A 56176-nucleotide genomic window follows, 5' to 3' on the forward strand; every position below is an offset into this window, starting at 1 on the left:
GTCTCATGGCGGTCTCCTTCTCCGCTCCACCACGGAGCGCCCGCCGTCCGGCCTTCCTTTCTCTCCCTGTCGGGCTTGTCCCCGGCCCGGCGCCGCGCCACCCTGGGCCGATGAAATGGCTTCTGATCACCGCCGGACTCCTGCTGGCGCCGGCCGTCGCCCGGGCCGATCCGTGCGAGGGCCGGCTGCCCGCTCGCGCCGGGGAAGCCTTTGAGGGGATCGTGCGCTACGTCGGCGACGGCGACAGTCTGTGCGTGGGTGACGCCGTCGACCCGGCCGCCTGGATCGAGGTGCGCCTTTCGGACTTCGACGCCCCCGAACTGCACAGCGCCACCGGCCGCGCGGACCGTGACCGCCTGGCTCGCCTCGTCGCCCGCCGCCGGCTCGATTGCGTCGCGGTTCGGGGCCGGAACGGCCGGGTCATCGTCCACGACCGCGTGATCGCCTCCTGCAGGCTGAACGGACGTCGGGTCGGCGACCTCCTCCGCGCCGCCGGGGGCCGGGAGGGTGGAAACTAAGGCCCCGGTCTCCGGTCGCCCGGAGGGGACCGTTCCGCGGATAGACAACCTGTCGAACCCGGGTGGCGCGGCGTGGAGCAGCTCCCGCCTCACCGCGTGGGTGGTCAGGAAAGGCTGGGCTGCTGCGTGGGCTGCGCCAGATCACGCCAAGCCGTCAGTCGTGAACATCTCCGGCTCAATTGGCCGATTGTGCAGAGGCCGGGCTCTGCTTCGATGCGGCCTCTGTGCGGCGCCGGTGCTGGACAAGGAGGTCGAGGAGCTCGCCTTGGCCACGGCCCGCTACAGGGTGCATGCGTCTGTTCACCTTCCCGCCGACCAAGTCGTCGAGATGCCAGCGGGGCGACGGCGCGGGCCGTCGGCGCTTCAAGCGGCCGGGCGATCAGAGGCCCTTCACTCGGCGCATGACGGCGGTCGCCGGCGAATTGCGCCAATCCGGCTCCGTCCCGGATCTCAAGCTGCGGACGGAGCCGGTCTGGCGCGCCGGATCGCCGTTCTCAGCTCAGGCCTTCGCCTCGGCCGGCGCGTGATGGTGCCGCTGTTGGGCCGCGTGGCCTTCATGGCCGGCGCAGGTGCCATGATGAACCTGCAAGTCGCTGGGCGCGGCTGACTTCAGCAACACCTGAACGCGCTTGATCTCTTCCGGCGCGCCGTGGGCCAGGACCAGGAATTTGTCCGCCTTGACTGCTTCCTGGTAGCGGATGACCGAGTCCTTCGGGATGCCGATGCCCGCCAAGGCGCCTGCGAGAGCGCTTACGCCGCCGACCAGGAGCGCGCCCTCGACGGCGCTCAGGAGCATGGCGGCGAGATGCCCCAGCACGACCACGGGACCGATCAGCGGCACTGTCATGAAAACGCCGCCCACGAAGAGGCCCCATAGGCCGCCCCAGAAAGCGCCGTTCGCGCCCCAGAGCTTGATTCGATCGCCGACGTTGTAGAAGCCGATCACCTTCTCGTCGCTGTGATAGCCTTTACCGATGATGGTGAGCTGCCGAACTGGAAAGTCCGAGCGGCCGATTTCACGGACCGCTGCCTCGGCCTCGGCATGGTTGTCAAACACCGCGACAACAACATTTTCTTCGTTCATGGGTCCGCCCTTCGATCTTGCTGTCTGACCTTCTTGGCCGTGACCGGGACAAGACGCGCACGGTCCGGCGGCATTACATCGTCCCGGTCATTCAGCTTGGACAAGCAACCGGCGTTCCTCGTCGATCATGTAATCCCGCGTGGGCGGGGAAGCCTTGATGCTTCGCGTGAGCTGAATCTGGAACACCGTCATATTGCCGCCCCTGAACGCCGCCTCGCAGGCTGCAAGGTAAAACTCCCACATCCGACAGAAGCGCTCGTCGTAAATCTCGGCCGCGCGGGCCCGATGAGCCCGGAACCGCTCGGACCAGCACCGGAGGGTCTCGGCGTAGTGGAGCGGCAGGAGTTCCACATCTGTCACGCGGAGCCCGCTCGGTTCGATGGCGGTGAACACTTCCGACAATGCCGGGCAGTATCCGCCGGGAAAGATATATTTTTCGATCCACGGGTCACAACCCGATGGCGGACCCGTTCTGCCGATCGCGTGGATGACGGCGAGCCCGTCCGGCGCCAGCAATCGATGTACGATATCGAAGAACTCGCCATAGTGCGTCGGGCCGACATGTTCGAACATCCCGACCGACACGATCCTGTCGTAGACCCCGGTCTCATGACGGTAGTCGCGAAGGTGAAACCGCACGTGCGGCTCCAGGCCGCCGTCCGCCACACGGGCGGTGGCGACCTTGAACTGTTCCTGTGAGAGCGTCAGACCATCGACTTCGACGCCGTGCCGGCTCGCCAACTCAAGCGCCAGGCCACCCCAACCACTTCCTATATCGAGCACGCGGGCGCCGGTCTCCAGACGCAGCTTCGCGGCGATGTGACGCTTCTTCTTGGCCTGGGCCAGTTCAAGACTTTCGTCGCCATCCTGGAAATAGGCGCAGGAGTACTGCAGGTCGGGGTCGAGGAAGAGGCGATAGAGTTCCTCGGAGAGGTCATAGTGGTGGGCGACATTGGCCCGAGCCCGGTCGACCGGGTTGGGCCGTTGGGGCTTCTGGGACGGCTTGGCGGATCCACGCGCCGCGAGAGACGATTTGGCGAAATCGCTGGCGATAGAAACACCCATCATCAGGAAGTCGCGCAGGGAACCCTGTTCCAGGACAAGCGTGCCGTCCATATAGGCTTCACCCACGCCCAGCATGGGATCGGCCAGGACGCGTCCCGGGATTCGGGGATCCGTGAGCCGGATGCTCGCCGTTGGCGTGTCGGCCGGGCCGAAGACATGCCGCTGTCCCCAGGGATCGACAACCACGAGCGAGCCCTGCCGTACGGCGCGACCGAGCGCCGTGGCGAGAAGTTGGAAGGCGGTGCGGTCGGGCAGAATGGACCGGAGGGCTTCCTTGATCATCAGGCTCACCGTGGTGGAGAGGGGGCGCACGGTGAGACGCCGGAGTCTGGGGGACATTACAGGCAACGCGGTTTGCGAACCAAACCCAACGTTGAAGCCCATGCCTTGCTATTTTGCGCTCAGGGGCACGGCACGGGCGTGTCACCCCCGACATGTAATGGAAGGACCGCCGCGGCGTCCCTTGTAGTGATTGGAGCGTTCCTCCCAGTCGTCGCGTGAACGGAGGGTCTCGTGTCTGCGCTGCGTTCACTCGCGTTTGGCGGCCTGTGGGGACTCTGGACCGCGCTTTTTGGTCTGGCGATCCCGCTCGTATCGATCGCCGGGTCCCCGCCGACGGCGGTGCGAATGCTGTCGCGGGTCTGGGCCCGCGGCGTTCTGGCCCTGCTGGCTGGCGTCGTCGGATTGCGGCATCGGGAGCGGGGCCGGGAGCACGTTCATCCTGTGCCGGGCCTGATTGTCTCCAACCATCAATCGACCTGGGAAACCCTGGCGGCCCTGATCCTGTTTCCTGATGTTGCGATTGTGGCCAAGCGGGAACTCCTGCGTATCCCGGTGATGGGCTGGTACCTGAGGCACTCGCCCATGATCCTGATCGATCGGGCATCGGCGGCCGCCGCCCTCCGGGAGATGACATTGCAAAGTCGGGCGGCCCTGGCGCTCGGACGCCCCGTGCTGATCTTTCCGGAAGGCACCCGCAAGGCGGTCGGCGAACCGATCGAATTCCGGCGTGGTGTGGAGTTTCTCTACAAGGCGCTCGGCGTCCCAACCCTCCCCGTTGTCCTGGATTCGGGGCGCTTCTGGGGTCTCGGCGGCCTTCCCGAACGGTCAGGGGTCATCACCGTGTCGCTCCTGGAGCCGATCAACCCCGGCCTCAGCGCAAAGGATTTCACCCGGACGGCGCAAGCCGCCATGCAAGCCGAGGTCGGTGCGATCGAGAAGCGGCGAATGGCCATGCCCGGTTTGTCGGCGGGTTGGCTCGCTTCTCCTCAAATGCCGGAGCTCCGTCCATGAAGATCGCCCAGGTCACGCCGCTGTATGAGGCCGTGCCGCCGAAGCTGTACGGCGGCACCGAGCGGGTCGTCGCCCACCTGACCGACGCTCTGGTCGATCTGGGCCACGACGTCACCCTGTTCGCCTCGGCCGACGCCGAGACGCGCGCGCGGCTCATCCCCGTACGCGATCAGGCGATCCGGCTGGATCCGGCGCCGTTCAAGTCGGACCTGGCCGCACACATGACCATGCTGTCGGAGGTGCTGAAGCGCGCCGACGACTTCGACGTCATCCACTTCCACACCGACATGATCCACTTCCCGATGTTCGAGCGGTACGCCGATCGGGCCCTCACCACCCTGCACGGGCGCCTGGACATGAAGGATATCGGCGGCGTCTACGAGCGCTGGCCGCAGTTCGGCCTCGTCTCGATCTCGGACAACCAGCGACGCCCCCTGCCCTTCGCCAACTGGAAGGCGACCGTGCATCACGGCATACCATCCGACCTCTACGCTTTCGCGCCGAAGTCGTCGGGCTATCTGGCCTTCCTCGGCCGCATCTCACCGGAGAAGCGCCCCGACCGGGCCATTCAGATCGCTGCAGCCCTGAACAAACCGCTCAAGATCGCGGCCAAGGTCGATGCGGCGGACAAGGTCTATTGGGAGACCGTCATCAAGCCGATGGTCGACGCCAGTCCGCTGATCGAGTTCATCGGCGAGATCGGCGACCACCAGAAGTCGGCCTTCCTTGGCGGGGCCGAGGCCCTGCTGTTCCCCATCGACTGGCCCGAACCCTTCGGCCTGGTGATGATCGAAGCCATGGCCTGCGGCACGCCGGTCGTCGCGTTCCGCTGCGGTTCGACTTCCGAGGTGATCCAGGACGGCGAGACCGGCTTTCTGGTCGACACGCTTGATGAGGCCGTCGCGGCTGCCGGCCGGGCGCATCTGCTGGACCGCGCGGTGATCCGCGCCCGGTTCGACCTGCGGTTCTCGGCCACGGCCATGGCGAGGCGCTATCTGGACGTCTATGGCGACCTGTCGGCGCAACGGCCTTTTGCCGAACAAGCGATCGACGGCTGTTCGGCGCGCCGGCATGAGCCGTTGAGCTTCGCAGTCTTGGCCTGAGATAAGCCGGCCAGTATCGCTCTTGCCCGGTCCGGCGCTCCGGCCAGAAGTCATGACCGGCGCGCCGGATCATGCGGTTGTGCTGACCTCAGGTGGTCGCCGGCCCCTTCCACGCCCCGGCGCCATCACAGCGTTGGCGGCATGACCGTCGCGAGTGTGACACCGGCGCGGGGCAGGTCAGGGGCGAGTTTGTCACGGGATCCGGCACTGGATCAGTTCTAGGCAGAGGACGGTTCGCAGGATGCGGACGCCGGAGCGCGGCGCGAACCCCTTCCTTACCTCTCAATGAATCGGGCTTTGGCTTCAGCCCCGGGCCGCAGAGTTTCGGGAGTCAGGCGTTGTGAGCGACTGAACGCCTTTCGCGCCCGCATCCGCAACGCCCTGTCAAACAGCGGGCGAGCGAAGCTGTGAGGTCGGAGGTCGCCGAGGGAAGTGCAGCAACACGATGACACTGAGCACTGCCGCGAAAAAGCACCACACGGAGATCAACCATACGGCGTAAAAAACATAGGCCCCGACGAAGGCCACGAAGGCCGCTAGACCAAAGAGCCTGACCTTGGAGTGGCTCGAAAAGAGCATGCTGACGCAGGTGCCGAGGACATATAGCAGCATTACAACGGCGGCATAGAAGTGTGGGGACACATAGGCGATGTGCCCGCCCTGCACCTGCGAAACGATCGGCAGGCTGACGATGAAATACAGCAGGTAGAGGCCTACCGCGGCCCCGACGAACGCAATGGCGAGCAACACCCGGCGACGCCACGGTATGGGCTCAAGCAGCAGAACCGCGATCGGAACATAGACCGGCCAAAGCACGTGCGAGAAAACGGAATAGACCACGGTCAGAACTGAATTCAACACGGGCGCCTTGTCGGGAAACGTCAGCCAGATGGCTCCCTCGATCAGCTGTTGAATGCCAAACAGTACCGGAATCAGGGAAAAGGGCAGCTCGGCGCGCCGCCGCGCACGGCGGACCGTGACGGCGCCGACAATCAGCAGCGCCGCTCCGGCTGAGAAACTGGCCGTGGCTGAAAAACACATGCGTGTTCAATCCCAAACGCTCGACAGTCTCGGGGACGGGTTGGCGGGACTATATCCCGCTGGCCAATAAAGTCTCGAGCCAAAAAACCGGCGGTGATCCATCTCAAACGACACGCGTCCGGTCGGACACCCGGAGACGCGATCTGTCCGTGCGATACGGATCTGGCCCCGGGGCTTCCAAAAGCGACGGCGCCCGAAGCGCTCCCGGCGTGATCCGCCCCTGTTCTGTAAGGAGCCTGGATCGGCCGCGTCATAGGGTTCATCGGAGCGATCCTGACAAGACTTCGGCCATGCCGGAGCTCGGACCGAACGCTCCACCGAAAGATCCAGGAAAGACCGATGAATTGGGTGGTGGACAACTGGCCCTGGCTCCTGTTCGGGGCGGCCTTCGTAGGGCTGCACCTTGTGGGGCACGGCGGGCACGGCGGGCACGGCGGGCACGGCGGTCATGGGTCGCGCCGAGCCGAGGAGGACAGCGATGGCGGCGTTTCGCGAGAGGACGACCGAAAACCGCCCCATGTCCACTGAGCGGGATCGGGCCCGGCCAGGTTGCAGAAGCATCGAAGGAAACGCCGCATGATGGACACTAGAATTGTGAGCTGGGCCCTCGGCATATGGGCGTCCGTGACGTTCCTCCTGTGCGTGGTCTACGGTTTGATCGCGCCCGAGAATTTGCATGCGCAGGCTCTGCTGGAGCAGCTGTTGCCCGCCTTCCAGTGGCTGACATGGCCCGGATTCCTGTTGGGCCTTGCCGAGAGCTTTCTCTACGGGGCCTACGCCGGATTGGTTTTTTGCCCCGTCTACAACTGGCTGAACCGGCGCTGGGGTCGGGGTTAGATACGGAGGGCCATGGGGCTTTCGGGACTCCCAGGATCGGGGGACGCTTACCGCGCGGGTCACGGGCCCGTTGCAGACCCGATAAGAGAAGCACGAGTGGAAAACCACTGACTGGCGTCGTCATGGCGCCCGTGTCACGACCGTTCACCCTCACCCTCGTCGATGCCGGGTGGCGGCCCCGTAAACTCCAGGCTCGCCGCGCGTCATGGCCAGCACGGGCCGACGATTGTCGACGACCCGACCAACCTCAAGGAGGATCGCCATGACTGAAGCCAAAGTCCTTCCGCGACGCACCCGCCTGCATGTCCTTCGCGTCGCGAGCACGGGCGCATTCGCGACGCTCTGGCTGTTTGTTCTCGGGTGGATATGGGCCGCCCTGGGCCTGCCCGGCGCCGACGCCTTCATCGGCCTGTTCACAACGCAACTCACGGACCAATCCATGGGTTCTGTCGCGGCGCTGGGGATCGGCAGCCTGTGCGCCTTCATCGTGGGCGGAATTTTCGGCGTGCTGATAGCCCACTGCTACAATCTGGCGGGACGGGTGCTCGGCGAATAACGCCGGTTGACGCGCCTTAGTGAAACAAGCGGGCTGGAGCACGCCGCCGAACCCGATGATCAACGGGTGGTGGACTGGGCAGTGATCCATTCGGGCCAGCAGAAGCCGCAATCCGGTTCGAAGCGGTCGTCCGGCCGTGTGGGGACGGAAGTCTTGTAATGTCGGGGCGCGGGCGCGCGTCATTCATCGATGAACGTTCAGTTCCGATCACCGCGAAAAGGCCGGAAGATGTCTGTCGTCCATTCCTTGCGCCACAGGGCGCGCCCGCTCCTGCTGGGCGTCTTTGGGGCGCTGTCGCTGGCGTCCTGCCAGGCTGAGCCCTCCCATGACCCCTCGCAGACCGTGGACGGCCAGTCGCAGACCTTTGACGGTCAATCGCAGACCGTTGACGGGCTGCGACTTGAGTATGGCGTGGTCGATAGCGCCACCGTGGCCGCCCACCCCCGGTCCCACCCCGAGGCCCGGATGCACGAGGGGCCGCCTTCGGGGACCGATCACGTCACGCTCGCTGTGTTCGACGCCGCAACAAACCGGCGCATCGATGACGCCGAGGTGTCCCTGAGCATCAGCGGGCCACATAACCCCGGGCCCGGAGCCGGGCCGCTGGAACTCATGCCCCTGGACGGTTTAGCCACCTACGGCGGCTATGTCTCGCTTCGGCGACCCGGGCGCTACCTGCTGACCTTTCACGTGGCGCGCCCTGGTCGGCGTGATGATCCGGTCAGGGCCGTCTTCGCCTATGAACGGTCGTGACAGGCCGCGCCGGGTGACGGTTTGACGGCGCCGGGGCACTCATCAATGTTGGCCACGGCTGCCGGCAGAACGAGGACCGGCGCGAAACCACCGCCCGGCGTGCGCATGTTGGTGGTCTGCCCCTGGTAGAGCCGGGCGGCCGCGAGCAGCATCCTCCCCCCGTAGGTGTAGAGGCGCACATCGACCTTCAGACTGACCGGCTCGGCGGCGGGCGGGATGCGTCGTTCTCCCGGAGCGGCATAGGTCTGGGCGACGTAGGTGGCGTTCTTGATCTCTTCCCAGACCCGCCGGGTGAGTTTGTCGCCGCGGTAGGCCGCCTTGCTGGCGTGGCCCCGGGCCGGCTTGAAGAACCAGTTGCGCCGGTCCGCCCAAAGCTCGGCGGCGTTTTCCGGCCGTACGAGGATGGTGCGGGGAACGGCCGCCGCAAGAACCGCGGCCGGCTCCGCCGCCAGTCCCCAGCTGCGCAGGCTGTCGGGGTCGGACAGCAGGGTGAGGTTCTGCTTGTCCGCGAGGCGGCTATAGATGTGGGGGTTGGGCGTGACCACCACCAGGCCTCGCTCATAGGCCTGCCTCAGGACCCCGTGGGTCGGCTGCTCCAGCAGAAAATCGACGAGGCGATTGTAGACGATGTCCACCCGGACGCCGCCGAGCATCAGCGCATCACCTACGATCGTCAGATCGCGAGGGTCCGCGACAAGGGCTTCAAGGCCGGCCGCCCGAAGCTGGGCCTGGGCGAGCCTGAACTCCGGGTAAAGCGGCTGCGCCTGCGGATCATCATCGAGGATGGCCACCGTTGCGGGCGTCCCTTTCCCGTTTTGCAGTCGCCACTCTTTACGGAACATCTCGCCGACCTGCTGCTGGAACGCAGCGGGTCCGGGCGTTTCGACACCGGCGACGACGCCGGCGCAACAGATCTGCTGCGAGCGGGCGAGAACCGCGTTCAGGAAGGCGCCTCCGGCGTTGGTGTTGATCTCGATGAGCTTGGGGCCGGAAGGCGTGACGTGGAAGTCATACCCCATGAAGACACCATGAGGACCGGGATCCCGACGTGCGAGCGGGGGCGTCCATGCAGCCGCCGCTTCGCGATAGCCGGGTAGCATTACAGCCGTTTCCGCGGCCGCGACCACGGCCATCATCCGGTCGAGCGTCTCCGCGGGCAGGAAGACGGGGGACCGCGCGAACAGCCAGGGGTGGGTTTCCGCCAGGTCCGCGGCAAATCCGGGGATCCCCGTCTCACGATCAAGCGCGGCCGCGAGGGCCGTCTGATCCACCCCCACGCAGAAGCAGCCGCCGTTCAGCTGGTCTGCGCGTACGGAGCCGGCCGAGGGCGACAGGTCGGACATCAATGAACGGGCCTCCTTGTGGTGGCGAACCGGCGTGAACCGCGCCGGGTCACCGGTCAAGGCCGAGCAGCCGCGACGTGTGGCGGGCGATCACGCGTTCTTCATCTGTGCGGATCATCCGGACGGTGACGGGAGCGCCGACCGGGCTCAGGCGTCCAGAACCGCGACGATTGGCGGCCGGGTCGAGTTCGACCCCCAACCAGGCGAGCCGTGCGCAGGTCTCCGCGCGGATCCGCGGCGAATTCTCGCCGATGCCCGCGGTGAAGACCAGACCGTCGAGACCCTCCAGGCTCCCCGCCAGGGCCGCGACCTCGCGCGCCGCCCGATAGACGAACAGATCGACCGCCTCCCGCGCGGCCGGGCTGTCGCTTTCCAGCAAAACCCGCATGTCGCCACTGAGACCCGAGACGCCCAGCAGGCCGGAGCGCCGATAGAGCAGATCGACCAATCCGGCGGCGTCGAGGCCCCCGGCTTGCTGCAGATAGAGCACCACCCCAGGGTCCAGGCTCCCACAGCGCGTGCCCATGACAAGGCCGTCGAGCGGCGTGGCGCCCATGGTGGTGTCGATGCTCCGGCCGTTCCTCAGCGCGCAAAGGCTCGCGCCCGAACCCAGATGGGCCGCAACCACGCGTCCCTCAGCCATCGACGGATCGAGCACCGCGAGCTGTCCGGCCACGGATTCGTAGGACAGGCCGTGGAAGCCGTAGCGGCGAAGCCCTCTGGCTTCCCAGAGCCGGGGCAGACCCAGCCGATCCGCCACGGGGTCGTGACCGCCATGGAAGGCGGTATCGAACGTCAGGACCTGAGGCAGATCGGGACACGCCTTGCGGAGCGCCCGGACCCCCGCGAGTCCTTGCTGCTGGTGCAGGGGCGCAAGCGGGGCAAGGGCCTCAAGGCTCTCGAGAACGGGGTCGGAGGCGGCGACCGCCTGGCTGAAGTCGGGGCCGCCGTGGACCACGCGATGTCCGACCGCGGCCACGGGCCCGGCCAGTCGCGCCTCCACCCAACGCAAGAGATCTGACGTCGGGTCGTCGCCCCCGGCGATCCAGGGCGTTTCGGACAGGCCGCCGCCGGCGGCGTCCTGGCTCACGAGCCGTCGACCCGCGCCGTTAGATTCGATCCGGCCCCGCAACACCGGTGCAAGGTGTCCCCGGGCGGCTTCGAACACGCCGAACTTGACCGTGGAGGAGCCGACGTTGAGGGCGAGGACAGGCGGCATCCTGGCGGTGACCCCGGACTGGCGCACGCCGGGCGTGCTGATCACGTCCTGACGCAGCCAATCCTCGCCCCTTACGGACCCGACCACGCCGGCCGCCTCACACCGCCCTCTCCCGCGATCCGCCCGCGGCGTAATACTTTGCCGCCGGCGGCGTCAGACAGGCAGCGATGTTCAGTCTCTCCCGAAAGGATTCAGCCCCATGGCTTCGAACCGACCAGGACGCATCCTGAATCTCCTCACCTTCGCAGCCTTCGGCGCAGGGTTGGCCTATCTGCTCATCGGGGAGCATCGTGTTCATCTCCTCGGCTGGCTGCCGTTCCTCCTGATCCTGCTCTGCCCGCTGCTGCACATGACCATGCACGGCGGTCATGGGCGCGGGCATCGTCAGGGACCGCCGGGCCCTTCGGCCGCCGATTCCTCCCATCCGCACCAATCCTGAGCGAGGTTCCCATGCCCGAACCGCAAGCCTACGGCCTCTGGTCCCTGGTCATCCTGAACTCGGTCCTCTTCATCTTTTTCGCCTTCACCTTCTTCAAGCCGAGGACGGGCCGGGACTGGCGCTCGTTCGGCGCCTTCAGCGCCTTCCTGGTGGCGCTCTTCACCGAGATGTACGGTTTCCCGCTCACCCTCTATTTCCTGTCCGGCTGGCTGCAAACGCGCTTCCCCGGCGTCGATTGGTGGTCGCACGACGCCGGCCACCTCCTGGAGACGATGTTCGGCTGGAGGGCGAACCCCCATTTCGGACCCTTCCACATCCTCAGCTTCGCCTTCATCGGCGGCGGCTTCTGGCTCATCTCCGCGGCCTGGCCGGTGCTCTATCGCGCTCAGCAGGAAGGCGCATTGGCCGCCAGCGGACCCTATCGGTCCATCCGCCATCCGCAATACGTCGGCTTCGTCCTGGTGATGTTCGGCTTCCTGTTGCAGTGGCCGACGGTTCTCACCCTGGGCATGTTCCCGGTCCTGGTCTTCATGTACTGGCGGCTGGCAAGGAGCGAGGAACGCGAGACCGAAGCCCGCTTCGGCCCGGAGTACGCAACCTACAGGCGGGCCACGCCGGCCTTCATTCCGCGGCTGCGCTCCCGGGCGGCCCCGGCGCCTTCCCGCCTCTGATATTCCGTTCGGGTCCCGATCTCAAAGCTCCCTACGCCCATTACAGGTCGGCGATTGGCGCCGCCTGCATCCGAAGGGCGCTCACCACACGACCGCAGGATTCGTTTCAGCTTTCGCCGGACGGCCTTGCCTCGCTCACAGAGCCAATACGCGCCGCAAAGGACAATCCCTCGGAATATCGGCTGCAAATATTCTTGATCTGACCGTTTGATCTATCGCAATCCCAGCCGACATTTCCGGACCGATCCTGCCTTCATGTTGAAGAGCGGGACTTGTCAGATGAGCCTGAATTGCGCCTCCATATTGACCGCGCCCGGGACAGCGCGCGCTCCGATCCGCCTTGTCCCGGCGTCGGCCCGTCCCGAGGACATTCACCAGCTCGTGGAACTCCGGCTTCGAAAGGGCCGGGCCGGCCATTTGCGTTTCCTCAGGCGACGCCTCCGGTCCCAGGAAGACGCCGAAGACGTTCTGCAGGAGTTCGCCCTGAAGGCCACCCAGGGTGCAGGACACCTGACCAACCCCGGCAAGATTGATGCATGGCTCGGCATCGCGCTGCGCAACGCCCTGTTCGACCGCTACAGGCGCAATGCGAGCCGTACACGGCTGAATGAGGCCATGCTGTCGGAGTTTCCTGTACCCGCCGCAGATGATGCGCCCGAGGGTCTGGACCGGGCTTTGCAATGCTTGGCGGGAGCACTGGACGACCTGGGGCCGGAGACCGCCCAGCTCCTGCGGCGCGCCGAGCTCCAGGAGACGCCGCTGAAGGTGATCGCCGTCGAGATGCAGCTGACCACCAACAACATCGGTGTTCGGGTCCACCGCGCCCGGGCGGCGCTGCGTGAACGCATGCAGGCGCGTTGCGGCGCCTGCCCGGAGCCCTGCGCCCTCGCGGCGCGGTGGAGGCAAGCCGTCGATACGGCGGGTCAGGCCTCGATCTCGATCATATCGCCATGCGACGCCGCATAGTCGAGCGCATAGGCGAGTTCGCCCGCCGTCTCGGCGTGCACCGTCAACAATGGCTGGCCCGCTGAGATTTCGGTGCCCAGGCGCACCTGCATCTGGACGCCGGCGGCCTTGCGTTCAGGCGCGCCAGCCAGTTTGGCCAGCGTAGCGACCTGGCGGTTGTTGATGAGGATGACGCGGCCGGATCGGGTCGCATGGATGGGCGCCCGCTGGGCCGCGACCGGCGGTGTGCGCATGCCCCCTTGCGCCTCGCAGATCCGCTGGAATTTCGCCCAGGCGCGACCGTCGGCGATCACCGCCTCGGCGGCGAGCACGCCCTGCCCCGCGGTTGCCTGCCCAGCCAGTTCGAGCGCGGCGCCCGCCAGCAGGCAAGCGCGGTGGCGCAGGTCCTGCGGCGCTTCGGGTCGGTTCTGCAGCACCGCCAGGACATCAAGCGCTTCCAGCGCCGGGCCGATGCCGACGCCGACCGGCTGCTCCCCGTCGGTCTGAACGCAGAGGGCCTTCAGGTCGAACCGGGCCGCGATCTCGACGAGCCGTTTCGCCAACTTCGCGGCCGCCTCTCTCGTCCGCACCTTGGCGGTGGCGCCTACGGGAATGTCCAGCACCACATGGGTGGAACCCGCCGCGATCTTCTTGGACAGGACCGAGGCGATCAGCTGGCCTTCGGTGTCGACGTCGAGGACCCGCTCTACACGGATAAAGATGTCGTCGACCGGGCTGAGCTTCACAGCCCCGCCCCAGACGACGCAGCCGTTCTCGGCTTCCACCACGCGGCGCATGGCGGGCAGATCGAGATCGACCGGCGCCAGGGTCTCCATGGTGTCGGCCGTGCCGGCCGGTGAAGTGATGGCCCGCGAGGAGGTCTTGGGCGTGACCAGGCCGCAGGCGGCGAGGATGGCGACGACGATCGGCGTCGTGCGGTTGCCGGGAAGTCCGCCGATGCAGTGTTTGTCCATGACGATATCCGACGGCCAGCTCAGGCGGTCGCCGACGTCCACCATGGCCCGGGTCAGCGCCCCCGTCTCGGCGTCGTCCATCGGCAGCACCGATGTCGCGGTCAGAAAGGCCGCGAGATGGATCGGCGTGTATCGCCCGGCGGCCACGTCCCTGACGACACCCCGGATCGCGGCTTCATCCAGCCGCGCTCCATAGATCCGGCGGCGAACGCTGGACATGGATTCGATGGCCGGAGCGTGTCGCACGACGACGGGATCGCCCGGCGCCACCGCCAACTGCCGCCAGGCCTCTTCGGAGAGCGCCGCCTCGTCGAGGCCGAGAACGTCGCCGTCCATCTGGTACAGGGTGGCGTAGACCTCCCGGCCGGCGGCCGAAAGCACCACCTGGGAGCGGGACGACAGGCCTTCGGAGCGGCAGACGTGGCAGTCGCGCCGCATCAGCACGATCGACTCGTGCTGGGCGTACAGGCCGAAGCGGCGCGCCTTGAGGGGCGCCGCCGCATGGGGTGCAGTCTTGACCACTTTGCTCACAGCTCGTGCCGCTCCATCATCTGCGGGATGACGCAGTCCCATCCGAGCCGGTCGTGAATCCGGACCCGCAGGGCGTCCGCCGCATGGGGCTCGCCGTGAACGATGAAGGTCTTGCGCGGCGGTCGCTTGAGGCCGGAAAGCCAGCGCAGGATTTCCTCGTAGTCGGCGTGGGCCGAGAGCATCGGCAGGTTGGCCACCTCCGCGTTGACCTGAACCCACTCACCGTGGATCTTCACCTCTCGGGCGCCCTCGACCATCGAACGGCCCCGCGTTCCGGCCGCCTGGAAGCCTGAAAACAGGATGGTGTTGCGCCGGTCCGGGCCGAAGGCCTTGATATGGTGGAGCACCCGCCCGCCGGTGGCCATGCCGCTGGCCGAAAGGATGACCTTGGGCATGGGGCTGGCGGTGAGTTTCTTGGAGGCGTCCACATCGCGCACATAGGTGGCGATGCCGCAGGCGGCGTCGCACACGTCGGCCGGCATGCGATGGTCCTCCAGGTGCGCGCACAGGAGGTCGGTGGCGTTGATCGCCATGGGGCTGTCCATATAGATCGGCGTCAGGCCGATCCGCCCCGCCTGCTTCAGCCGCCAGATGTGGTACAGCAGCGACTGGGCCCGGCCGACGGCGAAGGTGGGAATGACCACGGTCCCGCCGCGCGCGGTGGTGCGTTCGATGATCTCGCCCAAGGCTTCCGTGGGGTCCTGGGGGTCATGGAGCCGGTCGCCATAGGTCGATTCCACGACCACATAGTCGGCCTCCGCCACCGGCTCGGGATCGACCATGGTGGCGTCGCCGTAGCGGCCGAGATCGCCGGAAAACAGGATCTTCGTCCCGTTCCAGGTCACCTCGGCGGTGGCCGCGCCGAGGATGTGCCCGGCGCGCCGCAGCGTCAGGCTGGCTCCGCCCGGCAGCTGGACCGACGTGTGGAACGCGATCGGGGTAAAGCGCTCCACCGCGCGTTCGGCGTCGTGCACGCCATAGAGCGGCAAGGCCGGCTTGTGTTTGCCGTAGCCGTAGCGGTTGGCCTGTTCGGCGTCCTTCTCCTGGATATGGCCGCTGTCGCGCAGGATGATCTCCGCGACATCCCGCGTCGCGGCGCTGGCCAGGATGGGCCCGCGAAAACCGTCCTTCACCAGTTTCGGCAGGTAGCCTGAGTGGTCCAGGTGGGCGTGGGTCAGGACCACCGCGTCGATGCTTGAGGGCTCGACCTGGAGGGGGGCCCAGTTCTGTTCGCGCAGGGTCTTGAGGCCCTGGAAAAGGCCGCAGTCGATCAGGATGCGGCGGCCATCGGCCTCCAGCAGGTGTTTTGATCCGGTGACGGTGCCGGCGCCGCCGAGGCTGGTGAGACTGATCACGATGGAGATCCTTCCGGGGGTGAGATTTGCAGGATGCGGGGGTGTGCTTCGCCGCGGACGGCGGCCATCTCCCCGGGTGTCAGGACGTCGGCCGCGTCGGCGCCGAGGAGGTCCGCACAGGCGACCGCGGCGTGAGCCCAGGTGCACCGGTTGGCGAACAGCATGCCGGGGGTGTCGAGCGTCCCGCCACGGCTGAGGTAGCCGAGCGCCCGGGTGCGCTCGGGCCCTCCGTCGAGGCGGCGCAGCAGTCCGAGCATCGGCTCCGGGCGGGTGTGGGTGAGGATCAGACGGGGCAGGCGTTGGGGAAAGAGCGCTTCCAGCGCCTCGGCCGAGACCACGTGCGCCGCCTCGATCTCGTCCCTCGGGGCCCGGAATCGTCCCGGTTCGAGCAGAGCCGTGACACAGGCGCGGCGGCCATGATGCGTGAGTCGCGCAGCCGCCGCCAGCGCCTCCCGCGCCTGATAGGCGCCGACCGCAACGATCTGGATCTCGGCCCTGTCCAGGTCCCCGCCGATGAGCGCCGCGCCGCGCTCCCAAAGATCCTGGGCCGCGGCCCCGTCGAGCACCTGCGGCAGCGTCCGTTTGGGCGTGATCAGACACGCGACCTCTCCGCGCCGGCCATAGACCCCGCGGAGCGCGGCGACGGCGCTGTTGGCGTCCACCGGGAACAGCACCCGGGCGGTGTCCGACATCTCCCCGAGCAGGGCCTCGGCGAGCGTGGGATCCTGGTGCGACTGTTCGTTCTTGCCGTTCTCCCAGGTGTGGGATGTGGCCAGCAACGGGACGGCGAGCCATCCCGGGACCTGGCCGCTCTCGCGCTGATGGCGCGCGAAAATCACCTCCTGGCGCAGGAGACCCAGCATCTTCACCGCAAACGCTTCGTAGCTGACGATGAGATTGAGCCCGCCCTTGTTGCCCAGCGCGGCGCCGGCCACCGCTTCTTCATTGAGGGCGGTGATCACCGCCCCGTCGATCGCCTCGGGAACGCCGGGTTCCGGTCGGTTCACCCGGTGGCCAAGCCGGTCGAGCGTACGCCCCATGCCATTGCTGCGAAGCTCGTCGGGATTGCCGAGGCGGACGCGCAGGCCCGGGTTGGCGTCGACGAATTCCACGAACCAGGCGTCGATCGCCTCCATCGGGGACCTCGCCCTGTCCGACCAGTCCGGAATGGGCCGCACGGGCGGCGGCGGCGCCCGTCGCGCGGCCGGATGGCGGCTTTCCAAAGGCCGGCGCTGCAGGTCATGGGTCGTGAGAACCCCCAGGGCGGCGTCGAGCTCGCTTCCCTGCACGAACAGCGTCGCCGCCGCGGCGTTGAACGCCGCCCGCGCCCCCTCGTCCGTTCGGGGATCGCCCTCCAGTGGCAGGTTGTGGGCGCGGTTCGTCCCGGCGCCGGGAAAGCCGAACCCCTTGACCGCCCGCGCGATCACATAGGGCAACGGCGCCGGATAGACCCGGTCGGGATCCGCTGTGAAGCGCTTCAATCGCTCCTCGGAGTCGAGAATGGCCCACGCCACGGCGGCTGGATCGTGACCGTCGATCTGGATCGGGTCGAAACCGTTCAGGCGCAGGTGTCGTTCGAGCCAGCCCGCGCCGCCGTCCTGGGCGATCTCCGTGCGTTCCTCTATGCGCCGCCCGTTGAGGATCATGAGGGGCGTCACCAGGCCGCAGTCTTCCGCCCGCCACCAGCGCGGGGACCAGTCGGAGCCACGCTGCTCCTCGAAGGCGCCGTCGCTCAGGAAAGCGACGAGGCTCTCCCCGCGCAGCGGCATGTGGACATATTCGAGCTCGGCGAAGCCCAGATAGCCGCCCTCCGAGACGGCTCCGGCCGTGTCCGGCCCGGCATGGCTGCCAAGCGGCGCGGCGGGCCGGCCGTCGGCGCCAATGGCGTAGCTGTAGAAGTCCGAAACGAGCTGGGACAAGCCGGCGTCCGAGCGGCTGTACCGACCCTTTTGCCGGGCAGAGACATCGCCGGTCAGCGCGTTGACCGCCTCGATCGCAGCCACGCAGTGCCCCTGGCCCATGATCCAGGACCGCGTGACGCCGGACAGGGCGTTCGCCAGCAAATAGCCGACGAAGGCCGGGACCATGTTCAGCGAGCCGCCGGTATGGCCCTCCGGCAAGTCCTTGAAGGCTTCCGTCGGCAAGGGCGCTCCGGACAGATCCACCCGGCGTACATAGGTCATGTGCGCCACCAGCCACATGCCGGCGCTCGCCAGCCGATCGGCGGCGGCCACCAGACGGTAGACCGACTCCTCGTCCGGCCAGACGCCTCGGCGCACGAGACGCTGCGCCATGTCCTCGATCCGCGTGACGGTGTCGGCTTGCCGGACCAGAGGCCCATAGCCGGGTTTCCACGTTTCAGCCCAGGTGATCGACACGATAGCGCCTTGCCACGAACAGACGGGCGCCGTGCCCGCTCCGGAGATATGACGCCCGCCCCCCGGAACGCTTACATCTGGCGGATAGACGGCCGACAGGATCACCGGCTCCAGGACCGGCGCCTGCCGCCTGAGTGACCGACCCCGGTCCTGACATCCCGGTTTTCATCGCCCACGCCCGGCGCGCCGCGACAGCTCATGCGCCTGGGTCCATGCGCCTCGCGTCGGCCCGGGACAGCGCAAGGGCCACCACCCACGGCAGGGTGAAGGCCAACAGCAGCCATTTGAAATCGGAGTCGATGGCGAAGTTGGTGACGGCCATGCCGCCGATCGATACCAGCCCCGAGACGGCCGCGACCATCGTCGCCCCGGGCCGGGCGGACCGGAAAGTCGTCATCGCGACATGGACGGTCAGCAGACCGGTGGCGAGCATATAGCCCCCCAGCACGCCGAAGACGCGCCGGAGCCACGGGGCCAGCCGGGGCAGGATGTCCTGGATCTGCGCCACGGTGGACCCCATGTATCTGGCGTCTTCAGGCAGCAGCGCCGGTCGCAGGAAGACGAACCAGAGTCCCATGCCGATGAGGATCATTCCCCCCAGGGCGAGCGCACCCGTCGCGAGCGTGCGCAACGTCATCCCGGTCACGGAAGCCGTTCGTCCCGGTGATCGGGCGAGGCTTGACGGTCACCCAGCTCGATCAGATCCGTCTGACCAAAGGATCGGCTGTAGTCCAGAAGCGAGACGATGGTGGGGCGCAGGCGAACGACCGCCACACCCTCCAACACCCCAGCCGGCGCGGGAGGCCCCGGTCGGGGAAACTTCTTCAGAACCAGTCCAGCCACGTTCAACAGCTCCCCGGGGTCCGTAACCCGCTGCGCCACCGCCGCGAGCGAGATCGCCTGGATGGGTTTCGACGTCTCATGCTCGGGGGTGACGGTCGCGGACACCCGGGAGTCCCGGGCGATGTTTTCCAGCTTCTGCGAGTGAAAAGTCGTCCCGAAATAGAGGTCGAGGTCGTCGTTCACGAAACTCACGACCGTCGCCTGCGGCCAGCCGTCTTCACGGACCGTCGCCACGGTCAGGGTGTCTGCCCGGCTGAGAATGGAGAGGATCAACTCCCTCTGTTCAAGGTCCAACTCAAATCCTCCAGATTGCAAGGGGCGTCGGACCGCGAAGGCAGAGGGTGTCGGGACACCGCCGCACCGCCCTCAAGAGTTCAACCGGGATGGCGCTCAAGCCAGGATTCGAGTTCCGCGATTTCCCGTGTCTGCGCGTCAATGACCGCCTGAGCCATGCGGCGGGCTTCAGCATCGGTGGCATCACTTCCCAGCAGAGCCTGCGACATCGCGATGGCCCCCCGGTGGTGGGCGATCATCTTGCGGGCCCACGTGCGCTGTGTGTTCACGTCGGTCGCCATCATCATGGCGCGGTGCATGCCCATCTCGGCCTCGGAGAAGACGGTCCGAGGCATGTTCATCCCCGGCGGCATCGCATGATCCTGGCCCATCATGCCGCTGCTCGAGGCTGACTGTGGCATGCTCATGCCGGCCATCGGCCGATCCGGCATCGCCATACCGGAGTCCGACGCGGTGGCGGCGCACCCGGCGACGGCGAGCAAGAAAAGCGTCGACAAGGCAATGGCGGTCCGCCTGACGGGCCGTTCTGTGAAGGTGAACATGGCGGTGGATCCTTTGGATCGAGCCACCAGCCAACCGGACGTGACGACCGGACCGCGGCGACTGCCATTTCAACGAACACCGGCGCCGTTGGTTCAGTTCGCCAGGCGAGGTGCGCCTGAACTGTCAGCCGGCCGGCGCTGGCCGAGCATCCGGGGCAAGCCGAGGCTGAGCACAACGCCCAAACCGGTCACCGCGGCCATGATGAGGAATGACGCGTCGGGCAACCAGGCGACATCGTACAACAACCCTCCCGCCGCCGAACCGACGGCCGCCCCCAGGCTTGCAGCGGCTGTCTGCTTGCCGAGTTGCGCCCCTTGAGCCTCGCCGGCCTTGCTGGAGGTCCAGTAGGTCAGGATCGGCGCCAGAATGCCGGCGCTGGCCGCCACCGCGCCGATCACCGCGAGCATCAGGTTGAAATCGGTGGCGCGCGGCAGCAGAAACAGCCCGATCCCCAGGACAGCCAGCGCCGGCGCGATCAGCCAGCGGGTCGTCGAGGGTTTGACCCAGGGCGAAAACACCAGGGCCTGCACCACGAGCATGACCAGGCTGCACTCCGTGAACATCAGGGCGATCTGGGTGGGGGTCATGCCCAGTTCCTGTTTCCCGCGCAGCGCCAGCCCGACCTCGAACACACCGACTCCGGCGGCGACGATGAACCCCAGGATCAGGAGATTGGGGATCAGCCATCGGCTTGTCGGCGATACGGTGGGATCCGGACTGGCGAGCCAACCCTGGCGCCGGGTTCGCGGCAGGGCGACGACGGCGGCGCCGGCGATGGCAAACGCCAGAACGGCCGTCGCGGCCAGCGGAAACGTCAACGACGCCATCGGATCGGCGGTCGCGACCATGTCGGCGCCGGCGCGAGCGATGAAGACGCCCAGCATGGGTCCCAGTAGAAATCCCGAAATGCCCGCCAGGCTGACGAAGGTCAGGCGGCGCGCCCGCGCCTCTTCGGTCGCCGCCAGATCTCCGATGGCGGCCAGCGCCACCGGCGTGACGGCTGCGGCGAACAGGCCGCTCAGGACGCGCTCCGCGTAGACGGCGAAGAGGCTCTCGACGAAGGCGAAGACCAGCATGGTGGCGCCGAAGCCGATCAGGCCGATCAGCAGGACGACACGGCGTCCATACCTGTCGGACAGGCGTCCCCACATGGGGGCGAAGAGAAACAGCGACAGCATGTAAAGGCCGGTCAGCAAGCCTGTCGCCCGGGAGATTTGTCCTGCCTCAGCCCCCCCGCCAAGCAGGCGTTCAATCAGGAAGGGCAGCAGGGGCAGGACGACTCCGAAGCCCATCGACACCGTGAAGGCTGACGCCATCAACACGGCCATCGCCGCGGAAGAGAGGTTTGATTGAGCGCGGCGTTTCACGCCGCCGCCTCCCCGCGAGACGGCTTCGCCCCGGCGGCTGCGCTCCCGGCATGCCCTCGATGCGCCTCGGCCGCCGCGGGTTCGACCGGCTCGGGGGTGCCTTCGGCCGGCGCCGGGTGGTCCTGGCAAACATGTTTGGGCAGGGCCCCTCCGGCGCAGTGAAAGCCGCAGGCCTCGATCGCGGCCCTGATATCAGACAGGCTGGTCCTGGCCGCGTCATAGGCGACCGTCGTGGAGCCCGAAACCGGGTTCACCGATACGCGGCCGACACCGTCGATGCGGCGCAGTTGTCGCTCTATCCCGCGCGCTCCAAGGACGGAAAACAGATTGCCGACGTCGAGTGTGCGGGTGGTCATGGCTGCTTTCTGACTGGTGACGGGACGTCCGAAGGACACCCCGCTCGATTATCTTCCCCCTCCCTGACGGCGACGACCCGGATATCGTTACAAACCTGCTCGGACAGCGGCGACTCCGACGTTCAGACCCGGTTCCCGGCGAACAGGTCGTTGTCGATCCCCATGGCCAAATCCGTCGCGGCGATCGACCGGCGGCCCGATGTCTCGCGTCCGTCTAGAGCCCTTATGGCGTCGATGGTCTCCGGCACGACGATCGCCTGATTGTCGACCATATAGGCGTAGAAGAGTTCATCGCCCTGCACCGTGAGCATGTCGGCCCAAAGCGCCACCTCGTAAAGGTCGCCGCGGGATCGGCCCCGATCCGCCATCAGCTCCTTGACGGCGTTGAGGGCGTCCAGACCATACGCGTCCTTCATCAGCAGGATGCGTGACGAGGATCGGAAGGCGTCGAGCACCTCCTCCTTGTCCACCGGTCGGGTCATCTGGACCGACCAGTAGTGGAGGTGGGCGATCGTCTCAGGCACCTTGACCGCCATGGTCACCACATCGAGGTCCGGATCGACGGTTTGGGCGTCGGGACCCTGGTGACTGGGGATTTCGGGCTCGGGAACGAGGGTGTTCATGATGCCGCCCTTGTGGCTTTCCCACGGATCGGTCGCGCGTCGAAGCAGGGTGCCCCGGGCCCGCTGAAGCAGCCCGGCGCGCTTCAAAGCGCTCAGAGTGCGCACCGTCGCGGTGGTGTTGCACGACACGACCCGGGTCGCCTGACGGCCGACCGCCGTCTCGAAACTGGCCTCCGCGACGAAAGAGTGTCCCGTCACGGCGTGCTTCTCTCCCCCCTGAAGGATGAACTTCAGGCTCCGGGCCCGGTAGAGGGGAACGTTGTCCGCCGCCACGTGCTTGGGCGTGCAGTCAATGATGACATCGACCTCGCCCAACAGATCGTCCAGCTGACCGGCCGTTCGGCGTCCTGCGGCCCGGAGTTCGTCAAATGCCTTGGGCGTGGCGGCAAAGAGCGGCACGCCCTTTGTCTGAAGGACCCGGGTGCGCCAGTCCGTCGCGACGTCGGCCACGCCGATCAGGGTCATGTCCTTCTGAGCCTTGACCGCATCGGCGACGCGTTTGCCGATGACGCCATATCCGTTCACGGCGACCCGTATTGGTTTGATCATAAGGAACTCTCGCTTGGGAGACATAGAACAGGCGATGCACGGCCGGCGCGTTGATCCGGATCAAGGTTCGGCGCGCCGATGCATGTCATTCTGGACGGATGGCGGATGAAGCGGAAGCCCTACACGAATGACCGCAAAAGCCGGATCGTGGGCGGATCGCAGCGAATGCTGACTGCGGGCATCTTCGACGTGGATGGGGTCCTGCTCGCATCGCCTCACGAGCGAGCGTGGCGCGACGCGCTCGGCAGCTTCGCTGAACGCGAGCGCTTCACGACGGCGATGTATCAGTCCCAGGTCGCGGGCAAGCCGCGTCTCGACGGCGCCCGTTCCGCCCTTGAGGCCCTGGGCGTGAGCAAGGCTGAACGCCACGCGGCCATTTACGCCGAACGAAAGCAGGCACGGCTTGAAACGCTGATCCAGACCGGCGCGGTCGCAGCCTTCCCGGACGCCCTGCGTTTCGTCGAGGCGGTCGCGGCTCTCGGCTGGCCCATGGCGGCCGCTTCATCGTCCAGGAACGCCACCGACATGATGCGGCCGATCATCCTCAGCACCGGCCAGAGCCTGCTCGACATCTTCCGCGTCAATGTCTCCGGTCGCGATCTGAAGCGCGGCAAGCCGGACCCGGAGCTTTTCCTGATCGCGGCCGCAGAGCTCGGTGTTTCGCCGGCGCAGTGCTTCGTGGCCGAGGACGCGCCTGCGGGCATTCAGGCGGCCCGCGCCGGCGGCATGGCGGCGCTCGGCGTCGCCCGGCTGGGCGACGCGGACCAACTGTGGGCGGCGGGATCGGACCTGGTCGTCAAAACCCTGGACGACGTCGCGGTGGTCGATCTCGCGCTGGGCCGTCTCAAGGCTCGGACACCGTGAAGGAACCCAGGACCATGAAACAGGCGCTGGAGCCGACGGCGGATGCCGCATGGGTCCTGAACGACGATGGCTGCGATCCGCTCCGCGAGAGCGATCGCGAAACCCGCTTCACGGTCAGCAACGGTTTTCTCGGGGCCCGGGCCTCCCACGCCGTCAATCGATCGTTCCGGCGCCTCGTTTCGCCGAACTCCTATGTCGCCGGGCTGTTCGATACGCCGGACACGGACCGGCCGGTCCCGGAAAGGGCTTTCGCTCCAGACTGGTTGGACGTCCGCATCGGCCTGGCGGGAGGACCGCTTGTCCACCACTTCGGACAAGGGCCCTCACACCCACTGACGCTCGACATGAGGCGCGGCCTGGCGCTCGCCGAATGTCGCCTGGTGGAAGGAACAGCCGTGAGCGTCCGACTGGGTCTCCTGCGCTTCGTCTCGCTGAGCCGGCGGTCGCTCGGCCTGCAGTTGCTGCATCTGGAGGTCGATCAGGGCGCGACTGACATCACACTGGAAGCTTCTTTCGAAGGCGGCGATCACGACCTCATTTCCGAACGCCTCGAGACCGAATTCGGCCTGTGGCGCACTCATCACTCCGGCAAACGTCTCGCCATGGCGGCAGCCGTGGCCTTGCGGATCGACGGTCAGGATCTGCCGCCGACGGCGCTCGCCCCGCTCAAATGGTCGTGGACCTGGCGCGCCCGCCCGGGGCAAGTCGTCTGTCTCGAGCGGATCGTGACGGTGGCGCGAAGCGACGGTCCCGATCAGGATCCTGGCGCGATTGTACGGAAAGAACTTTCGGACGCCCGACGGTCAGGCTGGCGAAGCGTGATGGAGCAACACGAAACGGCATGGGCAAATCGTTGGTCGTGCAGCGACGTCGAGGTTGAAGGCGACGCCGCGGCGCAGAAGGCGATTCGGTTTGCGGTCTACCACCTCAACAGCGCCGCCAACCCGGACGACCCGCGTGTCTCGATCGGCGCTCGGGGCCTGACCGGCGCCGACTATCGCGGGCATGTCTTCTGGGACACCGAAATCTTCCTGCTGCCCTTCTATATCCTGACCTGGCCCGAAGCAGCCCGGTCCTTGCTGATGTACCGCTTCCATACCCTGGACGGCGCGAGAGCGAAGGCGGCCGAGAGGGGCTGGCGGGGAGCATTCTACGCCTGGGAGTCCACCGACACCGGGCTGGAGGCGACACCTGAGCAGGCCGTCGGTCCGGACCGGCAGATCATCGACATCCTCACCGGCGCCCAGGAGCAACACATCAGCGCCGACGTCGCCTATGCCGTCTGGCAATACTGGCAGGCCACGGGCGACGACGAATTCCTGGTCGCGGCCGGCGCGGAAATCCTTCTCGAAACCGGACGCTTCTGGGCCAGTCGGGCCCAGCCCGAGGCGGACGGCTTGCATCACATCCGCGGCGTCATCGGCCCCGACGAGTATCACGAGGCCATCGACGACAACGCCTTCACCAACGTCATGGCGCGCTGGAACATTCGTCGGGCGCTCGAGGTCGCGGCCATGCTGGGCGAGCGGTGGCCCGCAGAATGGACCATTCTCTGCCGGCGCCTCGACCTGGATGAGGCCGACCTCGGGCACTGGACCGGCGTCGCCGAGACGATGGCGACCGGCCTGGATCCGGACACGGGCCTGTTCGAGCAGTTCACGGGCTATTTCGATCTCGAAGACGTGGACCTGTCAGCTTATGCGGGCCGTTCCGTTCCGATGGACGTGGTGCTCGGCCGCGAGCGAACCCAGCGGTCCCAGGTCATCAAACAGGCCGATGTCGTCGCCCTGCTGGCCCTGTTGCCCGAAGAGTTTGCAGGCGAAACCGGAGCGACCAACTTCCGGTACTACGAGCCCCGTTGCGGTCACGGCAGCTCATTGAGCACCGCCATGCACGGGCTCGTCGCCGCCCGTCTGGGCGATGTCGAGATGGCGCTGGACTATTTCCACAGAACCGCGGCGATCGATCTCGCCGACACCAAGGTGGCGATCGGCGGTGGTATTCATATCGCGGCGCAGGGCGGCCTGTGGCTGATGACGGTCTTTGGGTTCGCCGGGCTGTCGCTGCGAAGCGACGGCATCGGCCTCGCCCCCCATTTGCCGGCGAGTTGGCTCAGCCTGGGCTTCGGCCTCCAGTGGCGAGGCCGAAGCCTCGCGGTCAGGATCGACCAGACCAATCAGAAACTCGACGTCTCGCTGGAATCCGGACAGCCGATGATCATCACCATCTATGGACAACCGCACAGTCTCAGCCTCGACCAGGCCCTTGTCACAGACATCAAGCGACCCCGCCAAAGTGATGATCGTTCGCGGTAACCATCGGCCAAGGCGATATGGATCAATGCGAGGACGCGCGGACTGGCCCTCCTGGCGTGGTCCTCACCGCGCCGCCTCCCTGAACGGCTGCCGGCCGGCTAAGGTCTCGAATGGTTCTGGACGTCCTGAAGATAGGCGATCAGATCCGTAATCTGGTCGCCCTCCAGGGTGATTTCCGGCATCTTAGGATGTCCGTTGGTTAGGCCCTCGGCGAAGGCTTCCTGAAGATCCGTCACGGGATAACGGGTTCCGAGATGACGCAGCGGGGGCGCGCCCGCCACCGGGCTTTCGCCGGTCGGCCCGACGGAATGGCACGCCGCGCACCGGCTCTGCACGAGCGCTCGCCCCCGCGCCGCCGAGGCGAGGTCCACAGCCGGTTTGGGATAGTATTTCGCCGCGTCAGCCGTGCCAGCAGCTTCGCGATATTCGGGACCAGCTGTGCATCCCATCAGCATCAACACGGCAGCAATCGCGATCAACCTCAAGACGCTCTCCATACCGCACATTCGACCAGCCTGATCCTCGACGAAGCGCCCGGCATTGATTTCGATCAATGTCATCGTGGCGCACCCGTTGGACCTTCGATGCTTGTCGGGAGCGGAAACTCCGTGAAAAAATGTCGTCCTCGCTGGCGCGCAGACCCCGCCTTCCGTCCAGGACTCACCTGACCCCGAAGACCTGGTGAGGGCCTTGGTAGAGCGAGGCTTCTACGTCTTCCGTCGGCTCAATGCTCAGCACGCCGGCAAGCATGCTCCGCATGCCGGCAAGGGTGAAAAGATCGTCGCCTCCACAACGCAGGACGTTGCATGGGGCAGACGGGCCGAACCGGTTCCGCCATTTGAGCTGGGCACAACATCGGTGGCCGGCCCGGCGCCATCCTCCAACCTGATCGATGGACCGTCCTCATCGCATGACGCTCCGGGGATCAGTGAGGGTAGATCGCCGTCACCTCTCCGGCTCCGTCCCGTACTGTCAGATCGAACTGGATGCGGTCACCGACGGCGGCCTCCCGCAACACAGCCGGCGAAGCCTTGAACGTCATGGTCATCGCGGGCCATCCGATTGAACGGATGGCCTCGTGGTTGATGGTGATCGTCGCCGCCGCCGGGTCCACGGCTGTGATGACGCCCGCGCCGTCTGCGGTCGTGGCGTCGGCGGTCGGCGGCGTCGAGGCGCCACCCGCGCCAACCGTCGGTGATCCGGGCTGGGCCATCGGGATCGCCGGGCTTACGGGTTCCGCCTGCTGACCGCAGGCGGCCAGAACGGCAGTGATACCGGTCAGCAGGATTATACGGCGCTTCATTGTGTGTCTCCTCGAAGGACGGGGGTCGAACGGAACCTGCGACGTCTCAGCAGCAGATAGCCCGCGGGGATAACGAGCATCGACAGCAAAGGCGCCGTGATCATGCCGCCTATAACGGGCGCGGCGATCCGGCTCATGATCTCCGAGCCGGCGCCGTGGCCGATCAGGATCGGGAACAGGCCCGCCAGGATCACGGCCACGGTCATCGCCTTGGGCCGAACCCTGAGCAGAGCGCCTTCCCGGACCGCTTCCTCGACCTGCAGGGCGTCAGGGTGGGGCCCCCGATCCCTGAGCGCGTGCTTGAGGTAAATCAGCATCACCACGCCGAACTCGGCCGACAGGCCGGCCAGGGCGATGAACCCCACCCCGGTCGCGACCGACTGATTGAAGCCGAGCAGGTAGAGCATCCATACGCCCCCGGTCAGGGCGAAGGGCAGCGTGGCCATGATCAGGGCGGCTTCGTCGAATCGGCCGAAGGTCAGGTAGAGCAGCAGGAAGATGATCGCGAGCGTCGCCGGCACAACGATCTTCAGGCGGTTGGCGGCGCGCTCGAGATATTCGAACTGGCCGGAGTAGGCGATGCTCACCCCGGGACCGAGATCGACCTCCGCAGCGACCGCCCGCCGCAGGTCCCCCACCACCGACGCCAGATCCCGGCCTCGCACGTCGATATAGACCCAGGTTGAAGGCCGTCCGTTCTCGGACTTGAGCATCGGCGGCCCATCGGCGATACGGATCTCGGCCACCGCGCCCAGGGTGATCTGCTGGCCCGCCGGGGTCAGGACCGGAAGATTCCGCAGCTGTTCGGGATTGTCGCGCAGTTCGCGGGGATAGCGGACGCTGATCGGATAGCGCGCCACCCCCTCAATGGTTTGACCGATGGTCTCGCCGCCGATGGCGCCGCCGACGATCGACTGGACATCGGCGATGGTGAGCCCGTAGCGGCCGGCGGCGGCGCGATCGATATCGACATCCACATACCGGCCGCCGGTCAGGCGCTCCGCGATCGCCGAGCTCACCCCCGGCACATCCCCCGCGACCTCGGCGACGCGGCCGGCGATGCGGTCGATCACGGCCAGATCGGCCCCGGAGACCTTGACGCCGATGGGGCTCTTGATGCCGGTCGCCAGCATGTCGATGCGGTTGCGGATTGGCGGCACCCAGACGTTGGCCAGGCCCGGAACCTGAACCGCGCGGTCGAGCTCCTCGACCAGCTTCTCCGGCGTCATGCCGGGGCGCCACTGGTCGCGTGGTTTGAACTGGATCGTAGTCTCGAACATCTCCAGCGGCGCTGGATCGGTGGCGGATTCCGCCCTCCCCGCCTTGCCGAACACGGTGGCGACCTCGGGAATGGTGCGGATCATCCGGTCTGTCCTCTGCAGCAGCGCTGACGCCGCCGCCGCCGACAGACCCGGCTGGGCGGACGGCATATAGAGCAGATCGCCCTCGTCCATGGCGGGCATGAACTCGCCACCGATCTGGCTGAGCGGCCAGGCCGTGGTGGCGAACGCGATGACAGCGATCGCCAGGGTCGTCCGCGGTCGCCGCAGCACCCAGTCGAGCGGGCCGCGATAGATGTGCGTCAGCCATCGGTTGACGGGATTGGACTGCTCCGCGGGGATGCGCCCCCTGATGAGATAGCCCATCAGGACCGGCACCAGGGTGACCGAAAGAATGGCCGCCGCCGCCATGGCGTAGCTCTTGGTGAAGGCCAGCGGCGCGAACAGCCGACCCTCCTGGGCCTGCAGGCTGAACACCGGAATGAACGACAGGGTGATGATCACCAGGCTCAGAAACAGGGCCGGACCGACTTCCGCCGCTGCGTCGGTGATCACCTTCCAGCGGATCTCTCCCGCGAGTGGTTCGTCGGGGTGCTCATGCTCCCATCGCTCGATATGCTTGTGGGCGTTCTCGATCATGACTACGGCCGCATCGACCATGGCGCCCACGGCGATGGCGATGCCGCCCAGCGACATGATGTTGGCGTTCACCCCCTGCAGGTTCATGACCAGAAAGGCGGCGAGCACGCCGAGCGGCAAGGTCAGGATGGCCACCAGGGCGGACCGGGCGTGCCACAGGAACAGACCGCAGACGAGGGCGACGACGATGAACTCCTCGATCAGCTTTGTGCTGAGATTGGCGATGGCGCGGTCGATGAGCTGCGAGCGGTCATAGGTCGTCACCACCTCGACCCCGGGAGGCAATCCGGCCTTCAGGGTCTCGAGCCGGTCGGCGACGGCGGCGATGGTGGCCCGGGCGTCGCCGCCCGAGCGCAGGATGACCACTCCCCCGGCCACCTCGCCCTCGCCGTTCAGCTCGGCGATCCCGCGCCGCATCTCGGGACCGACCTGAACCGTGGCGACGTCGCCGAGGGTGACGGGCACGCCGCCCGCCGCCGTGCGGACGGGGACGGCACGGAAGTCATCGAGACTGGTCAGATAGCCGTTGGCTCTGACCATATATTCGGCTTCGGCCAGCTCCAGCACCGACCCGCCGGTCTCCGAGTTGGCGCGCCCGATCGCCTCGACCACGGCCTGGTGGGTGACGCCATAGGCGGCCAGCCGGACGGGGTCGAGCACCACCTGATACTGCCGGACCATGCCGCCGATGCTGGCCACCTCGGCCACGCCTGGAACGGTTTTCAGCTCATATCGGAGGAACCAGTCCTGCAGGCTTCTCAGCTGGGCCAGGTCGTGGCGGCCGGAGCGGTCGACGAGGGCGTATTCATAGACCCAGCCGACGCCGGTGGCGTCCGGACCCAGGGCGGGACGAGCGCTCTCAGGGAGGCGGGCCTGCACCTGGTTCAGGTATTCGAGAACCCGCGACCGCGCCCAGTAGAGGTCGGTCCCCTCGTCGAACAGGACGTAGACGAAACTGTCGCCGAAGAAGGAGTAGCCGCGCACCGTGCGCGCGCCAGGCACCGACAGCATGGTGGTGGCCAGCGGATAGGTGACCTGGTTCTCGACGATCTGCGGCGCCTGCCCGGGATAGCTGGTGCGAATGATGACCTGGACGTCGGACAGATCCGGCAGGGCGTCGACCGGGGTCGTCCGCACCGCCCAGAGGCCCGCCGCCGCCAGGGCGACGGCGGCCATGAGCACAAGAAAGCGAGCGCGAACGGAGGCGCGAATGAGGGCGGCGATCATTGCGCGGCTCCACCGTGGCCGGCGTGCCCGTTCACCGCGGCCGGCGCAGGGGGCGTGGCGGGTGAAGCCGGAGGCACAGCCGGGCGCTCGCCCGAAATCGCCCGGGCCGCCATCCCGGACAGGCTGGCTTCGGAATCGATCAGGAACTGACCGGAGGCCACGAGGCGTTCGCCCTCCGCCAGCCCGGCCACGACCTCGGTCATCCCGCCGGATTCCCGTCCGGTCCGGACCTCGGCCGGCTGGTAGCGCCCCTCGGGCAGGGCCAGCATGACGAGGGTTCTTTCGCCCGTTCGGATCACGGCCTCGGACGGAACCACCAGCACCTCTCCGCCGCCGCCGCCGAAGGTGATCTGCCCGTACATGCCGGGCCGCAGGAGTCCCGCGCGATTGGCCATCTCGATGCGCGCCGTGAGCGTGCGGCTGTCCCCGGAAACCTCGGGCAGCAGCGCCGTCAGACGTCCGCTGAACCGCTCGCCGGGGAAGGCCGAGAGCGCGACCTCGACGGATTGGCCAAGGCGCAGCCGGCCCGCCTGGAGCTCGGGTATGGCGGCATTCAGCCAGACCGTCGACAGTCCGCTGATCTCGGCCAGGGTCATGCCCGGGGTGACGCTCATCCCGGCCCGAACGCCCAGGGTGCGGATGGCGCCGGCGGACGGACTGACGATGGTCACCGTGGTCCTCGGCCGTCCGGTCCGTTCGACCTGGACGATCAACGCCTCGGACATCCCGAGCAACAGGAGCCGCCGCCGGGCCGCCTCGATCAGGGCCGCGTCACCCGTCCGGCGGACGGCCAGATACTCGCCCTGGGCCCCCGCCCACTCCGGGATGAGCAGGTCGACCAGGGGGGCGCCGGCGGCGATCACGTCCCCGGGCGCGCGGCTGTAGACTCGCTGGACGAAACCGGCGGCGCGGGCCTGGACGATGGCCACGTCGCGCTGGTTGTAGTCGATGACAGCGGAGGCGTTGAGATCGCCCTCCAGCGACGCCCGGCGCGCCGTCGCCAGACGCATGCCGAGATTCTGGGTCAGGGAGGGATCGATGCGCACGCCGGGCGCGCCGTCCGCCTCGTCGGCGTATTTCGGGATCAGCTCCATGTTCATCGAGGAGCGGCCCGGACCCGGGTAGCGTTCATTGGGCAGCATCGGATCGTACCAGTAGAGAATCTCGCGCTCCGCGGATGCGGTCTGGCCGGCGGCGGCCCCATTCGCACGCTCCAGCATGGGGCGGCCGATCAGGCCGGCCGCGAGGCCCACGCCGAGGACCAGGACAGCGCCCGCGACGAGCGCGACGCGAGGGTTGGAACCGGTCATTGGTCGTCGCTCCTGTAGGCGAGGGTGATGCGGACGGTGTCGCGAGCAACGGCGGCTTCGCGGTCGAGGGCTTCCAGACGCGCGTCGGCCAGGGCGGTGAAGGCGTTCAGGACATCCGCCAGGCCCGCCCGCCCGGCGGCGTAGCTGGCGGTTTCCAGATCGGCCTGCTGGCGGGCGGCCGGGACGATGACATCGCGCGACCGGACCCACTGGTCGCGGCGTGCGGCGAGATCGGCGAGGTCGGCGTCCAGGGAGGCGCGCAGTTCGCGCGCCGCGGCCTCGCGCTCCAGCCGGACGCCCAGGGCGTCGGCCGAGCGGGCGGCGATCAGCGGCTCCTGGCGCTGATTGGCGAAGAGCGGCAAACGGACGCTGGCGCCCACCGACAGCATGTCTCCGAACATCGGATCGCGGCGACCGTAGCTGACCTCGAAGGCCCAATCGGGCCGTCGCCCCGATCGGGCGAGGGCGACCTCGGCATCGGCGCGGCTTCCAGCCGCCCGCCAGGCCTGCAGGGTCGGAAGGCGCTCAAGACCCGCCCTCAGACCGGTCGGGTCGATCTCGAGGTCGGGAGCCGGCCCGCTCGCCGCCGGGTCCGCGTCGCCCGTCCAGCGCGTCAGTTCGGCGCGCGCCCTCGCCACATCGGCCATGAGCCTGCTGTGCCTGTCCTGCAGGGCGGCCTGCAGCACGACGGGGGCCAGGGCGCCGGCCGGCCGGTCCGTTCCGGCGGCCACGCCCGCGGGGGCGGCCTCCCAGAGCGGCTCCAGCGCCGACAGCACCTCCTCGAGCGTCGCGAGCCGGCGCCCGGCGTAGTGCAGATCGAGCCAGGCCACGCCGGCGGCCACCCGCGCCTCGCGGCGCGCGATCGCGTCGGCGGCGGCGGCCACGTCGATGTCGGCCTCCGCCATGGCGCGTTCCGCCCGTCGCCGGGCGCGGCTGGGGACCTCCTGCATGAGGCCGATGCGGGCCATGGTCATTTCGTCGTCGCCGAACCGCCCGGCCATGGGGCCCGAGACCGGCAGGTTGTCGATTCCGAACCGGAGCTGTGGATCCGGGAGCCGACCCGCGGCCGCCGAGGCCGCCGAGGCCGCCTCCACGCCGAGGGCGCTGGCCCGCAGCTGCGGAGCGGTGGTTGCGGCGAGCGCGAGGGCCTCGTCGAAAGTCATCGGCTCCGCCGCAGCGGGCATGCCAATGGCGGCGAACAAGCCGATGGCGGCCGCGGCAGCGGCCACCGTTCCCCTGGGGGCGATCCTGGCCAACTGGAGTGATTTTCCGCGATCGGGATCGACCGCGGCGCTCGACATGTGACGGCCTGGAGCCGTCCGATAGCCGGAGTTCATGGGAATGTCCTCGAGCCCCGCGTCGATCACCTTGGTGCGACGCGGGATGCTAGTCGTTCGATCACCGCCCACGCGAGCGCGGGCCATGGTCAGCGAAGTCGGGCTATGCCGGAGACTTGGGAGGGTCGCCCAGGGGCGTCGGCCGCTCCCCTGCACGGGTGTCATCGGCGCTCAATGCGACCTGCTGGCGATGCGGCGCCGACGGCCGGGCCGTGACGCCCGCGTCGGACGGAAGAGGAACCGCGACTGCCGCGCAGGCAGCGAGGCCCAGGCAGTGGGGCCCAGAGTCATCGCAGGGCGCCGGACCTTCGGCGCCTGCCTGCATCATCATTTCGGCGCAATCCGGCATGGCGGCCATGGCGTCTGCGGTCACGCCCGGCCGCTGGGGCGCGGCGAACGCCGACGCCTGGCCGATGGAGCCAGCCAGGGCGAGGGCGAACAAAAGCGTGCGAACGATGCGCCACATGCCATCGACGTTCCGCTTCGCTCTCCGGCGTGTCAAGACGGCGAGCGCTCCGCTCAAACCCCGGCTTGACATTCCGAACGAGAGGGATCTGCGGCCGTGCCGCAAGCTCGCCCGGGCGAGCCTCCGGGCGCCGATGAAGTGGGAACGAACCAGGTTCCACTGTCCGCGTCTCATTCGCCTCTCCCTTGCGAGATGTTCATCCCGGACCCTCGGTGGTCACGGCGCCGGACTCGGACCTGCGGCGGCGGCGGGCCGGCCCCGCTGCGTCAGGTTCACGCAGCGCCGACGCCAGCAGCGGCGCCAGGGAGATGGCGTTGCTCGGATGCGGCACGCTGTCAGTGGACACCACCTGATCGGATATCCGGGCCAGTTCCTCGAAGGCGTTATCGGCGAACACAGCATGCACGACCACGCAGACCGGGGGCTTCAGGCCCTGCGCCTGCAGCCGTCGCGCAGCCTCGATCAGGGTCCGACCCGAGGAGGCGATGTCGTCGATCAGCACAGGCCGTCTGCCGGTCCAGGCGCCGAGATCGGGCAGAACGATCTCGACCTCGCGATCGCCCCGGCGGATCTTGCGCAACACGATGTGCGGGGCTCCCACCCTGGCGGCGACGGCCGCGACCCATTGTTCGCTCTCCTCATCCGGACCTATGATCAGGGCATCCGGAACCTCGGCCGCGATCCAGTCCGCCAGCACGGGCGCCGCATGCAGCGTCGCGGTCGGAATGGCGTACAGCGCCGCCAGATCCGGATAGCGGTGCAGATGGGGATCCACCGTGATCAACCGGTCGAACGCCCCGGACAGCAGACGCGCGAACGGGCGCGAGGTGACCGCCTCTCCGGGCTTGAACCGCCGGTCCTGGCGCATATAGGCGAGGTAGGGCGCGACCAGGCTCACCTGCGCGGCGCCGAGATCCCGCGCGGCGTCGGCCGCGAACAGCAGGCTCAGAAAGCCGGGGTCCGGGCGGGCCAGGCTGCAGACCAGATCGACCGTCCGACCCGCCATATCCGAGAGGTGACGGACGTAGCTCTCCCCGTCCGGAAAGCGCCGGGTTTCGAGACGGCCCAATTCGAACCCGCCGGCCGTGGCGAGCCGTTCGGCGAAGGCCTCATTTCCAGGCAGCGGCACGATCAGTCGCACGAGAACCTCCGATGGACCGGCGGACGGCCGGCAGGCTCTCCGACAGACGCAGGCGCGCGTGAAATCTTACTGCGGCGCCGGACTGATCGCGAAAGCGGGTGTCGGCGAGCGCGGAAGGATGCGGCTCCGGCGGTCGGAACCGCATGTCCGACGACGCTCAGGTCGGCCCCCCCGGCGATGGTGAGGCCGGCGTGACCGCCGTCACCACGTTCCGGGCCGCGCCCGCGGCATAGGCTTCGATGTTGCCAAGGGTGGTCTCGATGATCCTGTCGACCGCCTCCTGGGTATTGTAGGCGATGTGGGGCGTGACCAGGACATTGGGCAGCCGAACCAGGGCGTGATCCGCCAGCAAGGCGCGCAGCCGGGCGGGGTCGACCTGGGCGTCCTGCCGGAAGATCTCCGCCTCATCGCCAAACGCCTGCTCCTCGGCGATGACGTCGAGGCCGGCGCCCGCGAGCCGGCCCGACGAGAGCGCGCGAAGAAGGGCGGCGGGATCGACGGCTCCGCCGCGCGCCGTGTTGATGAGCAGGGCGCCGGTCTTCATGAGTGCAAACTCCGGATCCGACAGGCGCAGGCCGGAGCCGCCCGGGGCGTGCAGCGAAATCACGTCCGAGGCGGCGAGAAGCACCGGCAATGAAACAGCGTGGAAGTCGGGATCTTTTCGCGCTGCGGCGTCCGGAGACGGGTCGGAAGCGAGCGTCCGCATGCCGAAGCCGCGCGCGATCTGGAGCACGCGGCGACCGATCCGGCCGGCGCCGATCACGCCGAGGGTCTTTCCCGTAAGCTCCACCCCGCGGAGGTCCCGCGCCCGGACATCGCCCCGGCGCACCCGCTCCGTCGCCTCCGGAATATGTCGGCACAAGGCCAGCAGCAGGGCGAAGACGTGCTCGGCGACGGTATGATCGCCGTAGTCCGGCACATTGCAAACGGTGATTGCGGCCTCTCGGCAATAGGCGAGATCGACATGGTCGTATCCGGTCGATCGGGTGGCGATCAGCCGCAGCCGGGGCATGCGGGCCAGAACGGCGGCGCCGAGGTTCGAATGGACGAAGGGACTGATCACCTCCGCATCGGCGAAGCGGGCGACGTTGTCCGGGCGGAGTGGTTCCGGAGTGCAGGCCAGGGCATGGGGCCCGGCGAGGCGGGCGCAGGCGGCCGCCTCCCACTGCTCGGTTTCGAAAATCACGATCTTCATTTCGGGCCCTCCCTGTCCTACCAGCGGCGCCTGAAGACCAGCCAGGCGCTCAGAAACATAGCGCTGCTGATGGCCCCCAAGGCCAGCGCCTGCCGCCACAGTTCGGCCAGTCCCGCCCCCTTCAGGAACAGCCCCGATACAATCTCGACATAGTGGCGTTGGGGACTGGCCAGCGAGGCGGTTTGGAGCCACGGCGGCATGCTCTCGATGGGGGCGATGCTCCCGGACAGGAAGAGAAGCGGAAACAGGCCGAAGAAGCCCACGAGCATCGCCTGCTGCAGCGTCTGGGTGATGGCGCCCACAAAGGTGCCGAGCGAGACGGCGCTCAGCAGGTAGACGACCGTGAGAATAAGCAGGATGAACACGTCGCCCCGCATCGGCACGCCCATCAGCGTCATGATGACCAGGGCGGGAAACACCGCGCCGGTGCAGATCACCAGGGTCGGCGTGATCTTGGCGATGAACAATTCGTGGGCGCGGATCGGAGTAACCCGAAGTTGCTCGATGGTGCCTTCCTGCTTTTCCCGAACGATCGCGGCCGCCGGCAGGACCACGCCGAGCATCAGACCGGCCTGGGCCAGCATCGACAGGGCCATGAACCGGGTGTTGGTCAGGTCCGGATTGTACCAGACCCGCACTTCCGGCCGGACGGCGGCCCGCCGATCCCCGGCCGGACGCCGGCTCTCCACGAAGCGGGCGCTCTGTTCGATCACATAGGCGCGCGCGCGCCGCGACATTGCCGTTGGATCCGTCGACCACGACTCCGAACGACGCCGGGCGTCCGGCGGCCAGCCGGGCGCCCATGCGCGGCGGTATTTCGACGACCACGTCGAGCGCGCCGCGCCGCAGCCGGTCTTCCGCCTCGCGCAGGCTGGTGAACTGATCGGCGAGCACGAAATTGTCGCCCGTGGTCAATTCCTCGATCAGGGCGCGGCTGACGGCGGAGCGGTCGTGATCGACCACGGCCAGCTTGAGATGCTGGACGTCGAAACCCAGGGCCATGGTGCACATGACCAGTTCGGCCGTGTAGAGAAAGATCACCACGAACAGCATCACCGGGTCGCGCAGAAACTGGGCGAATTCCTTGGTGATCAATCCCGCGAGACGGCCGGACAGCATCAGGCGATCCTCTTGCGGAACCGCCAGGCGGCGAGCGCGAACACCGTCGCGGTATAGGCCGCCAACACGAGGACGTTGGGCCAGAGGTCCCCGAGCCCCGCGCCCCGCAGCACGACCCCGCGTGAGAACTCGAGAAAATACCGCGTGGGCAGGGCTGAGGCGTAGGCCTGAAACGCCGGCGGCATGGTGAAAAGCGGATAGACGAAGCCGGAAAACAGGAAGGCCGGCATCAGGGTCACGATCAGGGCCGTCAACATGGCGGCCAGCTGGGTGCGCACGAGGGTGGAGACGAGCAGTCCGATGGAAACCGTGCAAAGAACGTAGAGAAGCCCCACGGCGAGGAGCAGCCCCACGCTTCCCCGTACGGGCACCTCGAACCAGACTACCCCGCCAAAGACGACGAGGAGAAGTTCCGCATAGGCGATCACGGCGTAGGGCAGCAGTTTGCCGGCGATGAACTCGCTCCCGGTCAGGGGCGAGGCGTAGATCTGGGCGATGGTGCCCAGCTCCTTTTCGCGCGCCACGGCCAGCGCCGTGAGCAACGGCGGAAAGGCCATGAGGATCACCGCGAACAGGCCCGGTACGATGAAGTTGCGGCTGCGCAGTTGCGGATTGTACCAGACGCGCACCTCGGGCCTGAGAGGAAGGCGCACCTCCTCCGGATAGGCGTGGAGGATGGCCCGGCCATAGGCCGACAGGATCGCCGCCGTGCTGGCGTAGGTGCCGTCGACCACGAACTGCACGGGCGCGTCCTCGCCGCGTCCAAGGCGGCCGGAGAAGCCCGGCGGGATGAACAGGGCCGCCCGGGCCGTCCCGCGCATCAGGGCGTGTTCGGCCGACCGTTCGTCCTCCGGCGCCGCCTGGAGGATGAAATATCCCGAGTTGAGAAACCGGGCCTGCAGCTCCCGGCTGGCGGCGGTCCGGTCATGGTCCACCACGATCAGCGGCGCCCGGTCGACATCCAGCGATATGCCGTAGACGAACAGGAACAGCATCATCAGGGGCATGAGCAGCGCCACCCCCATGGTGAAGCGGTCGCGCGAGATCTCCAGCACCTCCTTGCGGGCGAAGGCCAGAACGCGCCGCGCCTTCACGCCGCCCTCCCCTGCCCGGTGCGTTCTCGCTCGATGAAGCCGAGAAAGACCGCCTCGACATCGGGCGTCACGAGTCCAAGCTCGTCGGTCAGCCTCGTCAGCGGGCCCAGGGCGATGAGCCGGCCGTCCATCATCAGCCCCAGACGATCGCAGAACGCGGCCTCCTCCATGTAGTGGGTGGTGACGACGATCCCCACGCCGTCGGCGGCCAGGGCCGCGATCAGGCGCCAGAACCGGAATCTGGACAGGGGGTCGACCCCGGAGGTCGGCTCGTCGAGGAAGAGCACCCTGGGCCGGTGGACGATGGCGCAGGCCAGCGCCAGCCGCTGGCGCGTGGCCCCGGACAGGTCCCGCACCGCGCCCTCCCCCGCGTCCTCGAGACTGGCGCGCGCACTGGCCCAGGCGATTCGGCCGTGCAGTTCGGATCGGGGCACGCCATAGGCGCGCGCGAAGAATGTCAGGTTCTCGCGCGCGCTCAGGTCGGGGTAGAGGGAAAACCGCTGGGACATGTAGCCGATGCGCGCGCGCACCGCCTCGCTCTGGCGCGCCACGTCGAACCCCGCCACCTCGGCGGTCCCCTCCCCGGGCGAGAGCAGCCCGCACAGGATGCGGATCAGGGTGGTCTTGCCGGCGCCGTTGGGGCCGAGCAGGCCGAGGATCTCCCCCTCGGCGACCGTGATCGTCACATCGTCCACAGCCTTGAAATCCCCGAACCGAACGCTGACGCCGCGCGAGACGATCACGTCATTCCGGATGCGCGGCGGCGGCGGCTGCGGGGGCGCGGCGGAGGCCGCGCCAGGCGGCGCGGGCGGGGGCGCCGAGGCGAAGGTGAACACGTCCTCCATGGTGGGAACGGCGGCCTCCGCCACGGCCGCCTCGATCGGCGCCAGCCTCGACCCGTCCCGGACCTGCGCTCGCACTTCCCGGCCCGCGCGGCGCTGGAAGCTGATCACGCCGACGTCGGTCTCGAGCGCCGCCTCGATCCGGTCCAGGGCCGGACCGGTGATCCTGTAGACCTGCCCGGCCACGTCGCGTCGCAACTCCTGCGGGGCTCCAAGCGCGAGGGGCTTTCCATCCCGCAGAAGCAGGACGCGGTCGCAGGCGTCGGCCTCGTCCATGTAGGAGGTCGCGAACACGATCGTCCGGCCCTCGGTTCGCGCCCGGTCGAGGATTCGCCACAGCTCCCGTCTCGACAGCGGGTCCACGCCCAGGCTGGGCTCGTCGAGGATGAGCAGCGGGGGCTCGTGCATGAGGTTGGCGCACAGGGCCAGCTTCTTGCGCATGCCCCCCGACAGTTGTCCCTCGCGGCGGTGCTGAAAGCGGTCCAGCCCGGCCATGCGGAGCAGCTCGGCGCCGCGCACGGCCCGGTCCGGTCCGGTGACGTCGCGGATGTCCGCCGCGAAGGCCAGGTTTTCGGCGACGGTGAGGCGATCGTACAGGGAGAAGCCCTGCGACATGTAGCCGACGCGCGCCTGCACCCCGGCCGGATCGCGCCGGACGTCGCGCCCCAGAACCTGGCATGTCCCCGCGCTCGGGCGCAGGATGGCGGCCAGCATCTGCAGCAGGGTGGATTTGCCCGCTCCGTCGGGGCCGACCACGCCGAACACCTGCCCGGCGTGGACGTCGAGATCGATGTTCTCCAGCACGCTACGGGCGCCGTATCGGCGCCCCAGTCCGCGGGCCTCGACGACAGCCTCGGCCATCCCCCTACTCCGGAACGGCGAGACGGTCGGGCCAGCCGGCGGAGGCGTCCCACAGAATCCATGCATCGGCCGGCATGCCGGGCTTGAGCAGCCCGTCCGGATTTTCAGCCTCCAGAGTGACCCCGTAGACGGTCCGGCCCCGTTCGTCCTGCATGTGAATATCGCGGGGGGTGAACTGGGCCTGGGCGTCGACCCGGGCCACGCGCGCCGCGAAATCCCGGCCGGGAAAGGCGTCAACCCGCAGCTTGGCGGGAGCCCCCAGACGGACCTTGCCCAGGTCCGGCTCCCGAACGAACACGCGCAGCCTCACCCGAGACAGATTGGCCAGCACCACCACGGGCTGGCCGGCGACGATCACTTCGCCGGGCTCGGCGAGACGCTCCAGCACCGCCCCCGATATCGGCGAGGCGATATGGGTCCTGACCAGCTGCGATCGGCCCAGGGCCAGGGTCTGGGACGCCGCCTCGGCCTGGGCGACGGCCTCGCCCCGGCGAGCCTCGAGCAGGCTGATCTGATCCACGGCGGCCTGATGGGCGTTGCGGACAACGTCGAGGCGTTGGGCCGTGACATATCCCTCGCGCGCCAAGGCCTCATAGCGCGACAGATCCGCCCGGGCCGAAGCGGCGTGATGGCGGGCCAGATCGATCTGGCTGCTCACCTGGGCCACGGTCTGCCCGGCGGCGGCGCGCTGGGCGGCGGCGCGATTCATGAGCAGACGGGCGTCGGACGGGTCGATCGAGGCCAGCGGGGCTCCGGCCCGAACCGGGGCGCCTTCCAGGGCGTGGTTCTGCAGTAGACGGCCGGACAGCTCAAACGAGACACGCACCTCGTCGACCTCGATCCGCCCGCTGCCGTAGATGACCTGCGCCGGCGCCGGAGCGGTCTGCAGCCGCCAGAAGGCGACGGCGGAGCCGGCGGCGACCAGAATGAGGCCGACAGCGACCAGCACCGTCAGACGTCGCCCCTGAATCCTCACATCCTGCCTCCGGACGCGCTCGCCTGTTCGATGCGCTGATCCTGAAGACGCCGGCTGGAAGGATTGCTTACGCGCTTGGAAAGCCGCCCGCGACGGCGGCTGTGCGCAAGGGGCAGCCGCGCTTCGAGCCGGGAGAGGAGATCCGGCGCCGAAGTCCCCCCAAGCTTCGTCGGACATGATCGCGCCAGCCGGGGGCCCCGCGGTGTGCGTCTCGATCCGGCCGCGCAGACAGGGCGCCAGTCCGCCCGGCCCCTTGGCGAAGACGCCGAATTAGCAGGTCGAGGCCCGCTGTTGGGAGCGACGATGAACGGCTTGCCACGACTGGATCCTTGATCGGACAATGACCTGATGGCCCAGGGTCTGACGCCGGCGACCGGCGGGTCTTACGACCGTCGGCCTTCCGCGTCGGTAATGATCGGTCGGGTGAGGCGTCAGACGGCGGACGGTGTTCAGAACGGAAGGGGCCTCGCATGACCTCCAATTCCCCCGGGATCGGCCGGGTCTTCACGCGGCGAGTTCTGGCTCATCTCCGCCTGGCCGGTGCTTCATCGCGCCCAACGCGAGGGCAGGCTGACGACGACCGGTCCGTGCAAATCCATCCGCCACCCGCAGTAGGCCGGCTTCGTGTTGATCATGATCGGCGTTCTGCTTCAGTGGCCGAGGCTGCTCACCCTGGCGATGTTTCCAGCGCTCGTTGTCCTGTACTGGCGCCTGGCCGTGGAGGAGGAGCGCGAAACCGCCGCCCGCTTCGGCCCGGCCTGGGCCGGATACCGGCGGGCGACGCCGGCGTTCCTCTCCCGACTCGGTCCCGTGTTCCGGCCCGCCCGGCCTGAAGTTTGATTTTCACCGGAGTTCTTCTTGATGCGCACCACCACCATCGACGTTTCCGGATTCCGCACCCCGCTGGATCCGCTCGTGATCGAGAAACACCTGCGGGGTCTGAAGGGCGTGCTGGACGCCGCCGCCAACTTCGGCTCGGCCACCGCCACGGTGCGCTACGACGAGGCCCGTCTCAGCCAGGCCGAACTGGAACAGGCCGTGCGGGACTGCGGCTTCCATTGCCGGGGCGAGGTCGTGCCCCGACACGTCTGCGTCCCGCATGAGGCCGCCGTGGACGCCCGCGCCGCGCACCCCCGCCATCCGGCGGCCCCTGCCGCTCCCGACGATCATGCGGCTCGCCCCGGGCACGGCGCCGCAGCCGGTCCCGACGACATGGCCGAGATGGGGCACGGCCCCGGCATGGACATGCAGGCCATGGCCCGGGACATGCGCAACCGCTTCCTGATCGCGCTCGGCTTCACCGTTCCGATCTTCTTCCTCGCCCCGATGGGCATGGACTTCATGCGCGTGGCGCCGCCGTTCGGCCTGCCGCTGAAGCCCCTGCTGTTCGTTCTGGCCAGCGCCGCCATCCTCTACCCCGGCTGGCCCTTCTACATCGCCGCCGTCCGGGCGCTGCGTCGCGGCGTGCTCAATATGGCGGTGCTGGTCCTGCTCAGCGTCGGCACCGGCTATCTGTTCAGCGTCGGAGCGACCTTCCTCTACGACGCGCCGGACTTCTACGAGGCTTCGGCCCTGCTGCTGGTCTTCATTCTCATGGGGCACTGGCTCGAGATGCGGGCGCGGGCCGGCGCCTCGGACGCCATTCGCAGGCTGATGGACCTGGCGCCGCCCACCGCCCGGGTGCTGCGCGACGGCGTCGAGGTCGAGGTCCCGACCTCCGCCGTTCTGGTCGGCGACCGGGTGGTGGTGCGGCCGGGCGGCCGCATCCCCGTGGACGGCGTCATCGAGGACGGCGGATCGGAGGTCGACGAATCCATGCTCACCGGCGAATCCCTGCCGGTGATGAAGGGGGTCGGCGATGCCGTGACCGGCGGCGCCATCAACAAGACGGGGGCTTTCCGCTACCGCGCCACCCGGGTGGGCGCCGACACCGCCCTGGCCCAGATCGTCAAGCTGGTGCAGGAGGCGCAGAACTCCAAGGCCCCCGCCCAGCTGCTCGCCGACCGCGCCTCCCAGTGGCTGGTGCTGGCGGCCATCGTCATCGGCCTGCTCACCTTCGGAATCTGGTTCTGGGTCCTGGGCCAGACCCTGCTGTTCGCCCTGACCCTGACCATCACCGTCTTCGTCATCGCCTGCCCCGATGCGCTGGGCCTGGCCACGCCCATGGCCATCATGGTGGGCACCGGGCTGGGAGCCCGGCACGGCGTGCTGATCAAAAACGCCGCCGCCCTCGAGGATGCGGTCAAGCTGGATGTGATCGTGTTCGACAAGACCGGCACCCTGACCCTCGGCGCGCCGAAGGTCGTCCAGGTCACCCCGGCCGCCGGGGTGGACGAGACCGACCTGCTGATCACGGCCGCGGCCCTCGAGCGAGGGTCGGAACACCATATCGCCAAGGCCGTGCTGGAACGGGCGAAGGAGCTCCCCGAAGTGGCGGCGACCGGCTTCGAATCCTTCGGCGGCAAGGGGCTGCGGGCGACCGTGGACAGGCGCACCGTGCTGTCCGGCAACCGCATGCTGATGGCCGACAACGGCGTCGAGCTCGGCGAGCTGGCCGCGGAATCCGAACGGCTGCAGGGCGCCGGCCGCACCGTCGTCCACATCGCCCGCGACGGCCGCGTCATCGGCCTGATCGCGGTGGCCGACGCCGTGCGGCCGACCGCCGGGGCCACCATCCGCCGGCTGCAGGGCCTGGGCGTCAAGGTGGCCATGATCACCGGCGACAACCTCGGCACGGCGCGGCGCATCGCGGACGAACTGGGCATCGACATCGTGCTGGCCGAGGTCCTGCCCGGGGACAAGGCGCTCAAGATCAAGGAGCTCCAGGGCGAAGGCCACAGGGTCGGCATGGTCGGCGACGGCGTCAACGACGCCCCGGCCCTGACCCAGGCCGACGTCGGTTTCGCTATCGGGGCCGGGACCGACGTGGCCATCGAGAGCGCCGACGTGGTGCTGATGCGCAGCGATCCCGCCGACGTGGTCAAGGCCATCGAACTGTCACGCGCCACCCTGCGCAAGATGCATCAGAACCTGTGGTGGGCCGTCGGCTACAACGTCATCGCCTTCCCCCTGGCCGCGGGCGTGCTCTATCCCTTCACCCTCAGCCCCGAGATCGCCGCCCTGTCGATGTCCGGCAGTTCGGTGCTGGTGGCCGTCAACGCGCTGATGCTCAAACGGCTGCGGCTCGGCGCCGGCATGGGCGCCCGGCAGCCCGCTACGTCAGGGGCGGCGCCGATCTAGCTTCGCCAGTACCGCGTTGTCCCTGGTGACCGAGGCCCGCTGAGCGCCGCAGCGGACAGGGCGGCTCCTCCAGCCGGAGATGCTCCAGCGGTTCGGCGGACGGTGAGGTCGTCCGGGCGGAGCTGATCCGCCACACCGCCCGGCGCCGGTTTGGCTTGACGGGGAACCTCCTGCGGAAAGAGCAGGCGGGGCATCCGACGACATCGGCTGGTGGAAACCGGGTGAAGCGGATGTCTATACGCATCGCCGCTCCGTATCCCTCAACAAAACAGGAGCCGAAGGGAATCTTTTTAAGCACTTGATTCAGCACAAATCTAGACGTTGCTTACTCAGGAATCTTCCCTGACTTCATGCAAGGGACCAACCATGAGTTTACAGAGCCTCGTCACCGCTTCCAGCCGGGGAACACCGTCCACATACCCCCGGCTTGCCGCCTCCGCGACGCCGGCGGCTGAAATTCGCCGCCTCGTCGAGCGCCGTCTGCGCGAGGATCGTCCGACGCATTTGCGCTACCTCGTCAAACGGCTGCGCTCGCCCGAAGACGCCGAGGACGTCCTGCAGGAATTCGCTCTCAAGGTGACCCTGGCGGCGGGCCGGCTGACCGACTCTGGCAAGGTGGACGCCTGGCTCGGCATCGCGTTGCGCAACGCCCTGTTCGATCGTTACCGCCGAAACGCGGCTCGAGCCCGGTTGGCGAACGCCCTGGACGCCGAGCCCCGATATGACGAGGGGAACGGAACTGACGACGACGTCCACCGCGCGCTGCACTGTCTCGCGCAGGCCCTCGCCGAGCTTCCGCCGGAAACCGCTCGCCTGCTGCGCAAGGCGGAAATGGAAGATGTCCCTTTGGCGGCGATCGCCGGCGAGATGCGACTGACCGCCAACAACGTCGGCGTGCGGGTGCACCGGGGCCGCGCCGCGCTGCGGCGGCAGATGCTGGCGCACTGCCAGGCCTGCCCGGAGCCCTGCGCCCTGGCGGCCGCGGCCACCGCCCGCGCGACGCGGGCCGGGACTTTGGAGCATCAGACATCGACTTCGATCCGGTCGCCATGCGACGCCGCATAGTCCAGGGCGTAATCCCGTTCGCCCGGGGTTTGCGAATGAACCGTGGCCAGGGCGTCGCCGGCCGTCCCTTTCATGCCAAGGCGGACGCGCATCGGCCCGTGCTGGCGGGCAAGCTGTTCATCTTCGCGCGCATGCTGGTCCTGGCGGCCGCAAATCGCGTCCACCTGGCCCCGGATCTCGCCAGCGCCCGTCACATTACCAAGGACTTCCGGCGCGGTCGGACGTCTGAAGCGCGACCTGGTGATGGAAACCCTGCTCGCTCTGGCGCTCCTCGTCGTGGTCGTGGTCGCGGTGGCGCCCTGGCTCCGGTCACGCCCATCACCATGGCGAAGTCGGCATGGCGGCTGGCGCGCGACTCCCTTGCCAGACGACCCCCGCCGGGCCCCGGCGCCCAGCCGCCGCCCGCCTGGCGCCGGTGGCGCTCACGCACCAATCTGACTAGGCTGGGACGGAGATGGAATCCTGAGGGGGCGGCGTGCCGGATCGACTTCAAGAGCTTATCGAGCAGTGGCGCGACGACCCTTCGGCGACTTATCAGACGTGGTTCCTGTGGGATGAACGGCTGAAGAATTTCCGGTCCATCCGCCGGGGCATCGGTCAGGTCGTCGAGGAGATCGAGGCGGGCCGGTTCGGCGTCGCCTATCGTGGCTCGTCGCTGGAGACCATCGTCCATTCGGTCGCCGAACAACGCCAGATATTCAGGGGCGCCGACCACGCGTTCCTGTGGAAGCCCAAGCTCCGGATTCCCGACATCTACGAGAACCCGCCCAACCAGCGCGCCTTTGGCCGTCTGCTGCATCACTGCAGCTGCTGTTCAACCGGCACCGAGATCCTGTCCGGCATCCGCACGATCGATCAGCTCAAGATCAAGGGCCTCGGGCCGGCCGTGGCCAACCTGATCTACTTCCTGCATCCCACGCACGCCCCGCCGTTCAACACCGCCATCGTCAATGGCTACAACGCAATCACCGGGTCGAAAGTGAAGCTGGGCAGTTGGGAGCACTATCTGGCCATGCGTGAGGGAATTCTGGAACTCAACGCCCGCTATCGCGACCTGCTGTCAAACGACCTGGGCGCCATCGCGGGCTTCCTGTTCGATGTCGGGTCAGGACGATACCCCGCTCCGCCCCTGGAAAGCGAAGATCTCTCTGACCGTGACTGGGATCGGCGGCTGGCTGAAGCCCGGGCTGAAGCGGTGAAGTTCGAGAAGACCGCGCTGCAGCAACGCGACACTGATCGCACCCACACCGAAGTTCAGGCATGGATCCGGGATCTGGGGCGAGCGCTCGGCTATCGCGTGTGGATCGCCGCCAATGACCGCAGCCGGCCTTATGACGGCGCGCGTCTCGGTGAGGGTTGTCTGGACCAGCTGCCCGCGGCGCTGGCGAACGGCGCGGGTGCAGAGTCGATCCGCCTCATCGACGTCCTCTGGCTGGAGGCCGGCGCGGATCGCGTGACAGCCGCCTTTGAGGTCGAACACTCCACCACGATTTATTCCGGCGTCGTGCGCATGCTGGACCTCGCCCTGTCTGGCGAGCTCCATACGTCCGCAGGCCTGTTCCTGGTGGCGCCAGAGAGCCGCGAGGGCGATGTCCGCGCCCAGTTGCGGCGGCCCGCCTTCAGCCGGATCGCGGACCTTGACGTGCGCTACCTTCCCTATGGCGAACTGGAACGGCACCGGGCTTCAATCGCCCGCTTCGGGACCGACCTCCGGGCGCTGACCGAAATTTCGCACCGTCTGATCTAGATCGGCATAGGACCGACAAGGAGACCGCCGCGAAAAACGCCGACCTGGCCGAAGGCGAGCGGCAGGATGGCGATCTCAGGCGACGCCAACCAATGGTTGGGATGCCGAACCTGGCGTCGCTCACAATCGCGGGCCAGTAATCGCGCACGACACGAATGGGTCGGAACACATAGCGATGCGGTCGCCGTCACCCCCCGTCCTTCAACCGAGCTCGGCCTGTGTTTCCAGTGGCGCGCGAAGTCGCTTCGGCGACTACCTTCTCATGCTGAGCACATATGCGCGGCCAGAGAGCCGCGGCTTCGGGGCAGACGATGCCGAACACCCGCCGAAGACTGGCGACGTAAGCCTCTGCACCGTCGAGCAGGCGCACGGTTGTTCGCTGGCCTTGCAGCCGGCATAGGCCGCGCCCCAGAAGCAGCACTATGCCGCCGTCGAGGTGCCGCTGGCAAACAGCGTTGCGAAGGTGGGGCGAAGCGGAGGACGTCCGCATCCATTCCGACGCAGCGATCAGACGCGCGCGATCTACGGGCTCCAGGGTAAAGTCGTAGTAGGGGATGCTGGCATTCGCGTGATTGTGAAGCCGCCACCATTCTGAATCGAGAGGTTCGAGCCAGAAGTTCAGTTTTCCTTGTCGATGCAACCCAGAACGAAGTGGAATGGGCTCGCGCAGGCCATCGCCAAAGCCGACATCGGCCAAGTAGGGTTGGTCGAGATCAATACGAAGGAGCGGATGTACTCCCTCTTCGGAACGGTTCCATCGATCACGCTTGATGACGGCCGCCAAGGTTCTCACACGATATCCCGCCGCCTCGAGCGCACCCGCGAACAATGCGTTCATCTCGAAACACCAACCGCCTCGATTGCCCCTTACAAGCTTGTCAAAAGCTCTGTCACCATCAACGCTTAGCTCGCGACCGAGCAGCACATCGAGGTTTTCATAGGGGATAGTCCGCAGATGGGCGCGATGCATGCGCCGCAGGAATGCCAGGTCCGGCGCACAGCGTCGTGGAATGCCGATACGTTGCAAGTAGGCGTCGAGGTCCACGGGGCTGAAATCCTTTTATGTTTCGATCCGGAGGACCCAGACCAGCATCGGGAGAATGGTTAATGGGATCGCTGGGCCGGGCCCGCATCGACGCCGGGTCCGCCAGCGCCAGGGCAGGCGCGCTGCGGCCAGGCCAGAGTCAGGGTCCATGCTTCTCGACAATGGACAGCAGCTTTCAAGCGCTGCGCCGCTCTACCCCCCGATCGGTCAAGACGCGCTCCTCGATCCGCACCCGCCAGGCGATCAGCAGCGCGTTGAGCAGGCTGAACCCCACGACGACGCCGACCTGGCCGAAGGCGAGCGGCAGGACTGCGATCTCAAGCGACGCCACCCAATAGTTGGGGTGACGCACGAACCGGTAGGGTCCCGTCCTGACCAGAGGCGCGCCCGGCAGGCTGACGATGCGGGTGGTCCAGAACCGGCCCAGGGTGGCGATGACCCAGACGCGGGCGAGTTGCAGCAGCAGATACAGACCCAGCAGCCAGAGGTTCGGCGTAGTGTTCCAGGGCGTGAAGATAGCGATGGCCGCCAGCCAGCCGCCGTGCAGCAGGATGAACAACGGATAGTGGCCCGCGCCGATCTCCACGGCCCCGGCGGCTTTCAGGCGGCGGGTGTTGCGGGCCGCCAGCCACAGCTCGGCGAGCCGCTGGGCGACCACCAGGGCGAGGACGGCCGGCAGCCAGATCATGGATGGATCAGCATCACGGCGGTGGTGAACCCGGGCCCCAGGGTGGTCAGCAGCAGTGGGCCGGGCTCGTCGGCGTCCAGCGCCGCCTTCAGCACGAACAACACCGTGGCCGAGCTCATGTTGCCGTGGGCGCGCAGGGTCTCGCGAGTGTGGACCATCGCGCCGGCGGTCAGGGCGAAACAGTCCTCAAGCGCGTCGATGACCTTGGCCCCGCCGGGATGGCAGACGAAGCCGCCGACGTCGGCTGTGGTCAGTCCGTTCCGGGCCAGGAACGTCTCGGCGATGGGCTTGAAGTCGTCCTGAACCAGGCTGGGAATGTCGCGGCTGAACACGACCTTCAGCCCGTCGTCGGCCACGTCCCATCCCATGACGTCCAGGCTGTCGGGCCAGGTGTGCTCGTGCGACGCGCCGACGACCGGCCCGATCGCGTCTTCGCGACACGAAACGACGGCCGCCGCCGCCCCGTCCCCGAACAGGGCGGTGGCGACCAGATTGGATTTGGAACGGTCCTGAAAGCGGAACGTCAGGGCGCACAACTCGACCACCAGCAACAGCACCCGGCTGTCCGGCGCGGCGCGGGCCATGCCGGCGGCGCGGGCCAAGCCGATGACGCCGCCGGCGCACCCCAGGCCGAAGATCGGCAAGCGGCGCACATCGGGGCGGAACGGCATGACTTGCATCAGCCGCGCCTCCAGCGACGGCGTGGCGATGCCGGTGGAACAGACGGTGATGATGGTGTCGATCTGACCGGCCGTCAGACCGGCCTCGTCCAGGGCCTTCTGAGCCGACTCGGCCATCAGCGCCACCGCATGCTTCAGGAACAGGTCGTTGCGTTCGGAGAAGCTGTGCGGCTTCAGATACCAGTCGATCGGGACGCAGGAGTGCCGCGTCTCGATCAGGGCGTTGCGATAGATCGGCGCCAGGCGCTCAAAGCCGCCATGCGTGGTGGCGAACATCTCCGCGCCGTTGGCCGCCACCTCCTCCTGACGCAGGAGGTGCGCCGGCCAGGCGGTGGCGAGACTCGCCAGATGCGCTTCAGGCGACCGTCCGGCGTCGCCGCTCCCACGAGAGCAGTTCCCCGTCGGGGTTGGAGCCGAGGTCAAGGCGCCCGTTTTCGAGCCGCGCGCGCCGTCTTCACGTCCCTCGAAATCCGGATCCACAACAGGATGAACCCCGACACGACGATGCTCAGCGTCAAGGCCGTGGTGATGATGATCAGAGGGTGATTGAAATCCTCGCCGTCGTTCCAGTCCATGACGTGGAGACGCCAGAAGAAGTCGAAAATCCGCCAGACGCCCGAGCGGCGCGTCACCACCTCGCCGGTGGCGGGCGACAGGTAGAAGGAGGTCTTTTCGCGGTCTGCGAAGTCCACCCGCCAAAGCGGCCCGGTCCGTCCCGTCTCCTCTGGCGCCGTTGTCAGGAGAACGGCGCCCGAAACCCCCGCCTCACCCTTGTAGGCGCGCTTGGCGAAGGCCGAGACCTCGGCGGCGGACATCGGTCCGAACGGCCGACCTGTCGCGGCGGACACGATGACCGGCTCGCCCGCCGCCGGCTTCAGGGTCCAGGCCGGCCCCCTCGGCGTGGAATGAAGCTCCGCCTGGACGGGCGCGACGCCGGCCCGACGGGCGATCTCGCCGAGGGCCGGAAGCGCGCCGAGCTCCAGCGGACCCGGCTTGAGTTCGACCGCGCGATGTTCGCCGCGCACCGTCTCGATCGGGATGGCCGTCATCACCAGACCGCCGCCGACCCAGAACAGCACCTGAAGACCGACGACCAGCGCGATCCATTTGTGAAGCTGGGTGGAGAGCTTGAGAATCTTCATGCCCTAGCCGTGACGCGCGAACACACGCGTGCCGCCGCTCTTGAGGATCAACAAGGTCTCGTAAGGCTCCCGCCGGCCGTCGGGCGTCTCCATCCCGGGCGATCCCAGCGGCATCGCCGGCACCGCGAGACCCACGGCCTCCGGACGTTCAGCCAGGAGTCTGCGCACATCCTCCGCCGGCACATGACCTTCCAGCACATATCCGCCAATCAAGGCCGTATGGCAGGACGCCAAGGACTCGGGAACGCCTTGGGCGCGGCGGACCGAGCCGGGGTCGGTCACCTCGGTTATCCGCGCCTGAAACCCCGCCGCTGTCATGTGTTCGACCCATGCGCCGCAGCAGCCGCAGGTGGGCGATTTGTAGACGGCGAGGTCGGACGAAGGACGAGGGGTTTGAGCGCAGGCCGCTGCTGCCGAGGCGCTGACGCCGAGGATCAGAAGGGAGCGGCGCGAAAGCGACTTTATCATTGGCTCATTACTCTGGTGATCGGGAGGCCGGGCAACCCGTTTCCGCGTCTTCAGGTCGCCCGGCGCAAGGGCCGAGCCGAAGAGTGATAGATGGCGAACCTCCACTCGTCGCCCCGCTTGCGCAGGACGCTTGTGGCGACGCCGCGGCGCTCGATCGGTTCGCGCGCCGTGTCCTTGAAGGTGATGTGATAGGTATAGGTCTCGCTCACGAATGCGGTATCGCCGTCGATCTCCACTGTCATCTCGTGGTTGCGAAACTCGAAACCCGCCAGATCGGTAAACTCGGGTCCGAGATGGTGCTCGAGGTAATAGGCGAAAGTCCCCTCTACGCCGCCGTTCTCGAAAATCGCCGAGTCCTCCCAGAACAGAGCCGGGGTCTGTGACACGTCCATCCGGGTAATGGCGTCCTTGTAGGCGGCGACGACGGTTCGGACCTGCGCCTCGTCAGCGGCTTGCGCATGGCCGGGAGCGTGTGCCGAGCCTGGGGTGTGGGCCGAGCCGGGGGCGTGAGAGTGGGGCGCCTGGGTCTGGGCCTGGGCGGAGGTAGCGAGGACGGCGGCGAGCGCCGATCCGGCGAGTGCTGAACGAAACGACATGGATCAAAGCTCCTGGTTAGCCGCGGCCGCGAAAGCGTCCTGGTCCGGCGAAAGTGGATGGAAAACTATGGGGCGGGCGACGCGTGTCCTTGAGGCCGTCAGAACATAAGATGTCTCACGCCGTGGGTCAGCATCCCGCCCAGCAGGCCGTTGACCATCACGGCGGCGGCGGTGAGCGTCAACAGGCCGACGTAGATCAGCTCACGCCGGCGTCCCGGTCGGCGGACCCAATGCTCCTTCGCCCACCAGCTCAACAGGCCCAGAACGGCGATCGAGGTGCCGAGCCACCGGTGATAAGCGTGGGTCGCGTCGTCCTTGCCGGGGAGGCCCATGGCGAACCACCCCAGCGCCACCGCGGCGAGCGCAGAGATCGCGGCCAGGGCGATAATGACGCGGGTGCCCTGGGTCAGGACAGGCCGGCGGAGCGTCAGCGCGGCGATCTCGAGAAGGGCGGCGACGAGGAACAGCGCGATGGGGAAATGCACCGCGGCCGGATGCATGGCCCCGAGCCAGCGATACAGGCGCTCGGGCATGGGCTTGGGAGCCTCGTCCGCCATCATGGCTCCGTGGTCCATGTCCTGGGCCATGCCCGGCATGGCCATCACGCCGCCGTCCGGAACGGCGGCCGTCGGCGTGGCGACCTGGGCCCGAGCTGCTGCGGCCTTCTCGTGGGCCTCATGCGCGTACGCCGGCGCGCTGACTGAAAGCGCCAGCGCCAGGGCGAGCCCCGGCAGAAATTTGCGTATCGCCATTGTTCTCTCACATCCTGTGCCTTCTGCTAACTACGCATCCGGGAAGCCGTCCCCTCGATTGAGGGATTCCGCCCGTTTCGGCGTAGTAGGGATTAGGGGCGCTAGGAGAGTGTTCGATGACGCGTAATCTGGATGATCTTCTGAATCGATCGGCGGCCATGTCCGCCGGTCGGTCGCTCGACGGGCTCGAGCCGCTCGTCTGGCGCCGGGTCGACGCGCTTCGCGGCGAAAGGCTGACCGGGCAACTGCGCCTTGGCGCCGTCGCCATGGCCCTGGTCACCGGCCTGACCGTGGGCGGCGTCGGCGCGGTCGCCGCTCCCCGACCGCGTGGGGATATGGCCATCTTCACGGTCGATGCGGGTCTGTCGCCCCTGGTGCGTCTGGAAGCCGGCCGGTGATGCGCGGCTGGCGGGCGATCGCACTGACCGCCGTGCTGGCGGCTGTCGCCAGCGGCGCGGGCACCTGGATCAGCGCCAGTTGGGTGCTCAGCCGGCGCGAACCGCCGTCCCTGCACGACATCGTCCACCATGACTTGAAGCTCTCGCCTGATCAGCTGACCCGTATCGAGGCCGTCGAAGCCCGGTTCGCCGCCCGCCGGCCCGCGCTCGAAGCCGACATCCGCGCGGCGAATCTGGAACTGGCGCGCGCCATCCAACAGAGTGATGGCGACGGACCCCAGGTCCAGGCCGCGGTGGACCACTTTCACGTCGCGATGGGCGCCCTGCAGAAGGAGACCATCACCCACGTCTTCGAGATGCGGTCCGTGCTGACGCCGGCCCAGGCGGAGGTCTTCGACGACCGCATCGTCGCGGCTCTTACGCCCAACGAAGACTAGCGGTCCGGGTGGAGAGTTCAGCGGACCTGTCAGCCCGCGCCGCCGGGGGCGACCGGGCGGCCTTCAGCGAATTGATGCGGCAGACCAAGACGGCTCTGTTCCGCTTCATCCGGCGCTATGTCGGCGACGAGCAGGAGGCATGGGATCTGTTGCAGGAGACCTATGCGGCGGCCTGGATCAACATTCGCCGTTACGATCCGACGCGCCCCTTCGAGGCCTGGATCCGGACCATCGCGCTCAACAAATGCCGGGACTGGAGCCGCCGCGGTCTTGTCCGACGGCTCATCCGGGGCGGCGTCGATCTCTCGTCGCCGGAAGCCATGTCCGTGCCGGACGGGGCCGAGTCGGCGGATGAACGGATGGAGGCCCGCGACCGGCTCGCCCGGCTGAACGAGGCGATGAGCCGTTTGCCCCCTCACCTCAAGGCGCCGCTCCTGCTCACCACGATCGAGGGACGCAGTCAGGCGGAAACGGCCGGACTGCTTGGCGTCTCTACAAAGACGGTAGAGACCCGCGTGGCGCGCGCCCGTCGCAAATTGTCTGAGGCCCTGGACGGCACGGCCGCCTTTCGGGCCGTTCCGGACTGAAGGCTTCCGGCCGTTCGTCTATGCTCGCTGATCGCTGCATTCCTACGGGAGCCAGGGCCGGTCGATCCATATCGGGCGAGGGCTGCGGCTCGCGCCCGCGTACTCCATTATGAAGGCGTCGCTCACTCTCGCTCGACGGCCGCCCATTTCTTCAGGAGCTTGCCACATGAGACTCTCGATCCTCGCCGCCGCTGCGGCGTTCACCCTGGGCGCCTGTCAGCCGGCCGCCGAACCTCAGCCAGTCGAGGCCCAGCCGGCGCCGGACGCCTCGGCAGCGACGCCGATGGACGCCGCGCCGGTGGTTGCGCCCGAGCCGACACCGCAGCCGCAGGCCGCCGCGCCAGCGCCCGCCACGGCCCCGCGGGCCTCGACACCGCAAGCCCCGGCGGCCCGGCCCGCGCCGGCTCCCGCTCCGACGCCGCCGCCCGCCGATCCGATGGCCGGCCATGACATGTCGAAGATGGACGGCATGACCATGCCGCCCAAACAATAGTTCGCGTAAGCATCAGGAACTTTCTCATGAACCGTTCAATCTTCGCCAGCCTCGCCGCCGTGGCGGCGCTGGCTCCCGTCTCACTCGCCCACGCCCAGAGTCATTCGCACGCCGGCGTGTCAGCCCAGGAACACGCCGCCGTGCAGGCGCCTGCCAACGGCGTCGTCACCGCGCCGGCGGACAACGCCATGCTGGCCGCCGCCCCGACGGCGTTTTCGGCGACATTTCCGCACGCCATGACCCTGACGTCGCTCAGGCTGACGGGCGCCGCGGGCCAGCCGGTCGATGTGGTGGTGTCATCCGAGGCGCCGCCGGCCACAACCGTCACCGCGCCTCTGCCCACGCTTGCGCCGGGATCCTATTCCGCCGCCTGGGCCGCGAAGGGCGCCGACGGCCATCAGATGAACGGCGTCGTCCGTTTCATGGTTCACTGAGGAGTCGGCCTCCCGCCCCCTTGGGGGGCCGACGCCTGATGTGGAGGAACGCCGCGCAACCTGCTGCGCGGCGTTTTTCGTCGTGGATGGGCTTCCGTCGCCTCCCGGTCCGGGCGCCGGAGGTCACCCTCCGCCGTGAGCATTGTCGGCTCCGGGCGGTCGCAACCCGGCGCGATCACTCGCTCCAAGGCGGCCTCGCCGCTCCGGGGAGATGGGTCGCCAGGCTCGCCAGGGTCCGGACCACGACGTGGGCGTCCCCTGAACCGCGTCCAACAGCTTCGCCAGCCTCCGGATCGTACAGAATTGTGAAACAGCCCAGCGCCATGGCCGGGCGAATGTCCCATACCAGACTGTCGCCGACGACGCAGACCTCTGCCGGTTCGACGGCCAGGGCGGCGAACATTCGCCTGAACGCTGCGGGATCGGGCTTCCCCACGCCGACCTCGCCTTCAATCTGGATGTGGTGGAAATGCGAAGCCAGGCCGAAACGCTCGATCTTGGCGCGCTGCAGGGGACCGGCGCCGTTGGTGAGAAGCGCCAGCCGGTATCCGGCATCCCGCAGATGGACCAACACGGCGTCCGCCCCGGGTTCGAGCCGCATCTGCCGGTCGCGATGAAGGCTGAAGGCGTCGGCGAGGCGTTCGGCGATTTCCGGAGAGGGCGTCGCACATCCGTCGCGCCGCAGGGCCTCAAAGGCCTTGGCCGCGATGATGCGCCTGGCCTGCCTCGGGGCTCCGCGGCCGATGGCGTGGCTTTCCGGATCGCTCCAGAAAGCCCGCCCCGCCTCCGTCAGGGCCCGCGCCGCATGGTCCGGAGCCAGGTCGCCAAGCTCGGTCTGGTACAACTGACAGACCCTACGCCACGCCAGGTCCGGGCGGCGATAGGCTGAGATCAAGGTGTCATCCAGATCGATAGCGACGGCCCGGGTTCGCCGAGTCGCTGTCATTGGACCCCACCCGGCCGGACACCAGCGTGCGCAAGACACTGGCTATAGTGGCGCACTGACCCACGCGAGGGCATCCTCATGCCCCCCCGCTGGTTGACTGCGCGGGCCCGGCGCCAAGATGAACCCGCCAGCCTTCGCTAGAACCAGGCCCGAATGCCGACGACCAGTCGGGTGTCTTCCGCGCTTCGCCCGTCAGCTTCCAGAAAGTCCGCCGTATTGCCGAAGCTCCTGGTCCATTCCACGCCGACGTAGGGCGCGAACTCCTTGCGGAATTCGTACCGCAGCCGGGCCCCAACCTGGAGCGAGGACAGGCCAGATCCGATACGGAGCTCGGGGATGTCCTCCGCCGACAGCACCACCTCGGCCCGGGGCTGGACGATCCAGCGATTGGTGATGCGCTGATCGTATTCGGCCTCTCCCCGCGCTGTCAGTTCGCCCTTGTTGGACAGGAAGACAGCTCCATCGACCTCGAACCAGTAGGGCGCCAGCCCCTGAATGCCGACGACGAGATCTGTCCGGTCGCCTTCGGGCCGGTAGGTCTGCCGCAGGCCGGTCTGGAAGTCGAAGAAGGGTCGGAACGCCCGGCTGTAGAGGGCTTGGATCTCGGCCTCCTCGACCTCGCCGCCAAAAGCGCCCTCCCCTTCCGACTTCCACCAGAAGCGATTGATGTCGCCGCCGCTCCAGCCCTGGGCATTCCAGGCGTAGCCTTCCTCGTCGTCCCCGAAGGTCGCTTCCAGCTGGTCGAGGATGACCGCCGTCGTGCGGACGTTTCCATGCTCGACTCGGAGCTGGGCGCGGGCCGCCGCCAT

General features: G+C 67.9%; 58 protein-coding genes and 1 pseudogene (1 of these 59 cut by a window edge). 22 read left to right on the forward strand and 37 right to left on the reverse strand.

The genetic code is table 11. The features are described 5' to 3' along the window. The first annotated feature begins 110 nt into the window (after positions 1 to 110). Positions 111 to 518: a nuclease gene (locus VN378_RS02625; protein ID WP_154726936.1), complete on the forward strand. Its 408-nt coding sequence runs from the start codon at positions 111 to 113 to the stop codon at positions 516 to 518. Positions 519 to 1017: 499 nt separating this feature from the next. Here the strand turns inward: VN378_RS02625 and VN378_RS02630 are convergent, their stop codons facing one another. Together VN378_RS02630 and VN378_RS02635 are read right to left on the reverse strand one after the other, a co-directional pair. After that, positions 1018 to 1602: a general stress protein gene (locus VN378_RS02630; RefSeq protein WP_305610594.1), complete on the reverse strand. Its 585-nt coding sequence runs from the start codon at positions 1600 to 1602 to the stop codon at positions 1018 to 1020. A gap of 87 nt (positions 1603 to 1689) precedes the next feature. Continuing rightward, on the reverse strand, positions 1690 to 2949 hold the full coding sequence (locus VN378_RS02635) for a cyclopropane-fatty-acyl-phospholipid synthase family protein (protein WP_325740723.1): 1260 nt from the start codon (positions 2947 to 2949) through the stop codon (positions 1690 to 1692). Between the two features lie 231 nt (positions 2950 to 3180). Between VN378_RS02635 and VN378_RS02640 the strand changes: the two genes are divergently transcribed. Both VN378_RS02640 and VN378_RS02645 read left to right on the forward strand, forming a co-directional pair. Next, positions 3181 to 3960 carry a lysophospholipid acyltransferase family protein gene (locus VN378_RS02640; protein WP_305759002.1) on the forward strand — a complete coding sequence of 260 codons (780 nt, stop codon included), beginning with the start codon at positions 3181 to 3183 and terminating at the stop codon, positions 3958 to 3960. Continuing rightward, entirely contained in the window at positions 3957 to 5063 is a 1107-nt protein-coding gene (locus VN378_RS02645; RefSeq protein WP_325740727.1) for a glycosyltransferase family 4 protein, read from the forward strand. The genes VN378_RS02640 and VN378_RS02645 overlap by 4 nt, the downstream gene beginning before the upstream one ends. Before the next feature lie 384 nt (positions 5064 to 5447). Here VN378_RS02645 and VN378_RS02650 read toward each other — a convergent pair whose 3' ends face one another. Continuing rightward, positions 5448 to 6104, reverse strand: coding sequence for a DUF6629 family protein (locus tag VN378_RS02650; protein WP_154726941.1), 657 nt, complete (start codon positions 6102 to 6104; stop codon positions 5448 to 5450). 339 nt (positions 6105 to 6443) lie between these two features. Between VN378_RS02650 and VN378_RS16850 the strand changes: the two genes are divergently transcribed. The 4 genes from VN378_RS16850 to VN378_RS02665 all read left to right on the forward strand — a co-directional run bounded on the left by VN378_RS16850 (position 6444) and on the right by VN378_RS02665 (position 8250). Beyond that, entirely contained in the window at positions 6444 to 6632 is a 189-nt protein-coding gene (locus VN378_RS16850) for a DUF2933 domain-containing protein (RefSeq protein ID WP_154726942.1), read from the forward strand. Positions 6633 to 6680: 48 nt separating this feature from the next. Next, a complete protein-coding gene (locus tag VN378_RS02655) occupies positions 6681 to 6941 on the forward strand; it encodes a DUF5676 family membrane protein (RefSeq protein ID WP_154726943.1) in 261 nt (86 codons plus the stop codon). A 262-nt stretch (positions 6942 to 7203) separates the two neighbouring features. Continuing rightward, positions 7204 to 7497 (forward strand): hypothetical protein, encoded by a 294-nt coding sequence (locus VN378_RS02660; RefSeq protein ID WP_292026928.1) that lies wholly within the window; start codon positions 7204 to 7206, stop codon positions 7495 to 7497. Positions 7498 to 7725: 228 nt separating this feature from the next. Beyond that, complete coding sequence (locus VN378_RS02665; protein ID WP_325740735.1) at positions 7726 to 8250, forward strand: hypothetical protein; 525 nt, start codon at positions 7726 to 7728, stop codon at positions 8248 to 8250. Here VN378_RS02665 and VN378_RS02670 read toward each other — a convergent pair. Genes VN378_RS02670 through VN378_RS02680 form a run of 3 tightly spaced genes read right to left on the reverse strand, consistent with a single transcriptional unit; the run spans position 8235 to position 11182 of the window. Further along, positions 8235 to 9593 carry a hypothetical protein gene (locus VN378_RS02670; RefSeq protein ID WP_325740737.1) on the reverse strand — a complete coding sequence of 453 codons (1359 nt, stop codon included), beginning with the start codon at positions 9591 to 9593 and terminating at the stop codon, positions 8235 to 8237. The two genes, VN378_RS02665 and VN378_RS02670, sit on opposite strands and share 16 nt — an antisense overlap. A gap of 49 nt (positions 9594 to 9642) precedes the next feature. Beyond that, complete coding sequence (locus VN378_RS02675) at positions 9643 to 10899, reverse strand: acetate/propionate family kinase (protein ID WP_325740739.1); 1257 nt, start codon at positions 10897 to 10899, stop codon at positions 9643 to 9645. Between the two features lie 10 nt (positions 10900 to 10909). Beyond that, positions 10910 to 11182, reverse strand: coding sequence for a hypothetical protein (locus VN378_RS02680; RefSeq protein ID WP_230307572.1), 273 nt, complete (start codon positions 11180 to 11182; stop codon positions 10910 to 10912). Here VN378_RS02680 and VN378_RS02685 point away from each other — a divergent pair. The 3 genes from VN378_RS02685 (at position 11123) to VN378_RS02695 (ending at position 12888) form a co-directional block, all read left to right on the forward strand. Then, the gene (locus VN378_RS02685; protein WP_230307571.1) at positions 11123 to 11251 is read left to right on the forward strand and encodes a DUF2933 domain-containing protein; all 129 of its coding nucleotides are present in this window, start codon (positions 11123 to 11125) and stop codon (positions 11249 to 11251) included. The two genes, VN378_RS02680 and VN378_RS02685, sit on opposite strands and share 60 nt — an antisense overlap. 11 nt (positions 11252 to 11262) lie before the next feature. Beyond that, a complete protein-coding gene (locus VN378_RS02690) occupies positions 11263 to 11922 on the forward strand; it encodes a methyltransferase family protein (protein WP_154725716.1) in 660 nt (219 codons plus the stop codon). A gap of 381 nt (positions 11923 to 12303) precedes the next feature. Further along, on the forward strand, positions 12304 to 12888 hold the full coding sequence (locus VN378_RS02695) for an RNA polymerase sigma factor (RefSeq protein WP_325740744.1): 585 nt from the start codon (positions 12304 to 12306) through the stop codon (positions 12886 to 12888). Here VN378_RS02695 and VN378_RS02700 read toward each other — a convergent pair. The 9 genes from VN378_RS02700 to VN378_RS02740 all read right to left on the reverse strand — a co-directional run bounded on the left by VN378_RS02700 (position 12846) and on the right by VN378_RS02740 (position 22680). Next, positions 12846 to 14372, reverse strand: coding sequence for a thymidine phosphorylase family protein (locus VN378_RS02700; RefSeq protein ID WP_325740746.1), 1527 nt, complete (start codon positions 14370 to 14372; stop codon positions 12846 to 12848). The genes VN378_RS02695 and VN378_RS02700 overlap by 43 nt on opposite strands. After that, positions 14369 to 15727 carry an MBL fold metallo-hydrolase gene (locus VN378_RS02705; protein ID WP_325740748.1) on the reverse strand — a complete coding sequence of 453 codons (1359 nt, stop codon included), beginning with the start codon at positions 15725 to 15727 and terminating at the stop codon, positions 14369 to 14371. The genes VN378_RS02700 and VN378_RS02705 overlap by 4 nt, the downstream gene beginning before the upstream one ends. Beyond that, positions 15724 to 18105, reverse strand: a complete 2382-nt coding sequence (locus VN378_RS02710) for a xylulose 5-phosphate 3-epimerase (protein ID WP_230307567.1) — start codon at positions 18103 to 18105, stop codon at positions 15724 to 15726. The genes VN378_RS02705 and VN378_RS02710 overlap by 4 nt, the downstream gene beginning before the upstream one ends. 196 nt (positions 18106 to 18301) lie before the next feature. Beyond that, positions 18302 to 18742, reverse strand: coding sequence for a hypothetical protein (locus tag VN378_RS02715; RefSeq protein ID WP_154725727.1), 441 nt, complete (start codon positions 18740 to 18742; stop codon positions 18302 to 18304). Between the two features lie 5 nt (positions 18743 to 18747). After that, the gene (locus tag VN378_RS02720) at positions 18748 to 19242 is read right to left on the reverse strand and encodes a pyridoxamine 5'-phosphate oxidase family protein (RefSeq protein WP_154725712.1); all 495 of its coding nucleotides are present in this window, start codon (positions 19240 to 19242) and stop codon (positions 18748 to 18750) included. Positions 19243 to 19322: 80 nt separating this feature from the next. Continuing rightward, positions 19323 to 19784, reverse strand: a complete 462-nt coding sequence (locus VN378_RS02725) for a DUF305 domain-containing protein (RefSeq protein WP_230307565.1) — start codon at positions 19782 to 19784, stop codon at positions 19323 to 19325. A 93-nt stretch (positions 19785 to 19877) separates the two neighbouring features. Beyond that, positions 19878 to 21101 (reverse strand): MFS transporter, encoded by a 1224-nt coding sequence (locus tag VN378_RS02730; RefSeq protein WP_325740756.1) that lies wholly within the window; start codon positions 21099 to 21101, stop codon positions 19878 to 19880. Positions 21102 to 21148: 47 nt separating this feature from the next. Further along, positions 21149 to 21508, reverse strand: a complete 360-nt coding sequence (locus tag VN378_RS02735) for a heavy-metal-associated domain-containing protein (RefSeq protein ID WP_154725711.1) — start codon at positions 21506 to 21508, stop codon at positions 21149 to 21151. 122 nt (positions 21509 to 21630) lie between these two features. Further along, a complete protein-coding gene (locus VN378_RS02740) occupies positions 21631 to 22680 on the reverse strand; it encodes a type II glyceraldehyde-3-phosphate dehydrogenase (RefSeq protein WP_154725710.1) in 1050 nt (349 codons plus the stop codon). Between the two features lie 105 nt (positions 22681 to 22785). On the opposite strand from VN378_RS02740, the gene VN378_RS02745 reads away from it, so the two are divergent. Both VN378_RS02745 and VN378_RS02750 read left to right on the forward strand, forming a co-directional pair. After that, positions 22786 to 23544, forward strand: a complete 759-nt coding sequence (locus VN378_RS02745) for an HAD family hydrolase (RefSeq protein ID WP_230307564.1) — start codon at positions 22786 to 22788, stop codon at positions 23542 to 23544. Then, complete coding sequence (locus tag VN378_RS02750) at positions 23451 to 25859, forward strand: glycoside hydrolase family 65 protein (RefSeq protein WP_325740758.1); 2409 nt, start codon at positions 23451 to 23453, stop codon at positions 25857 to 25859. The genes VN378_RS02745 and VN378_RS02750 overlap by 94 nt, the downstream gene beginning before the upstream one ends. Positions 25860 to 25957: 98 nt before the next feature. Here VN378_RS02750 and VN378_RS02755 read toward each other — a convergent pair whose 3' ends face one another. The 9 genes and pseudogenes from VN378_RS02755 to VN378_RS16840 all read right to left on the reverse strand — a co-directional run. Then, positions 25958 to 26419: a c-type cytochrome gene (locus tag VN378_RS02755; protein ID WP_292128226.1), complete on the reverse strand. Its 462-nt coding sequence runs from the start codon at positions 26417 to 26419 to the stop codon at positions 25958 to 25960. Between the two features lie 365 nt (positions 26420 to 26784). Continuing rightward, on the reverse strand, positions 26785 to 27162 hold the full coding sequence (locus tag VN378_RS02760; protein WP_305758993.1) for a copper-binding protein: 378 nt from the start codon (positions 27160 to 27162) through the stop codon (positions 26785 to 26787). Continuing rightward, complete coding sequence (locus VN378_RS02765; protein WP_305758992.1) at positions 27159 to 30308, reverse strand: efflux RND transporter permease subunit; 3150 nt, start codon at positions 30306 to 30308, stop codon at positions 27159 to 27161. Before VN378_RS02765 ends, VN378_RS02760 begins: the two co-directional genes overlap by 4 nt. Continuing rightward, positions 30305 to 31618 (reverse strand): efflux RND transporter periplasmic adaptor subunit, encoded by a 1314-nt coding sequence (locus VN378_RS02770; RefSeq protein WP_292072312.1) that lies wholly within the window; start codon positions 31616 to 31618, stop codon positions 30305 to 30307. The genes VN378_RS02765 and VN378_RS02770 overlap by 4 nt, the downstream gene beginning before the upstream one ends. Continuing rightward, positions 31615 to 32955, reverse strand: a complete 1341-nt coding sequence (locus VN378_RS02775) for a TolC family protein (protein ID WP_325740765.1) — start codon at positions 32953 to 32955, stop codon at positions 31615 to 31617. Before VN378_RS02775 ends, VN378_RS02770 begins: the two co-directional genes overlap by 4 nt. A 662-nt stretch (positions 32956 to 33617) precedes the next feature. Beyond that, positions 33618 to 34562, reverse strand: coding sequence for a ribose-phosphate pyrophosphokinase (locus VN378_RS02780; protein WP_154725704.1), 945 nt, complete (start codon positions 34560 to 34562; stop codon positions 33618 to 33620). Between the two features lie 157 nt (positions 34563 to 34719). Continuing rightward, positions 34720 to 35757 (reverse strand): NAD(P)-dependent oxidoreductase, encoded by a 1038-nt coding sequence (locus VN378_RS02785; protein WP_154725703.1) that lies wholly within the window; start codon positions 35755 to 35757, stop codon positions 34720 to 34722. Between the two features lie 17 nt (positions 35758 to 35774). Beyond that, on the reverse strand, positions 35775 to 36494 hold the full coding sequence (locus tag VN378_RS02790; RefSeq protein WP_325740769.1) for an ABC transporter permease: 720 nt from the start codon (positions 36492 to 36494) through the stop codon (positions 35775 to 35777). A 52-nt stretch (positions 36495 to 36546) separates the two neighbouring features. Next, positions 36547 to 36810, reverse strand: a pseudogene (locus tag VN378_RS16840) (ABC transporter permease); the annotation flags it as partial. Between VN378_RS16840 and VN378_RS02795 the strand changes: the two are divergent. Next, positions 36709 to 36933 carry a hypothetical protein gene (locus VN378_RS02795; RefSeq protein WP_325740770.1) on the forward strand — a complete coding sequence of 75 codons (225 nt, stop codon included), beginning with the start codon at positions 36709 to 36711 and terminating at the stop codon, positions 36931 to 36933. The pseudogene VN378_RS16840 and the gene VN378_RS02795 overlap by 102 nt on opposite strands. Here the strand turns inward: VN378_RS02795 and VN378_RS02800 are convergent. Genes VN378_RS02800 through VN378_RS02810 form a run of 3 tightly spaced genes read right to left on the reverse strand, consistent with a single transcriptional unit; the run spans position 36876 to position 40649 of the window. After that, on the reverse strand, positions 36876 to 37970 hold the full coding sequence (locus VN378_RS02800; RefSeq protein ID WP_154725701.1) for an ABC transporter permease: 1095 nt from the start codon (positions 37968 to 37970) through the stop codon (positions 36876 to 36878). The two genes, VN378_RS02795 and VN378_RS02800, sit on opposite strands and share 58 nt — an antisense overlap. Continuing rightward, on the reverse strand, positions 37967 to 39673 hold the full coding sequence (locus tag VN378_RS02805; protein ID WP_325740773.1) for an ATP-binding cassette domain-containing protein: 1707 nt from the start codon (positions 39671 to 39673) through the stop codon (positions 37967 to 37969). The genes VN378_RS02800 and VN378_RS02805 overlap by 4 nt, the downstream gene beginning before the upstream one ends. A 4-nt stretch (positions 39674 to 39677) precedes the next feature. After that, positions 39678 to 40649: an HlyD family secretion protein gene (locus tag VN378_RS02810; protein WP_230307561.1), complete on the reverse strand. Its 972-nt coding sequence runs from the start codon at positions 40647 to 40649 to the stop codon at positions 39678 to 39680. Positions 40650 to 41273: 624 nt separating this feature from the next. Between VN378_RS02810 and VN378_RS02815 the strand changes: the two genes are divergently transcribed. From VN378_RS02815 to VN378_RS02825, 3 genes are all read left to right on the forward strand, one after another. Then, entirely contained in the window at positions 41274 to 41489 is a 216-nt protein-coding gene (locus VN378_RS02815) for a methyltransferase family protein (protein WP_230307560.1), read from the forward strand. Positions 41490 to 41510: 21 nt separating this feature from the next. Then, entirely contained in the window at positions 41511 to 43889 is a 2379-nt protein-coding gene (locus VN378_RS02820) for a heavy metal translocating P-type ATPase (RefSeq protein ID WP_325740778.1), read from the forward strand. A 366-nt stretch (positions 43890 to 44255) separates the two neighbouring features. After that, positions 44256 to 44954, forward strand: a complete 699-nt coding sequence (locus VN378_RS02825) for a sigma-70 family RNA polymerase sigma factor (protein ID WP_325740780.1) — start codon at positions 44256 to 44258, stop codon at positions 44952 to 44954. Here the strand turns inward: VN378_RS02825 and VN378_RS02830 are convergent. Then, positions 44912 to 45148, reverse strand: a complete 237-nt coding sequence (locus tag VN378_RS02830; RefSeq protein WP_154725696.1) for a hypothetical protein — start codon at positions 45146 to 45148, stop codon at positions 44912 to 44914. The two genes, VN378_RS02825 and VN378_RS02830, sit on opposite strands and share 43 nt — an antisense overlap. Positions 45149 to 45429: 281 nt before the next feature. Here VN378_RS02830 and VN378_RS02835 point away from each other — a divergent pair, with 281 nt between their 5' ends. Further along, positions 45430 to 46701 carry a type II restriction endonuclease gene (locus VN378_RS02835; protein ID WP_305758986.1) on the forward strand — a complete coding sequence of 424 codons (1272 nt, stop codon included), beginning with the start codon at positions 45430 to 45432 and terminating at the stop codon, positions 46699 to 46701. Positions 46702 to 46888: 187 nt separating this feature from the next. Here the strand turns inward: VN378_RS02835 and VN378_RS02840 are convergent, their stop codons facing one another. The 7 genes from VN378_RS02840 to VN378_RS02870 form a co-directional block, all read right to left on the reverse strand. Continuing rightward, positions 46889 to 47746, reverse strand: a complete 858-nt coding sequence (locus VN378_RS02840) for an arylamine N-acetyltransferase family protein (protein ID WP_154725694.1) — start codon at positions 47744 to 47746, stop codon at positions 46889 to 46891. 175 nt (positions 47747 to 47921) lie between these two features. Beyond that, positions 47922 to 48434 (reverse strand): isoprenylcysteine carboxyl methyltransferase family protein, encoded by a 513-nt coding sequence (locus tag VN378_RS02845; RefSeq protein ID WP_154725693.1) that lies wholly within the window; start codon positions 48432 to 48434, stop codon positions 47922 to 47924. Next, entirely contained in the window at positions 48431 to 49537 is a 1107-nt protein-coding gene (locus VN378_RS02850) for a type III polyketide synthase (RefSeq protein WP_305758985.1), read from the reverse strand. Before VN378_RS02850 ends, VN378_RS02845 begins: the two co-directional genes overlap by 4 nt. After that, positions 49534 to 50256, reverse strand: a complete 723-nt coding sequence (locus VN378_RS02855) for a PepSY domain-containing protein (RefSeq protein WP_154725691.1) — start codon at positions 50254 to 50256, stop codon at positions 49534 to 49536. Before VN378_RS02855 ends, VN378_RS02850 begins: the two co-directional genes overlap by 4 nt. Before the next feature lie 3 nt (positions 50257 to 50259). Further along, the gene (locus tag VN378_RS02860; protein WP_325740787.1) at positions 50260 to 50538 is read right to left on the reverse strand and encodes a DUF411 domain-containing protein; all 279 of its coding nucleotides are present in this window, start codon (positions 50536 to 50538) and stop codon (positions 50260 to 50262) included. 236 nt (positions 50539 to 50774) lie between these two features. After that, the gene (locus VN378_RS02865; protein ID WP_154725689.1) at positions 50775 to 51320 is read right to left on the reverse strand and encodes a YybH family protein; all 546 of its coding nucleotides are present in this window, start codon (positions 51318 to 51320) and stop codon (positions 50775 to 50777) included. A 98-nt stretch (positions 51321 to 51418) separates the two neighbouring features. After that, positions 51419 to 52072 (reverse strand): DUF2231 domain-containing protein, encoded by a 654-nt coding sequence (locus VN378_RS02870; protein ID WP_154725688.1) that lies wholly within the window; start codon positions 52070 to 52072, stop codon positions 51419 to 51421. 116 nt (positions 52073 to 52188) lie between these two features. Between VN378_RS02870 and VN378_RS02875 the strand changes: the two genes are divergently transcribed. The 5 genes from VN378_RS02875 (at position 52189) to VN378_RS02895 (ending at position 54421) form a co-directional block, all read left to right on the forward strand. Continuing rightward, complete coding sequence (locus VN378_RS02875) at positions 52189 to 52470, forward strand: hypothetical protein (protein ID WP_230307559.1); 282 nt, start codon at positions 52189 to 52191, stop codon at positions 52468 to 52470. Beyond that, complete coding sequence (locus tag VN378_RS02880) at positions 52470 to 52907, forward strand: Spy/CpxP family protein refolding chaperone (RefSeq protein ID WP_371315940.1); 438 nt, start codon at positions 52470 to 52472, stop codon at positions 52905 to 52907. The genes VN378_RS02875 and VN378_RS02880 overlap by 1 nt, the downstream gene beginning before the upstream one ends. A gap of 8 nt (positions 52908 to 52915) precedes the next feature. Further along, complete coding sequence (locus VN378_RS02885) at positions 52916 to 53494, forward strand: RNA polymerase sigma factor (protein WP_230307558.1); 579 nt, start codon at positions 52916 to 52918, stop codon at positions 53492 to 53494. Between the two features lie 166 nt (positions 53495 to 53660). Then, entirely contained in the window at positions 53661 to 53987 is a 327-nt protein-coding gene (locus VN378_RS02890; protein WP_154725686.1) for a hypothetical protein, read from the forward strand. Between the two features lie 26 nt (positions 53988 to 54013). After that, a complete protein-coding gene (locus tag VN378_RS02895; RefSeq protein WP_303694479.1) occupies positions 54014 to 54421 on the forward strand; it encodes a copper resistance CopC family protein in 408 nt (135 codons plus the stop codon). A 175-nt stretch (positions 54422 to 54596) separates the two neighbouring features. Here the strand turns inward: VN378_RS02895 and VN378_RS02900 are convergent, their stop codons facing one another. Then, a complete protein-coding gene (locus VN378_RS02900; protein WP_303694478.1) occupies positions 54597 to 55367 on the reverse strand; it encodes an HAD family hydrolase in 771 nt (256 codons plus the stop codon). Positions 55368 to 55504: 137 nt separating this feature from the next. Then, on the reverse strand, positions 55505 to 56176 hold the 3' portion of the coding sequence (locus VN378_RS02905; protein WP_325740798.1) for a copper resistance protein B. The gene runs 171 nt beyond the window's last position; 672 of the gene's 843 nt are visible here — the last part of the coding sequence; its start codon lies off the right edge, out of view; its stop codon occupies positions 55505 to 55507.

The sequence above is a fragment of the Brevundimonas sp. genome (assembly GCF_035561115.1).
Classification (GTDB): Bacteria; Pseudomonadota; Alphaproteobacteria; order Caulobacterales; family Caulobacteraceae; genus Brevundimonas.

Bases quoted from the DNA above. Each gene is read 5' to 3' on its own strand.
- VN378_RS02625 (WP_154726936.1), top strand. From the start codon at position 111: ATGAAATGGCTTCTGATCACCGCCGGACTCCTGCTGGCGCCGGCCGTC.
- VN378_RS02630 (WP_305610594.1), bottom strand. From the start codon at position 1,602: ATGAACGAAGAAAATGTTGTTGTCGCGGTGTTTGACAACCATGCCGAG.
- VN378_RS02635 (WP_325740723.1), bottom strand. From the start codon at position 2,949: ATGATCAAGGAAGCCCTCCGGTCCATTCTGCCCGACCGCACCGCCTTC.
- VN378_RS02645 (WP_325740727.1), top strand. From the start codon at position 3,957: ATGAAGATCGCCCAGGTCACGCCGCTGTATGAGGCCGTGCCGCCGAAG.
- VN378_RS02650 (WP_154726941.1), bottom strand. From the start codon at position 6,104: ATGTGTTTTTCAGCCACGGCCAGTTTCTCAGCCGGAGCGGCGCTGCTG.
- VN378_RS16850 (WP_154726942.1), top strand. From the start codon at position 6,444: ATGAATTGGGTGGTGGACAACTGGCCCTGGCTCCTGTTCGGGGCGGCC.
- VN378_RS02655 (WP_154726943.1), top strand. From the start codon at position 6,681: ATGATGGACACTAGAATTGTGAGCTGGGCCCTCGGCATATGGGCGTCC.
- VN378_RS02660 (WP_292026928.1), top strand. From the start codon at position 7,204: ATGACTGAAGCCAAAGTCCTTCCGCGACGCACCCGCCTGCATGTCCTT.
- VN378_RS02665 (WP_325740735.1), top strand. From the start codon at position 7,726: ATGTCTGTCGTCCATTCCTTGCGCCACAGGGCGCGCCCGCTCCTGCTG.
- VN378_RS02670 (WP_325740737.1), bottom strand. From the start codon at position 9,593: ATGTCCGACCTGTCGCCCTCGGCCGGCTCCGTACGCGCAGACCAGCTG.
- VN378_RS02680 (WP_230307572.1), bottom strand. From the start codon at position 11,182: ATGACCGCCGTGCATGGTCATGTGCAGCAGCGGGCAGAGCAGGATCAG.
- VN378_RS02690 (WP_154725716.1), top strand. From the start codon at position 11,263: ATGCCCGAACCGCAAGCCTACGGCCTCTGGTCCCTGGTCATCCTGAAC.
- VN378_RS02715 (WP_154725727.1), bottom strand. From the start codon at position 18,742: ATGACGTTGCGCACGCTCGCGACGGGTGCGCTCGCCCTGGGGGGAATG.
- VN378_RS02725 (WP_230307565.1), bottom strand. From the start codon at position 19,784: ATGTTCACCTTCACAGAACGGCCCGTCAGGCGGACCGCCATTGCCTTG.
- VN378_RS02730 (WP_325740756.1), bottom strand. From the start codon at position 21,101: ATGGCGTCAGCCTTCACGGTGTCGATGGGCTTCGGAGTCGTCCTGCCC.
- VN378_RS02735 (WP_154725711.1), bottom strand. From the start codon at position 21,508: ATGACCACCCGCACACTCGACGTCGGCAATCTGTTTTCCGTCCTTGGA.
- VN378_RS02740 (WP_154725710.1), bottom strand. From the start codon at position 22,680: ATGATCAAACCAATACGGGTCGCCGTGAACGGATATGGCGTCATCGGC.
- VN378_RS02745 (WP_230307564.1), top strand. From the start codon at position 22,786: ATGAAGCGGAAGCCCTACACGAATGACCGCAAAAGCCGGATCGTGGGC.
- VN378_RS02755 (WP_292128226.1), bottom strand. From the start codon at position 26,419: ATGACATTGATCGAAATCAATGCCGGGCGCTTCGTCGAGGATCAGGCT.
- VN378_RS02760 (WP_305758993.1), bottom strand. From the start codon at position 27,162: ATGAAGCGCCGTATAATCCTGCTGACCGGTATCACTGCCGTTCTGGCC.
- VN378_RS02765 (WP_305758992.1), bottom strand. From the start codon at position 30,308: ATGATCGCCGCCCTCATTCGCGCCTCCGTTCGCGCTCGCTTTCTTGTG.
- VN378_RS02770 (WP_292072312.1), bottom strand. From the start codon at position 31,618: ATGACCGGTTCCAACCCTCGCGTCGCGCTCGTCGCGGGCGCTGTCCTG.
- VN378_RS02775 (WP_325740765.1), bottom strand. From the start codon at position 32,955: ATGAACTCCGGCTATCGGACGGCTCCAGGCCGTCACATGTCGAGCGCC.
- VN378_RS02785 (WP_154725703.1), bottom strand. From the start codon at position 35,757: ATGAAGATCGTGATTTTCGAAACCGAGCAGTGGGAGGCGGCCGCCTGC.
- VN378_RS02790 (WP_325740769.1), bottom strand. From the start codon at position 36,494: ATGTCGCGGCGCGCGCGCGCCTATGTGATCGAACAGAGCGCCCGCTTC.
- VN378_RS02805 (WP_325740773.1), bottom strand. From the start codon at position 39,673: ATGGCCGAGGCTGTCGTCGAGGCCCGCGGACTGGGGCGCCGATACGGC.
- VN378_RS02820 (WP_325740778.1), top strand. From the start codon at position 41,511: ATGCGCACCACCACCATCGACGTTTCCGGATTCCGCACCCCGCTGGAT.
- VN378_RS02825 (WP_325740780.1), top strand. From the start codon at position 44,256: ATGAGTTTACAGAGCCTCGTCACCGCTTCCAGCCGGGGAACACCGTCC.
- VN378_RS02845 (WP_154725693.1), bottom strand. From the start codon at position 48,434: ATGATCTGGCTGCCGGCCGTCCTCGCCCTGGTGGTCGCCCAGCGGCTC.
- VN378_RS02855 (WP_154725691.1), bottom strand. From the start codon at position 50,256: ATGAAGATTCTCAAGCTCTCCACCCAGCTTCACAAATGGATCGCGCTG.
- VN378_RS02865 (WP_154725689.1), bottom strand. From the start codon at position 51,320: ATGTCGTTTCGTTCAGCACTCGCCGGATCGGCGCTCGCCGCCGTCCTC.
- VN378_RS02870 (WP_154725688.1), bottom strand. From the start codon at position 52,072: ATGGCGATACGCAAATTTCTGCCGGGGCTCGCCCTGGCGCTGGCGCTT.
- VN378_RS02875 (WP_230307559.1), top strand. From the start codon at position 52,189: ATGACGCGTAATCTGGATGATCTTCTGAATCGATCGGCGGCCATGTCC.
- VN378_RS02880 (WP_371315940.1), top strand. From the start codon at position 52,470: ATGCGCGGCTGGCGGGCGATCGCACTGACCGCCGTGCTGGCGGCTGTC.
- VN378_RS02890 (WP_154725686.1), top strand. From the start codon at position 53,661: ATGAGACTCTCGATCCTCGCCGCCGCTGCGGCGTTCACCCTGGGCGCC.
- VN378_RS02895 (WP_303694479.1), top strand. From the start codon at position 54,014: ATGAACCGTTCAATCTTCGCCAGCCTCGCCGCCGTGGCGGCGCTGGCT.
- VN378_RS02900 (WP_303694478.1), bottom strand. From the start codon at position 55,367: ATGACAGCGACTCGGCGAACCCGGGCCGTCGCTATCGATCTGGATGAC.